At 64.9% G+C, this 57671-nt stretch carries 49 protein-coding genes (1 of these 49 only partly in view); 24 read left to right on the top strand and 25 right to left on the bottom strand.

Annotated features, from left to right (window positions below; genetic code table 11):
* The 5 genes from BerOc1_RS13625 to BerOc1_RS13605 form a co-directional block, all read right to left on the bottom strand.
* Positions 1-858, bottom strand: the beginning of a protein-coding gene (locus BerOc1_RS13625) for an adenylate/guanylate cyclase domain-containing protein (RefSeq protein ID WP_071546218.1). It extends 1311 nt beyond the left edge of the window; 858 of the gene's 2169 nt are visible here — the first part of the coding sequence; the start codon lies at positions 856-858; the stop codon falls past the left edge of the window.
* A gap of 169 nt (positions 859-1027) precedes the next feature.
* Complete coding sequence (locus BerOc1_RS13620) at positions 1028-2527, bottom strand: ATP-binding protein (RefSeq protein ID WP_071546217.1); 1500 nt, start codon at positions 2525-2527, stop codon at positions 1028-1030.
* Positions 2520-3059, bottom strand: coding sequence for a YfiR family protein (locus tag BerOc1_RS13615; RefSeq protein WP_071546216.1), 540 nt, complete (start codon positions 3057-3059; stop codon positions 2520-2522). Before BerOc1_RS13615 ends, BerOc1_RS13620 begins: the two co-directional genes overlap by 8 nt.
* Positions 3059-4966 carry a TonB-dependent receptor plug domain-containing protein gene (locus BerOc1_RS13610; protein WP_071546215.1) on the bottom strand — a complete coding sequence of 636 codons (1908 nt, stop codon included), beginning with the start codon at positions 4964-4966 and terminating at the stop codon, positions 3059-3061. Before BerOc1_RS13610 ends, BerOc1_RS13615 begins: the two co-directional genes overlap by 1 nt.
* Positions 4967-5677, bottom strand: a complete 711-nt coding sequence (locus tag BerOc1_RS13605) for a response regulator transcription factor (protein WP_071546214.1) — start codon at positions 5675-5677, stop codon at positions 4967-4969.
* 257 nt (positions 5678-5934) lie between these two features.
* On the opposite strand from BerOc1_RS13605, the gene BerOc1_RS13600 reads away from it, so the two are divergent.
* From BerOc1_RS13600 to fliD, 7 genes are all read left to right on the top strand, one after another.
* On the top strand, positions 5935-6795 hold the full coding sequence (locus BerOc1_RS13600; protein WP_071546213.1) for a flagellin N-terminal helical domain-containing protein: 861 nt from the start codon (positions 5935-5937) through the stop codon (positions 6793-6795).
* A 330-nt stretch (positions 6796-7125) separates the two neighbouring features.
* Entirely contained in the window at positions 7126-7710 is a 585-nt protein-coding gene (locus tag BerOc1_RS13595) for an RNA polymerase sigma factor (RefSeq protein WP_071546212.1), read from the top strand.
* Positions 7707-8384, top strand: coding sequence for a flagellar hook assembly protein FlgD (locus tag BerOc1_RS13590; RefSeq protein WP_071546211.1), 678 nt, complete (start codon positions 7707-7709; stop codon positions 8382-8384). The genes BerOc1_RS13595 and BerOc1_RS13590 overlap by 4 nt, the downstream gene beginning before the upstream one ends.
* A gap of 30 nt (positions 8385-8414) precedes the next feature.
* Positions 8415-9965 (top strand): flagellar hook protein FlgE, encoded by a 1551-nt coding sequence (locus tag BerOc1_RS13585; protein ID WP_071546210.1) that lies wholly within the window; start codon positions 8415-8417, stop codon positions 9963-9965.
* A gap of 24 nt (positions 9966-9989) precedes the next feature.
* On the top strand, positions 9990-12002 hold the full coding sequence (flgK, locus tag BerOc1_RS13580) for a flagellar hook-associated protein FlgK (protein ID WP_071546209.1): 2013 nt from the start codon (positions 9990-9992) through the stop codon (positions 12000-12002).
* 16 nt (positions 12003-12018) lie between these two features.
* Positions 12019-13212, top strand: coding sequence for a flagellin N-terminal helical domain-containing protein (locus BerOc1_RS13575; RefSeq protein ID WP_071546208.1), 1194 nt, complete (start codon positions 12019-12021; stop codon positions 13210-13212).
* Positions 13213-13221: 9 nt separating this feature from the next.
* Positions 13222-14940 (top strand): flagellar filament capping protein FliD, encoded by a 1719-nt coding sequence (gene fliD, locus BerOc1_RS13570; protein ID WP_071546207.1) that lies wholly within the window; start codon positions 13222-13224, stop codon positions 14938-14940.
* Between the two features lie 108 nt (positions 14941-15048).
* On the opposite strand, the gene BerOc1_RS13565 is transcribed toward fliD, so the two are convergent.
* Complete coding sequence (locus tag BerOc1_RS13565; RefSeq protein WP_071546206.1) at positions 15049-15519, bottom strand: EF-hand domain-containing protein; 471 nt, start codon at positions 15517-15519, stop codon at positions 15049-15051.
* Positions 15520-15792: 273 nt separating this feature from the next.
* Here BerOc1_RS13565 and fdhD point away from each other — a divergent pair, with 273 nt between their 5' ends.
* The 9 genes from fdhD (at position 15793) to BerOc1_RS13520 (ending at position 27180) form a co-directional block, all read left to right on the top strand.
* Positions 15793-16578 (top strand): formate dehydrogenase accessory sulfurtransferase FdhD, encoded by a 786-nt coding sequence (gene fdhD, locus BerOc1_RS13560; RefSeq protein WP_071546205.1) that lies wholly within the window; start codon positions 15793-15795, stop codon positions 16576-16578.
* Between the two features lie 235 nt (positions 16579-16813).
* The gene (locus BerOc1_RS13555; RefSeq protein ID WP_071546204.1) at positions 16814-17701 is read left to right on the top strand and encodes a formate dehydrogenase accessory protein FdhE; all 888 of its coding nucleotides are present in this window, start codon (positions 16814-16816) and stop codon (positions 17699-17701) included.
* Positions 17702-17739: 38 nt separating this feature from the next.
* Positions 17740-18645 carry a transposase gene (locus tag BerOc1_RS13550; protein WP_443197721.1) on the top strand — a complete coding sequence of 302 codons (906 nt, stop codon included), beginning with the start codon at positions 17740-17742 and terminating at the stop codon, positions 18643-18645.
* A 291-nt stretch (positions 18646-18936) separates the two neighbouring features.
* Complete coding sequence (locus tag BerOc1_RS13545) at positions 18937-19161, top strand: hypothetical protein (RefSeq protein WP_129586540.1); 225 nt, start codon at positions 18937-18939, stop codon at positions 19159-19161.
* 23 nt (positions 19162-19184) lie between these two features.
* Positions 19185-22211, top strand: a complete 3027-nt coding sequence (gene fdnG / locus BerOc1_RS13540; protein WP_084641528.1) for a formate dehydrogenase-N subunit alpha — start codon at positions 19185-19187, stop codon at positions 22209-22211.
* Between the two features lie 14 nt (positions 22212-22225).
* A complete protein-coding gene (locus tag BerOc1_RS13535; protein WP_071546201.1) occupies positions 22226-22951 on the top strand; it encodes a 4Fe-4S dicluster domain-containing protein in 726 nt (241 codons plus the stop codon).
* Positions 22952-23240: 289 nt separating this feature from the next.
* A complete protein-coding gene (locus BerOc1_RS13530; protein ID WP_071546200.1) occupies positions 23241-24464 on the top strand; it encodes an ABC transporter substrate-binding protein in 1224 nt (407 codons plus the stop codon).
* On the top strand, positions 24461-26467 hold the full coding sequence (locus tag BerOc1_RS13525) for an ATP-binding protein (protein ID WP_071546199.1): 2007 nt from the start codon (positions 24461-24463) through the stop codon (positions 26465-26467). The genes BerOc1_RS13530 and BerOc1_RS13525 overlap by 4 nt, the downstream gene beginning before the upstream one ends.
* On the top strand, positions 26464-27180 hold the full coding sequence (locus tag BerOc1_RS13520) for a response regulator (protein ID WP_071546198.1): 717 nt from the start codon (positions 26464-26466) through the stop codon (positions 27178-27180). Before BerOc1_RS13525 ends, BerOc1_RS13520 begins: the two co-directional genes overlap by 4 nt.
* A 2-nt stretch (positions 27181-27182) precedes the next feature.
* Here BerOc1_RS13520 and BerOc1_RS13515 read toward each other — a convergent pair whose 3' ends face one another.
* The 3 genes from BerOc1_RS13515 to BerOc1_RS13505 form a co-directional block, all read right to left on the bottom strand.
* On the bottom strand, positions 27183-27776 hold the full coding sequence (locus tag BerOc1_RS13515) for a peroxiredoxin (RefSeq protein ID WP_071546197.1): 594 nt from the start codon (positions 27774-27776) through the stop codon (positions 27183-27185).
* A gap of 8 nt (positions 27777-27784) precedes the next feature.
* Positions 27785-28330: a TlpA disulfide reductase family protein gene (locus tag BerOc1_RS13510; RefSeq protein ID WP_071546196.1), complete on the bottom strand. Its 546-nt coding sequence runs from the start codon at positions 28328-28330 to the stop codon at positions 27785-27787.
* Between the two features lie 71 nt (positions 28331-28401).
* Positions 28402-29103, bottom strand: a complete 702-nt coding sequence (locus BerOc1_RS13505) for an SDR family NAD(P)-dependent oxidoreductase (RefSeq protein WP_242652998.1) — start codon at positions 29101-29103, stop codon at positions 28402-28404.
* Positions 29104-29349: 246 nt separating this feature from the next.
* Between BerOc1_RS13505 and BerOc1_RS13500 the strand changes: the two genes are divergently transcribed.
* Positions 29350-30060, top strand: coding sequence for an SIMPL domain-containing protein (locus BerOc1_RS13500; protein WP_071546195.1), 711 nt, complete (start codon positions 29350-29352; stop codon positions 30058-30060).
* A gap of 74 nt (positions 30061-30134) precedes the next feature.
* Here the strand turns inward: BerOc1_RS13500 and BerOc1_RS13495 are convergent, their stop codons facing one another.
* The 8 genes from BerOc1_RS13495 to BerOc1_RS13460 are packed head-to-tail and all read right to left on the bottom strand — an operon-like array spanning position 30135 to position 36465.
* Positions 30135-30557 carry a hypothetical protein gene (locus tag BerOc1_RS13495; RefSeq protein WP_071546194.1) on the bottom strand — a complete coding sequence of 141 codons (423 nt, stop codon included), beginning with the start codon at positions 30555-30557 and terminating at the stop codon, positions 30135-30137.
* Positions 30558-30573: 16 nt separating this feature from the next.
* A complete protein-coding gene (locus BerOc1_RS13490; RefSeq protein ID WP_071546193.1) occupies positions 30574-31422 on the bottom strand; it encodes a protoheme IX farnesyltransferase in 849 nt (282 codons plus the stop codon).
* Complete coding sequence (gene coxB, locus BerOc1_RS13485) at positions 31419-32642, bottom strand: cytochrome c oxidase subunit II (protein WP_071546192.1); 1224 nt, start codon at positions 32640-32642, stop codon at positions 31419-31421. The genes BerOc1_RS13490 and coxB overlap by 4 nt, the downstream gene beginning before the upstream one ends.
* Positions 32643-32684: 42 nt before the next feature.
* Complete coding sequence (locus BerOc1_RS13480; protein WP_071546191.1) at positions 32685-32978, bottom strand: cytochrome C oxidase subunit IV family protein; 294 nt, start codon at positions 32976-32978, stop codon at positions 32685-32687.
* Between the two features lie 12 nt (positions 32979-32990).
* Positions 32991-33587, bottom strand: a complete 597-nt coding sequence (locus tag BerOc1_RS13475) for a cytochrome c oxidase subunit 3 family protein (RefSeq protein WP_071546190.1) — start codon at positions 33585-33587, stop codon at positions 32991-32993.
* Complete coding sequence (gene ctaD / locus BerOc1_RS13470) at positions 33574-35196, bottom strand: cytochrome c oxidase subunit I (protein WP_071546189.1); 1623 nt, start codon at positions 35194-35196, stop codon at positions 33574-33576. Before ctaD ends, BerOc1_RS13475 begins: the two co-directional genes overlap by 14 nt.
* Positions 35197-36150 carry an SCO family protein gene (locus BerOc1_RS13465; protein ID WP_071546188.1) on the bottom strand — a complete coding sequence of 318 codons (954 nt, stop codon included), beginning with the start codon at positions 36148-36150 and terminating at the stop codon, positions 35197-35199.
* A gap of 9 nt (positions 36151-36159) precedes the next feature.
* Positions 36160-36465: a c-type cytochrome gene (locus tag BerOc1_RS13460; RefSeq protein WP_071546187.1), complete on the bottom strand. Its 306-nt coding sequence runs from the start codon at positions 36463-36465 to the stop codon at positions 36160-36162.
* Positions 36466-36700: 235 nt separating this feature from the next.
* On the opposite strand from BerOc1_RS13460, the gene BerOc1_RS13455 reads away from it, so the two are divergent.
* The 5 genes from BerOc1_RS13455 (at position 36701) to tmcA (ending at position 43338) form a co-directional block, all read left to right on the top strand.
* Positions 36701-38761 carry a methyl-accepting chemotaxis protein gene (locus BerOc1_RS13455; protein WP_071546186.1) on the top strand — a complete coding sequence of 687 codons (2061 nt, stop codon included), beginning with the start codon at positions 36701-36703 and terminating at the stop codon, positions 38759-38761.
* An 881-nt stretch (positions 38762-39642) separates the two neighbouring features.
* Entirely contained in the window at positions 39643-40902 is a 1260-nt protein-coding gene (gene tmcD, locus BerOc1_RS13450) for an electron transfer complex subunit TmcD (protein ID WP_071546185.1), read from the top strand.
* Between the two features lie 12 nt (positions 40903-40914).
* Positions 40915-41574, top strand: coding sequence for a TmcC family electron transfer complex membrane anchor subunit (gene tmcC, locus BerOc1_RS13445; RefSeq protein ID WP_071546184.1), 660 nt, complete (start codon positions 40915-40917; stop codon positions 41572-41574).
* A gap of 33 nt (positions 41575-41607) precedes the next feature.
* Positions 41608-42927, top strand: a complete 1320-nt coding sequence (gene tmcB / locus BerOc1_RS13440) for an electron transfer complex ferredoxin TmcB (protein ID WP_071546183.1) — start codon at positions 41608-41610, stop codon at positions 42925-42927.
* A gap of 9 nt (positions 42928-42936) precedes the next feature.
* A complete protein-coding gene (gene tmcA, locus BerOc1_RS13435) occupies positions 42937-43338 on the top strand; it encodes an acidic tetraheme cytochrome c3 TmcA (RefSeq protein WP_071546182.1) in 402 nt (133 codons plus the stop codon).
* 468 nt (positions 43339-43806) lie between these two features.
* Here the strand turns inward: tmcA and BerOc1_RS13430 are convergent, their stop codons facing one another.
* From BerOc1_RS13430 to BerOc1_RS13410, 5 genes are all read right to left on the bottom strand, one after another.
* Positions 43807-46377, bottom strand: a complete 2571-nt coding sequence (locus BerOc1_RS13430; RefSeq protein ID WP_071546181.1) for a PEP/pyruvate-binding domain-containing protein — start codon at positions 46375-46377, stop codon at positions 43807-43809.
* 74 nt (positions 46378-46451) lie between these two features.
* Positions 46452-46862, bottom strand: a complete 411-nt coding sequence (locus BerOc1_RS13425; protein ID WP_071546180.1) for a response regulator — start codon at positions 46860-46862, stop codon at positions 46452-46454.
* A 24-nt stretch (positions 46863-46886) separates the two neighbouring features.
* A complete protein-coding gene (locus BerOc1_RS13420) occupies positions 46887-47264 on the bottom strand; it encodes a response regulator (protein WP_071546179.1) in 378 nt (125 codons plus the stop codon).
* 10 nt (positions 47265-47274) lie between these two features.
* Positions 47275-47709 carry a response regulator gene (locus tag BerOc1_RS13415; protein ID WP_071546178.1) on the bottom strand — a complete coding sequence of 145 codons (435 nt, stop codon included), beginning with the start codon at positions 47707-47709 and terminating at the stop codon, positions 47275-47277.
* Positions 47710-47736: 27 nt separating this feature from the next.
* A complete protein-coding gene (locus BerOc1_RS13410; protein ID WP_242652994.1) occupies positions 47737-49518 on the bottom strand; it encodes a sensor histidine kinase in 1782 nt (593 codons plus the stop codon).
* 197 nt (positions 49519-49715) lie between these two features.
* Here BerOc1_RS13410 and BerOc1_RS13400 point away from each other — a divergent pair, with 197 nt between their 5' ends.
* A complete protein-coding gene (locus tag BerOc1_RS13400) occupies positions 49716-50951 on the top strand; it encodes a hypothetical protein (protein WP_129586539.1) in 1236 nt (411 codons plus the stop codon).
* Between the two features lie 89 nt (positions 50952-51040).
* Complete coding sequence (locus tag BerOc1_RS13395; protein ID WP_071546174.1) at positions 51041-54739, top strand: DUF748 domain-containing protein; 3699 nt, start codon at positions 51041-51043, stop codon at positions 54737-54739.
* 202 nt (positions 54740-54941) lie between these two features.
* On the opposite strand, the gene BerOc1_RS13390 is transcribed toward BerOc1_RS13395, so the two are convergent.
* From BerOc1_RS13390 to BerOc1_RS13380, 3 genes are all read right to left on the bottom strand, one after another.
* Positions 54942-55562, bottom strand: a complete 621-nt coding sequence (locus BerOc1_RS13390) for a nitroreductase family protein (protein ID WP_071546173.1) — start codon at positions 55560-55562, stop codon at positions 54942-54944.
* Positions 55563-55852: 290 nt separating this feature from the next.
* On the bottom strand, positions 55853-56860 hold the full coding sequence (gene moaA / locus BerOc1_RS13385; protein WP_071546172.1) for a GTP 3',8-cyclase MoaA: 1008 nt from the start codon (positions 56858-56860) through the stop codon (positions 55853-55855).
* 8 nt (positions 56861-56868) lie between these two features.
* Positions 56869-57231 (bottom strand): molybdenum cofactor biosynthesis protein MoaE, encoded by a 363-nt coding sequence (locus tag BerOc1_RS13380; RefSeq protein WP_071546171.1) that lies wholly within the window; start codon positions 57229-57231, stop codon positions 56869-56871.
* Positions 57232-57671: the final 440 nt, after the last annotated feature.

Raw genomic sequence — 57671 nt, 5'->3', positions numbered from 1 at the left:
GTCAATCTCGGTTTCACCCGACGCTTCGGTGTCCGCCGCTTCGGGGGGAGGCGAGAGGCTCCGCGCCAGCCGCTCCAGGTCCGAATAGGCGTAGACCTTGCCCGCGCCGTCGAAGATGGCGATCTCGCTGTTGTCGCCCAGGGACTGCCGCCTGACGAAGCGGCAGAGATTGGCCAGGGACAAGTCCACGCCGAACACCCCGGAGACCCGGCCCTCGAACCGGTGCGAGACCGTGATGCCCGGCTCGCCGGACAGGGAGAACGCGTAGACGTCGCTCAGGTTCGGCCCGTCGCGTTTCTCGGCCGACTCGTACCAGCAGCGCCCCCTGGGGTCGTAGTTCACCCCGCGCGTCACCGAGGAGCCCACGGTGACGAACCCCGGGTCCAGGTACTTCTTCAGCTCGTACCGGGTGCCGTCCTCCAGGTGGCCGATGTTCTGGGTGTACCAGACCGCGTCGGCCGGGATGCCCAGCCGACGCTTCATGCCCTCGCGCCCGTGCAGGGTGGAGACCAGGTAGAAATCGCCGTCGTCAAAGCCGATGTATAGGGAGGTGAAGTCCGGGTGCTGCTCCAGGAACCGGAAGAAGACGTGGCTCATGGGGTGGGAGTGGATCGACCCCTTTTCGGCGATACCCGGGAAATCCACGTAGATGTCCGTGGTGTTGAAGGCCGTGTCGAAGAGCAGCCTGGAGCGCTCGGAGACCGAGTCCCCGGCCCGCGCGAGCAGCTGGCGGGCAGAGACCAGAGCGGCCGAGGAATTGCCCAGGTACCCGTACAGGACCACTGCCGAGACGATGGCGACGATCAGGATGGAGAACACCGTGACGATGTTCAGGTAAAAGGGAAAACACCGCTTCATTCCGCCTTACCCCGGGACTGTTGCATCGGCCCGAACCGGGCCGGACAGGGCCATATCCTGGTCTATTCAGTACACCAGAATCCCTTTTCAGTTCAACAACAATACATAATTCCTGTATAAATATATAACACATCGTCACAAACCGGAGCGTCAGGGCCGGATTCCCGGCTTAGCGGCGGAAGGTGATGCGCAGGGTGGTGCCGGTTTCCTCGCCGGTGTTCATGGTGATGTCCGCGCCGTGGGTCCGGACGATGAGGGCGGCGAAGTAGGTACCCAGCCCGGTGCCGTTCTCCTTGCCGTGGGTGACGTATTTCTCGAAGAACCGTTCGCGGATCTGAGCGGGCACGGGCGCGGGGTTGGCCACGGTCAGGCAGGGCCGCCCGGCGTGGTCGAACTCCAGGGACACGGTCACCTCGTCGCCGGACCGCGAGGCCTCGACCGCGTTCTGGACCAGGTTGCGGCACATGGTCCGCAAGAGCGGACCCTCGCCGGACACGGTGAAGGTCTCGTCGCCGACCACATCCCGGCCGTGCAGGCGGATGGTCAGGCGCACGCCGCCGCTCGTCAGCTGGGGAGCGAGTTCCTCCTCCAGGTCGCAGAGGGTCTGGACCAGGTCCGTGGGCAGCCTGTTCAGGGCGTAGACCCCCTTTTCCATCTTGAACATGTCCAGATGATTGCGGATCATGTCGAGCATGCGGTAGCCGGCGGCCCGGATGCGCTTGATGAGCTTGACCTGCTCCGGGGAGAGATCGCCCTGCTGAAGGAGCAGCTCCGGGTAGCCGATGACCAGGCTGAGGCCGGACTTGAGGTCGTGGCGATTGATGCGCTCGACCTCCTCGCGGATCATCTCGGCCTGGGCCCGGCGCTCGATCTCGCTGTGCAGGCGGCGGTTGTACTTGAGCAGTTCCAGCTGATTGACCTTGAGCTGGAGGGTGCGCTCCTCCACGCGCTGCTCAAGCATCTCGCGGTGGCGGCCCAGGCGCGCGTCGCGGTCCTCGATGCGCCCGAGCATGGCGTTGAACTCGGCCACGAGCACGCCCAGTTCGTCGTCGCTGACGTAGTCCACCCGGCGGGAGTAGTCGCGGCTGCCGGAGATGTCGCCGATGACCTCGGTCAGTTCGCCCAGGGGGTCGCCCAGCCTGCGCCGGAACCGGCCCGCCAGCTTGAGGCTGACCACGAACACGCAGAGCAGGACGAGCGCCCCGCTGAAAAGGTAGGATTTGAGAAAACCCCACTGCCCGGCCAGGGAGACGTTCACGGCGACCAGGCACCCCTTGTTCCCGGACGGGACCTCGGCGGCCACGGTCAGGGAGGACAGGGCCGTGGACACGCCCGGCCCGGCCAGATCGGCGAAGTCCGGGGGCGCGCCGTAGGCGGCGAACACCGTGCCGTCGCCGAGATAGACCGCCGCGCCCGTGACCCCGGGGGTGAGGGACAGGGTGCGGAGGTTCTCGCCAGCGGCCTCGGGATCGTCGAAATCCACGGGCGCGGCCAGGGACGCGGCCATGAGTTCGGCCAGGGAGCGGGCCTTGTCCGCGCCGTCCTGGCGGTAGGCGTGGATCATGGGCACGGCGTTGAGCAGAAAGCTCAGGGCCAGGGCCGCCAGGGTGGTCCCCAGGATGGCCGCCGCGATCTTCCGCCCGAGCGGGGTCATCCTGGCGTCACTCACGAGGCCCTCCTCCATGCACGCGGGCCAGCTGCAGCAGCCGGGAACTGACCGACAATCCGGCGCGCCGGGCCGCTCCAAGGCCGACCTCGAGCTTGAGCCTGCCGCCCCGCATGTAGAAATTGACGACCGCGCCCAGTGCCGGGCCGTCCGGGTCCTGGGTGATGGTCAGCACGGGTTTGTCCGCCACCCGCTTGAGGATGGCCGCCGCCTCGCGCCGGGACGCCCCGGCCAGGACGAGCACGTCGCAGTCGGCGGGCCACCGGACCAGGCGGAAATGGGGCCCCGCGCCCTGGTCCGTGGCCGGGAAATAGGGACGCAGCCGGGCCGGGTCCGTGGCCGCGACGATAAACGGTTCGCCCGGGGCCGGGCCCGCGCCGTCCGGCCAGGCCACGTACTTGACCAGCCGCTGCACGTACAGGGCGCGCAGCTGGTCCGGGGTGGCGGTCAGGCGGTCTTCTGCCGGGGCCGGGCGAGCCGGGCACAGAACCGCCCAGGCGAGGAAGGCGAGGAGAAGCGGGCGCAGCATGCCCATCAGAAATCCCAGGTGATCCGGCAATCCACGCTCGGCCCCACCGCAAGGTCGGAGAACTGCTTGTGGGAGCCGCCCAGGTTGCGGCCGATGAGCTCGAGCAGGAGCGTGTCCGAGGCCCGCCAGGAGGCGTGCGCGTCCACGCTGAAATAGGCGGGCAGGTGGAGCTGGTCCGGGCTGTCCAGGTAGCCGAAAAAGAGGTCCAGCCCCACGTCCTCGCGCGGCTTGGTCAGGATCTGCAGCTTCATCTCGCTGCCCATCCCCTCCTCGGGCATGGAGTCGCCCACCGGGCCGGAGTCCAGGCCGTAGATGTTCTGGTAGATGAGGCTGACCGACGGCTTCAGGGTCAGCCAGTCGGCGGCGGTCCATTCGAACATGGCCTCCAGGCCGTAGGCCGTGCCCTTGAGGGAATTGGTCACCCTGGCCGTGTTCGTGGCCTGGTCCAGTTCGAGCATGAGCAGCTCGGAGTAGTCGTTGACGTACAGGGAGAGGTCGAATCGGGCGTCCGGGGTCAGGGCCTGGCGGTACCCGGCCTCGTAGGAGATGAGCTTTTCGGTCTCGAGGCTGTCCGGGGCCAGGATCCGGTAGTCCGTGCCCCTGACGTTGATCCGGTAGTCGCGGCTGCGCTGGTAGCGGGTATCGGCCCGCACCCCGCGCGAGACCGCCAGCCAGTACTCGGCGTCGTCCCGGGTGTGCAGCAGGCGGACCGTGGGCTGGAGTTCCACGTCCCCGCCGCCGAGCACGTCCGTCTTCAACCCCGCGATGAGGTAGAGGGATTCGGGCAGCAGGGTGATGCGGTCGCGGAGAAAGCCGCTCCCGGTCCAGTTGTAGATGTGCCCCTGGTCGAAATTGCCCAGGTCCTCGCCGTGCACGTCGTCCCAGATGTACTGGGTGCCCGCGCCCCAGGTCAGGTAATGGCGGCCCATCTGTTCCATGGCCGAGGTCAGTTCCGCGTCCAGGGCGTTCACCCCGCCCTCCAGGTCGGCGAGCATGGCCGTGTCCCGGGTGTAGGAGGTCCGAAAGCGCAGGTTGGAGTCCAGGCCGGTGGCCCGGTCCCAGACGAACTGGGCGTAGCCGTTGACGTCGCTCCTCGATTTGCTCTCCGGGGGGCCGCCCGGGCCGCCCGGCATATCCTCCTCGGTCTGGGACCGGACCAGGTCGGACTGCACGGACAGGGCGTCGGTAAAGGCGTTCTCCCAGTCGGCGCGCAGGCCGCCCTGGACCTTGGACCACTCGTGGCCGTCGCGCTCCCCGCGCCGGTCGTTGAGCCAGTCGCCGTTGAGGTACTCGCCCGTGCCGTAGACCGCCACGGCCGCGTTCTCCCCGGCGTCCCAGCCCTTGCGCACGGTCTGGGACGCGCCACGGGTGCCCGCCGTGGTCACGGTCTGCCCGCCTTGCAGCTCATAGGCGTTCTTGGTGATGATGTTGATGACCCCGGTAAACGACTCCGCGCCCCACAGGCTGGTGCGGGTGCCGCGCACCACCTCGATGCGCTTGACCATGCTGATGGGCACGATGTTGTCCCACTGCACCCCGGTAATGACCGGCGAGGTCACCGGCCTGCCATCCACCAGGACCAGGTGCTTGTTGCTCAAAAGCCCGTTGAAGCCCCGCACGCCCACGGCCCAGCGGTCGGTGTTCATCTGGGCCACGTGCACGCCGGGCACCAGTTGCAGGGCCTCGGGCACGTTGGTCGCCCCGGAGCGGAAGATGTCCTCCTCGGTCAGGACCGTGACCGCCGCGGGAATCCGCGACAGGGGCTCGGCCCGGCGGGTGGCGCTGGCCACCTCCACCTGCATGAGCTCCTCCAGGCCGAGGCCGGACAGGTCGTCCTCGGCCCGCGCGGCCGGAGAAAGGAAAAACAGGATCGCGAGGCTCAGAAAAACCGGCCGCCACCGGTCGAGCCCCATCTACACCGCCTCTTCCTGCGGAACGGCCAGGAGGTAGCCCCGACCCCGGATGGTCTTGATGCAGACGTGGCGGTCCAGCTTCTTGCGCAGGTTGCTCATGTGCACGTTGAGCACGTAGTCGTCGAAGTCCTCGCCACGGCCCAATGCCCTTTCCATGAGGTCGGTGCGCTCCACCACGTTGCCCATGTTCAGGGCGAGCATCTCCAGGATGTCGAATTCGGTGGAGGTCAGGTGCACGGGCTCGCCGCCGATGGTCATGTTCCGGGCATTGCGGTTGAGATGGACCTCGCCGATCCCGATGCCCGGCTTGGCCTTGGCCATGGCCGGTTCGCCGCCCTCCCCGGCCCCCCTGCCGTAACGCCGCAGCACAGCGTGGATGCGGGCCAGCAGTTCGCGGAGCTGGAACGGTTTGGACACGTAGTCGTCCGCGCCCATCTCCAGGCCGATGACGCGGTCGATCTCCTCGCCCCGTCCGGTCAGCATGATGACCGGCACCCCGGACACGGCGCGCAGCTTGGTCAGCACGTTGAACCCGCTGGTATCCGGCAGCATGACGTCCAGGATGACCAGTTCGTAATCCCCGGCCCTGGCCATCTCCAGACCGGCGCTCCCGGAAACGGCGGCGTCGAGGCCGATGCCCTCGCCGCCGAGATAGGCCCGCAGCAGTTCGGCCAGTTCCGGGTCGTCGTCGATCAGCAACAGATCTTTCATCAGCATGCTCCTTTTGAATGCATCATAAAGATTCAGAAGAAATTATGACATAAAATCAGCGTTAATTAATGTTAAGAACATTAAGAAATATCCATTTACTATTCAGAAAACGACATACTACCGCGCAAAACGGCACGCGGAATTTTTTTCCTCCATGAACGATATCCATATTGCATCCGTATACATGGGGCAGTTTTGGTTCTCCGATCATCGTGACGGAGAAAATGCATGGAAGCATAACCATTCAAGGAGGAATCATGTCTCTCGTAGTCAACAACAACCTCATGGCGAATGCCGCGGCCCGGAACCTGAACAGCGCCTACACCAAGCTGGGCACGTCCACGGAAAGGCTGTCCTCGGGCCTGCGCGTCAACTCGTCGGCCGACGACGCCGCCGGGCTGGCCGTGCGCGAACTGATGCGCTCGGACATCTCCACCCTCAACCAGGGCATCCGCAACGCCAACGACGGCATCTCGATGATCGAGACCGCCGACGGCGCGCTGTCCGTCATCGATGAGAAGCTCATCCGCATGAAGGAATTGGCCGAGCAGTCCGCCACCGGCACCTACACGGACGCCCAGCGGCTGATCATCGACTCCGAGTACCAGGCCATGGCCTCGGAAATCACCCGCATCGCCAGCGCCACGGACTTCAACGGCATCTACCTGCTCAACGGCAACCTCTCGGCCGAAGGCGTGACCATCCACTTCGGCACGGGCAACGACGCGGCCGAGGACAAGTACGCCGTGACCATAGGCAGCACGACCGCCTCGTCCCTGGGCGTGGGGCTGTCCGCCGGAGCGGACAAGGCCGGCGCCGTGGTCTCCACCCAGGAGGCCGCCCAGAACGCCCTTGCGGCCCTGAACTCGGCCATCGTCTCCAAGGACAACATCCGCGCCAACCTGGGCTCCATGCAGAACAGGCTGACCGCGACCATCTCCAACCTCGAAATCCAGGCCGAGAACCTGCAGGCCTCGGAATCGCGCATCTCCGACGTGGATGTGGCCACCGAAATGACCGAGTACACCAAGGAGCAGATCATAACCCAGTCTGCCGTGGCGATGCTCTCGCAGGCCAACTCGCTCCCGCAAATGGCCCTGTCGCTCATCGGCGGCTAGTCCGCACCTTCTCACCGGGGGCCGGTTCCGAACCTTCGGGGCCGGTCCCCCATTGGTACTATCGCCCGGCACCCCCGGGCGGTTGCACTTTTCCCGCATGAGAAGGCAAAAAACTCCCCCCTCCCGCCGCGCGCCCGGTCCGGGCCGCCCCGCGCCCCTTCACGCGCCGACCCGCCTTAAATTTTCTTCAGTTTCTCAGGCAAAAACCGTTGCCCGGCGAAAAATCTTTATCTCCCGCCAACATTTCATGAACAAAAAACAATCCAAATTGACGTAATCTTGATGTCGAACGGCACCTGCGTTGCTCAACAGCATTGCAGGAGGTTCACAATGAGCAGCACAATAATGGAGATTCAAAAACGGTATGATGAGATATCCTATGACAGCCTGTTCAAGGAACATTCGAGGCTCATATATAAACTCATTATCAACTTCGTAAAATCAAGGAACATCCATCTCCATAGTTCGGAGATAGATGACATATACCAGGAAATCGCACTGAAGATTTTCAAGAATGACTACATCTCGCGTTACAACGACGAGAAGAGTTCCTTCATCACCTGGCTCAACATCATCTGCCGCACCACGGCCATCGACTACTACAGAAAGAATTTGCGCTGGATGGAGTCCGTGCTTTCGGACGTTCCCGCGCGCGGCGCGGAGGACGGCCCCGAGGCCGCCCTGTTCAGCCTGCCCGCCGGCGTGCTGACCGACCGCCAGGCCGAGGTGATCACCCTCTTCTACAAGGAGGGTCTGGTCGCAGGGGAGATCGCCCGCAGGCTGGGCATCACCCCGCCCACGGTGCGCAGCATCAAGTTCCAGGCCCTGGACCGGCTGCGCGCCCACTACGGGGCCTCGGCCCCCGCGCCCGAAACCAACACACCGGATCACCCGGAAAGGAGGAAGGTCTCATGAGCATCGAAACCACCAGCTACTACGAGTCCCTGCTCGCCTCGACGAACACCGCGACCGCGACCGCGTCGAGCTCCACGTCCCTGACCTCGGACGACTTCATCAGCCTGCTGTGCACCGAGCTCCAGTACCAGGACCCCACCGAGCCCATGGACAACAGCCAGATGGTCGACCAGATGACCCAATATTCCCAGCTCGAACAGCTGACCGAGATGAACGGGAAGATGGACACCCTGACCGACAGCATCTCCTCGATGAGCGCCTCCTACGGCCTGGACTACATCGGCAAGGACGTGGAGGCCGAAGGCTACACCATCCGCAAGGACGGCGACGACATCTCCACCCTGTACCTGACCCTGGACGACGACGCCGCCGAAGTGACCCTGAACATCTACGACTCGAACGGGTCCATCGTGGACTCCCAGACCTACGCCGGCATCGACGCGGGCACCGTGTCCTTCACCTGGGACGGCACCGACTACGACGGCGACGAGGCGGGCGACGGCTACTACTACGTCCTGGCCTCGGCCACCGACGCGGACGGAGACGACGTGGGCTGCACCACCACGACCACCGGCACCGTGACCGGCGTGAGCAACACCGACGACGGCGTGATCCTGACTCTGGACGACGGCCGGACCGTGAACCTGGCCGACGTGACCTACGCCACCCAGTAACCCCGACCGAACCCTTCAAGGAGCGACATCATGAGCATCAGCGGATCCATGTACACCGGCATCTCCGGACTGCAGGCCCAGAGCCAGGCGACCTCCGTGGTCAGCAACAACCTGGCCAACTCGACCACCACGGGCTACAAGTCCGTGTCCATCGCCTTCGAGGACGTCTTCTACTCCACGGTCTACGCCGGGGGGACCATCGGCCAGGTGGGCAACGGCGTGACCACCTCGTCGCTGACCACGGACTTCTCGCAGGGGGCCTACGAGTCCACCAACACGGTCACGAACGTGGCCATCAACGGCGACGGCTTCTACATCGTGGTCGACCCGGACACGGACACCACCTACTACACCCGTGACGGCGGCTTCACCTTCGACACCAACGGCTATCTGGTGGACTCCCACGGCAACCGGGTCCAGGGCTGGGAGACCGTGGACGGCTCCATCACCGGCGGGCTGGTGGACATCCAGCTGGACAACTCCCAGTCCCCGCCTCAGGCCACCAGCGAAGTGGCCATCCAGGTCAACCTGGACTCCACCGAGACGGACAATACCGCCTCCTCCACCAACCCCTACGCCTCCCTGTTCGAGATCTACGACGGCACCTCGGACCCCGCTCTGGACGACTCGCGCTACGCCTACCAGACGACCATCTCGGTCTACGACGAGAACGGCGCGGCCCACGACCTGACCGTGTACTACGACCCGGTGACCACCGACGACGGTTCCATCGTCTGGGAATACACGGTCTGCTGCGACGCGGACGAGGACATGCGCGACTTCGCGGGCACGGACATGGCCGACACCAGCGGCGCGGGCATGCTCGTCACCGGCACCCTGACCTTCTCGTCCTCGGGCGACCTGCAGTCCATGACCGCCTTCACCCTGTCCGATACCCCGACCGACACCACCGATCCCCTGGCAGCCGAGAACTGGGTCCTGGCCGAATTCGACGACAACGGGCTGCCCGTGTTCGAGGCCAACTTCACCGGCGCGGCCGAGAACCAGGAGATATCGTTGGATTTCGGCATCTCCAACTCGGACTTCGCCACGGGCACGGGCTGGGACACCTCGGGCGGGATCGACTCCCTGGACGACTTCACCGCGACGACCACCCCGGACCAGCTGCCCGCGTTCAACACCGGGGTCCTGTCCACCCGGGCCACCACCAGCACCACGTCCAGCTCGGCCACCTACACCTTGAGCCAGGACGGCTACGCGCCCGGCGAGTTGACCGACATCACCATCAGCGAGAACGGCGTCATCGAGGGCAGCTACACCAACGGCCAGAGCCAGGAGCTGTACACCTTCGCCCTGGCCGACTTCACCAACAACCAGGGGCTCTACTCCGAGGGCGGCAACCTCTACTCCGCCACCACGGACTCCGGCCAGGCGATCATCGGCACGCCGGGCTCGGCCGGGTTCGGGACCCTGGCCTCCAACTCCCTGGAGCAGTCCAACGTGGACACGGCCACCGAGCTGACCAACCTGATCATCATCCAGGCGGCCTACCAGGCCAACTCGAAGATCATCACCACGGCCGACACCCTGCTGTCCACGGCCATCGGCCTGAAGCGCTAGGCGCGGGCCTGACAGGAGGACGTGATGATCAACAATCTCTACAACATAGGGAAGACCGCCCTGCAAAACGCGCAGGTCTCGGTCAACAACGCGTCCAACAACATCGCCAACGCGGACACCACCGGCTACCAACGCACCTCGGTGGTCTACGAGAGTTCGGGCTCCATCACCGCCCTGGGGCTGACCGTGGGCACGGGCGCGGACGTCACGGCCATCCAGTCCGAGTGGGACAAGTTCGTGGAGACCCAGTACCTGGACGCCCTGGCCGACCTGGCCGCCCAGTCAAGCTCCCTGGACTACCTGAACCAGCTCGACTCCCTGCTGAACCAGTCCGAGGGCGGCCTGTCCGACGTCATGGAGGAGTTCTTCGACGCCTGGAACGAGCTGGTCACGGACCCGGACTCCCTGTCCGCCCGCGAGGACCTGCTCGGCCAGACCGAAACCCTGGTCTACGCCCTGAACTCCACCTCCTCCACCCTGGACGCCATGGTCGAGGCCATCAACGCGGACATTCAGGACCAGGTGGACGAGGCCAACCAGCTGATCGACGACCTGGCCAAGGCCAACGCGGCCGTGGCCGCCAACCCGGGCGACAACCAGGCCGTGGCCGACCGCGACCAGATGATCCGGGAACTGGACGCCCTCATCGGCGTGGACGTCCTCTACCATTCCGACAGCACGGTCACCATCCTGACCGAGGAGGGCTACACGCTCGTGGACGGCACCGACACCCACAACCTGGTCTACGCCGACGCCCGGACCGGCGCATCCCTGGTGCGCGGCTCGGACTACGACGGGACCCTGGCCTACTCCGGCGAATCCGGCGAGGAACTGCTCATCGAGTTCGTCACCCCGGGCGCGGACGGCACGGCCCAGTTCAAGGTCTCCACCGACGGCGGCAACACATGGCTGACCGACGAGGACGGCGACGTCATGCTCTACACCGCCGATGGCGAGGACGGCGCGGTGGAAATCGAGGGCGTCACCCTGTGGTTCGAGGACGGCACCATGGACCACGCCCAGGGCGACCGCTACACGGTCATGGCCAAGTCCGGCCTGTACTGGGAATCCGGCGACGGGGAGCTGAAGAACATCACCCCCCTGACCGATGACGGCGGGGACACCGTGTCCGGGCGCACGCAGAGCGGCAGCCTGGCAGGGCTGTTCACCACCCGCGACGACACGGTCTACGACACCATGGACGGGCTCGACGCCCTGGCCGAGTCGATCATCTGGGAGGTCAACTCGGCCCACTCCCAGGGCGCGGGGCTGGCGCATCACACGTCCCTGAACGCGAGCTACGCGGCGGATGACACCTCGGCCGCGCTGGCCGACAGCGGCCTGTACTTCGCGGACAACATCCAGGCGGGCGAGCTGGCCCTGATCACCTACGACGCGGACGGCAACGTCTCGACCTCGTCCATCCTGTCCGTGGACCCGGCGGCCGACTCCCTGGACGACCTGGCCGCCGACATCAACGCGGCCTTCGGCGGTGAGCTGACGGCCACGGTCACTGCCGACGGGCAACTTCAGCTCACGGCGGGCACGGACATGGAGTTCGAGATCGCGGGCGACACCTCGGGCGTCCTGGCCGCCCTGGGGGTGAACACCTACTTCACCGGCACGGACGCCGGGAACATCGGCATCGACGAATACGTGGCCACGGACACCACGCACCTGAACACCGGCGCGGTGGGCGAGGACGGCCTGGTGGCCACAGGCTCCAATGACACGGCCACCATCCTGGCCGGGCTGGGCGACGAGACCGTGACCGTGGGCGGGACCGAGACCACCCTGACCTCGGCCCTGGCCGCCCTGGTGGCCTCGGTGGGCTCGGCCGCGTCCGCCGCCGAGCTCAAACAAACCTACGCCCAGACCTCGGTGGACTACCTTTACGAGCAGCAGGCCTCGACCACCGAGGTCAACGTGGACGAGGAGCTCATCGCTCTGACCAAGTACCAGCAGGCCTACGAGGCCGCCGCACAGATCATCAGCGTGACCAGGGAAATGATGGACACCGTCCTGGACCTGGTCTGACTCAAAGGAGACCGACATGCGCATCAGCACGGCACAAATATTCTCGCTGTCCCTGAACCAGATCAACTCGTCGCTCAACGACGTCACCGAGCTGACGATCATGAACTCCAGCCAGAAGAAGGTGAACAGCCCGTCCGACGACCCGGCGGGCATGGGCAGGATGGTCGAGTTGAGCGGCTTCCAGCAGTCCCTGACCGGCTACCTCGACAACTGCGGCGTGGCCCTGGACTACCTGGATACCGCAGATCAGGTCCTGTCCACGGCCAGCGAGACCATCACCGCGGCCCTGGAACTGGCCGAGCAGGCCTCCACCGAGACTTACACCGACGAGGAAATGCGGATGATGGCCCTGGAGATGCGGGGCTACCTGGACGCGCTCTACGCCATCGCCAACACCCAGATGGGCTCGGACTCGATCTTTGCCGGGGACGATACCGAGGACAACGCCTACGAGATGGGACTGGGCGTGACCCTGCAGGGCGACTCCCCGAGCCGGACGGACTTCGTGAACCTGACCGGCGAGGTGGACGGCACCGTGGCCGTGCGCTTCACCTCGGACGGCGCGGTGGGCACGGACGCCCTGGATTACGAATACTCCACGGACGGCGGCGAGACCTGGACTTCGGCCGTTCTGGCCTCGGGCGACACGGTCCTGGACCTGGCCGACGCGCAGGTCGAGCTGGCCTCGGGCACGGCCGTCACGGCGGCCGACGATGACGGGGGCGGCTCGCGGTTCTCACTGCGCCAGGCCTGCGTCTATACCGGCAGCGACAAGGCCATGTCCGTGGCCGTGTCCGAGAGCACGTCCGAGGACATGACCACCGTGGGCAGCGACATCTTCGGCGGGGTGGACCAGGCCACGGGCCAGCCCTATGGCTCGCCCAACCTGTTCGAGACCCTGTCCGACTGCATCGTCCACATGGAAAGCGGCGATTCCGGCGCGGTGGCCCAATGCCTGGAAGACCTGGGCGACTGCCACGAGACCGTGGAGGCGGGAGCGGCCGGTGTGGGCGCCAGGGAGAACAAGATCACCTACACCCAGACCTCCCAGTCCCTGGTCAAGAGCTTGGCCGCCAACGCCGCAAGCTCCATCGAGGACGCGGACGCCGCCCAGCTCGTGGTCGAGCTGGAACAGGCCAACTACGTGTACCAGGCGGTCCTGTCCACCGCGTCCAGCGTCATGAGCATGTCCCTGCTCGACTACATATAGGAGGCCGCCATGGGCTACGTCTCATCCCTTTCCAGCTCCGTCGAGGCCTACGAACCGCTGACCACCTCGGGCGACGTGTCCTTCTCCGGGCTGGGCAACGGCACGGACTTCTCCGAAATCATCGACGCCACCATCGACGCAGAGAGCTACCAGCTCGAATCCTACCAGGACAAGAAGGAGGAGTACGAGTACGTCATCGACCTCATGGAGCAGCTCTCGGACGAGATCGACGAATTCAACGACATCCTGGACGACATGGACGAGCCCGACGAGTTCTACTCCATGACCGCCGAGGTCAGCGACGACCAGGTGGAGGTGGACGCGGACGGCGGCGCCGAGGCGGGCATCCACACCATCGTGGTCGACCAGCTGGCACTGAACGATGTCTGGGTCAACACCGGGACCGGGTACGACTCCGGGGACTCGGTGGTGGCCGCCTCGGCCACCACCCTGACGGTGGAGTTCGGCGGCGAGGCGGTCGCCATCGACGTGGCCGCCGGGACCACCCTGGAGGGGCTGGTCTCGACCATCAACGGCTCGGTGGACGCCCGCGACAAGTTCGAGGCCTCGATCATGGACGACGGCGACGGGGCCTACCTGGTGCTCAAGAGCTGCGACGCGGGCAGCGACAACACCCTGGCCGTGACCGGCACGGGCACCCTGACCGGCATGAGCGCGGCCGGGTTCGTCAACACCCAGGCCGGACAGAATTCCCGGATCAAGGTGGACGGCTTCCCGCCGGGCGAGGACGACTGGATCGAGCGCGACTCCAACTCCATCGACGACGTGATCGACGGCCTGACCTTCGAGCTCAAGGACACCACGGACGGCGATACCCTGCAGGTTTCGGTGGGCTACGACACGGACGACATGTTCGACAAGATCGTGGAGTTCCAGGAGGCGCTCAACGCGGTCATCGAGGACTTCCAGATCCTGACCGGGCGGGTGACCGAGGAGGAGGACTCGGACGAGGAGACCTACACCGTGGACAGCTACGCCCTGGACATCGTCTACAACAACATCAAATCCATCCTGTCCTCGTCCGCCCTGGGGTTCACGCGCTACGACGAGGAGACCGGCGGCGACTACTACAACGCCCTGTCCCAGATCGGCTTTTCCACGGACACGGACGAGGACTCGGCCACCTACGGCCAGCTGCTCCTGGACGAGGACGACCTGGAGGAGGCCCTGGACAACGACGCCGAGGCCGTGGCCTCCCTGTTCGCGGCCCGGGCCGAGGGCGAGTCGGACAGCGAGGACTTCCAGGTCATTTCGGTCATCGACGGGGTCACCGGGGCCGGGGAGCACAGCGTGGAATACACCGTGTCCGGCGGGCAGCTGGTCTCGGCGTACATCGACGGCGAGGAGGCCACGGTGGACGGCTGGACCATCCTGGCCGGTTCGGGCGACGCCAGGGGGCTGTATATCTCCGTGGGCACGGCCGCGGACGGCGACTACTCGGGCACGGCCCGGGTCAAGCAGGGCAAGATCGGCGAGCTGTCCGACTCCCTGGACACGGTGACCAACGCGGAGACCGGCTCCCTGACCATCCTCATCAACCACTACGAGGAGAACGTCACCAGCCTGGACAACCAGATATACAACGAGGAAAAGCGGCTCGACGCCATGGAAACGTCGCTTGAGCGCAAGTACGCCGCCCTGGACGCCCTGCTCGCCACCTACGACTCCCAGAGCACCGCCCTGACCTCGCTGATCGAGGCCTTGTAGCCGGGGCCGGCCGAACCGGTCCCGGCGTGTTCCTGTTCCCCAAAAAACGGCCGCCCCGAGGGGCGGCCGGGGGCCTTGGCCCCTCAGAGGAAGGTCTGCCGGAACCGGCTACGCGCTCAGGCTCAGGGCCGAGGCGTACGCGCTCGTGTCGAACCCGCCCCCCTGCATCTGTCCGTAGGCCTCCGCGCCGGACGCCTGGTCCGTCGAAGAGGAGCCCATCATGTCCAGCAACTGCTGGAGCTGCTCGCCGTCGCCGGTCTGCTTGATGCCGGAGAACATGCCTCCGGACTGGAGCTTTGCCGCCATCGAGTCGATCCTGGACCGGGCGTCGGCCTCGAGCTCCTCCTGGGAGACGAACCCGTCCTGGTTGGTGTCCAGGGCGTCGAAGGCCTCGGTGTCGATGGTCTCGCCATCCCCCACCGCAAACTCCGACTGGCTGAGTTGGCCGTCGCCGTCCGAATCCATGGCGTCGAGGAAATCGGAGGCCATCTGCCCGGCATCCGGCTTCTCCGGAGGCCGCATCATGCCGCCCTGCATCCCCATCACGCCGCTCATGGAACTCACGGATTGAATATCCATAGGCATCTCCTGGTTGTTCCGCCTGTCCCGCCGCCCGGCAACTGCCGGAGGACAGCCTCCCCTTCCCGTGGGCGGGCAGGCGGGCCAAAGCGGACCGTTCACCAACTGTATCGGGCCGGGCGCCCGTCCGGATACCCGGCGGGCCATCAAGAATTATTAAGGTCGCCGCACGGGTGTGAGAGTCAGGGGTAAATGGCCGGGCTTGCCCACCGCCCGTGGAGGAATATAGAGAGGGGCCAGGAAGGGATGCCGGGACCCGGCACGGAGGCGGAAATGAGCCCTGAATCATACGAATACGACGTCCACGAATACAAGCGGGGGTTCACCCGCAAGCGGATCAGCTCCATCCGGGAGGTGCCGCTGACCATCATGCTCAACGGGCGCGAGGTGGTCACCCTGCTGTGCACCGCCAAATACCCGGAGTACCTGGCCGTGGGCTTTCTCAAGTCCGACGCCTTCATCTCCAGCCCGGCCCAGCTCACGGACCTGACCGTGCGCGACGAGGGCGACCGGCTGGTGGCCGAGGTGGAGGTCTGCCACGACCCGTGGAAGGACCGGATCATGGAGCGGTCCATCACCTCGGGCTGCGGCAAGGGGACCAACTTCGGGCGCAACGTGGCGACCATCTCCAAGCGCAAGGTGGGCGGCGACGTGCACGTCGCCCCGGACCAGATCCTGGCCCTGGCCAGGGAGCTCCACGAGCGCTCGACCCTGTACAAGCACACGCGCGGCTGCCACAACTCCTCCCTGTGCACCCCCGACGAGATGCTCCTGTTCCGCGAGGACATCGGGCGGCACAACGCCATCGACATGCTCTGCGGCCAGTGCTTCCTGGACGACGTGGCCGTGGACGACAAGATGATCGTCTCCACCGGGCGCATCGCCTCGGAGATCCTGCTCAAGGTGGTCCGCATCGGCGTCCCGGTCCTGGCCTCCACGGCCGTGGCCACCAGCTTCTCCGTGGAGCTGGCCAGGAAGACCGGCATCACCCTCATCGGCAACATCCGCGACGACAGCTTCTGGGTCTACAACGACAACGGGCGGATCACCGGCTTCTGATTCCGGGTCCCGGGCCCGGGACGCATGATTTTTTTCGCCGTTGTAACCGACCTGTTTTATTGATCCATTCTATTCAAAATATGCCTATTTTGGCATAATTCATTAAACAAATGCATTGTATTTCAAGTAGATATATAAAATAGTGCCAAAGCTTGAGTAAGTGCAAGACCTTTGGCAAGATAGCGTTCCCCTCCGATACTGTTTTTCAAGATCGGAAAACACTCTGGAGAACCACATGGAACGCAACATGGCCCTTGAGACGAGCAGGCTCGACCGGAAGCTGGCCCAGCTTCGCAAAAAGTCGTACATCTCCGCCGAACTCATCGACTTGCTCGATGCGGTGACGCACCTCCAACTGGCCGCCCTGCCCGAGGCCGAGGTGACCCTGCCTCCGGACGGCGAGCTCACCCCGCCCGAGGCCGTGCTCCAGGGCGTGTCCCTGATCAACCGCGAGAACTTTCCCTATGACGCGGCCCAGGCCGAGGAACTCCTCGGCAGGCTGGTCGACCTGGTCGGCAAGTCCGAAGGCCCTCTGGGCGAGGGCGCGAAAATCTTGGCCCAAGCCCTGGACAAGGGCGACCTGACCCCGGCCGAGCTGTTCCGGCGCGTCCTGGACGACGACACCACTTTTTTCGCGACCTGGGCCGAACGCATGCCCGACGCGCCCCGGACCCTGCCCTTCCTGGCCCTGGCGGCCATGGGGCCGTCCATCGAGGCCGCGGCCGGGATGCTGGCCGAAAAGCTGCCCGAGATGAAGGTCACGCCCGTGGGCACCTGCCCGGTCTGCGGGTCCATGCCGCTGATCTCCTCCCTGGAGCAGAAGGAGGGGTTTAGGCACGCCACCTGCTCGTTCTGCCGCCACCACTACCGGATCAAGCGCATAGCCTGCCCGGTCTGCGGCGAGGACGACCACAAGAAACTGACCTTTTTCACCGTGGACGAGGAGCCCGGCTTCAGGGTGGACGTCTGCGATTCCTGCAAGAGTTATGTGAAGACCATAGACTTCCGGGACCTGGACCGCGTGGCGCTCCCGGTGCTGGACGACCTGGATTCCCTGGCCCTGGACTACGTGGCCGCGAACCAGGGTTACCGGCGGGCCACCCTGTCCGCCTGGGGGTTCTAACAGCCGGAGGGGCCATGCCCGAAACGCAACGGGACGTCATGTCGAAGAATTCGCACATCCTGCCGGTCATACCGCCGCCGGACAACACCGCCTCCTTCGAGGCGCTGCTCCGCGACGAGGACAAGGCCAGGGACTATTTCCTGGAGCTGGCCTGGCCCACGGGCGATCCCTTCTGCCCGCGCTGCGGGCACCGCAAGGTCTACACCCTGTCCGGCGAGCGGCTGCGCTGCGCCTCGTGCAAGTATACCTTCCAGCCCTTCTCGGGCCGGTGGATCAACAACGGGGCGCTCACCCCGGGCGAGTGGCTGCGGCTCATCGTCCTGTTCGTGGAGGAACGCTCGGTCCACCAGATGAAGGAGGAGCTGGGCCTGTCCTACAACACGGTCTACAAGGCGCTGACCGCCATCCGCTTCGCCATCCTGGCCAACGCCCTGGACGCCCGGCAGCTGATCAGCCCGGCCACGGGCCTGGACTCCTACCTCAAGGGCAACCGGCTGACCGGCGGCCCGCGCGAGATGCGCATGGACACCATTCCGGTCTACGGCATCCTGCGCCGCGACGACCTGGTCTTCATCGATCTGGTGCCCGGATTCCAGGCCGAGACCCTGTTCCACTTTCACATGAACTTCCACCTCAAGCTCATCCGCTCGGGCAACCTGGTCTACACGGACCGCTACAAGGAGTATGACGCGCTCATGTTCTGCGGCAACGACTCCCTGCCCTACGAGGTCATCCGCCGCTACGACGAGCCCCCGCACATCGACGCGGTGGACGACGAGTTCTGGGAGTACGCCCAGTCGCGCATCAAGAAGTTCCGGGGCATCTCCTGCCAGCGCTTCCCCCTGTACATGAAGGAGCTGGAATTCCGCTTCAACAACCGCCACAAGCCCCTGGGCGAGATCCTGGCCGCCTATCTCTGCGCCCTGGTGCCGAACACGGACTAGCCCGCCGCCCGGCCATGACGAAAAACGGCCCGGTCCGATGGTTCGGAACCGGGCCCTTTCGCGCGGGCCGCCCGCCGATTTCGCCCGCTTTCACCCGGTGTCAAACCGTGGGGCGGAAATCCATTTATGCCAAATCCGACATAAAGTAGATGCAGCAATAGCGCCATCCGGTTAAAAAAAACATATTTTTCGCTGTGTGAAAAAGGTTGTAAGAACGCTCCCTTTGCCCGCTCGCCCCGGATTCATCATAAAGGGGATAACAGTAGAAATGGGAGAGGTATGCGCATGCGCATGAACAACCAACATTTGCCGGCTGCCGCCGCCGTGATCCCCATGCCCTTCGCCGGGCTGGGATTCGCCGTGGCCGAGGTCCGACAAGCGGCCCGGGAGATGACCCCGGCGGTCCATCGCCACACGGGCGAGCCCGCCGTCCTTCCGGCCGGTTGCGGCCCCGTCGCGCAGTCCGGCGGCTACAGGCTTCTCGTGGCGCTCGGCCGCGAGATCCGCGGGCGCTGACCCGCACCAACACAGGAGGTATAATGCACACCAACCGTAGAAACTTCCTCAAGCTCTCCGCTGTCGCGGCCACGGCCACGGCGTTCGGCGGGCTGGGGCTCGGCTGCAAGGCCAAGACGGCGACATTGCCGGATCACGCCGCCGCCCTGGACCCGAAATGGAGCAAGCAGACCACGTCCGTATGCTGCTACTGCGCAGTGGGCTGTGGCCTGGTCGTGAACACGTCCCTCAAGGACATGAAGGCCGTCAACGTCGAAGGCGACCCGGACCATCCGATCAACGAAGGCGCCCTGTGCGCCAAGGGCGCCTCCATCTGGCAGCTGGGCGACAACGACCGCCGTCCGGACTCCGTCCTGTACCGGGCTCCCTATTCCAAGGGATTCAAAAAGGTCTCCCTGTCCTGGGCGCTGGAAACCATCGCCGAGAGGATCAAGGAAACCCGCGACAAGACCTGGACCGAGAAGAACGCCAAGGGCCAGGTGGTCAACCGCTGCGACGGCATCGCCTCCCTGGGGTCCGCCGCTCTCGACAACGAGGAGTGCTGGGCCTACCAGACCATGCTCCGCAGCCTCGGCCTGGTGTACATAGAACATCAGGCGCGTATCTGACACAGCGCGACTGTTGCGGCTCTGGCAGAGTCGTTCGGACGCGGCGCGATGACCAACCACTGGATCGACATCCAGAATTCCGATTGTGTTCTCATCATGGGCAGCAACGCTGCCGAAAACCATCCCATTTCCTTCAAGTGGGTGACCAAGGCGCAGGAAAAGGGCGCGACCCTGATCCACGTCGACCCCCGTTTCACCAGGACCTCGGCCAAGGCCGACTTCTACGCGGGCATCCGCTCGGGCGCCGACATCGCCGTCCTGGGCGGCATGATCAAGTACATCCTGGACAATGACCTGATCTTCCGGGACTACGTGGTCAACTACACCAACGCCTCCTTCATCGTCGGCGACAAGTTCTCCTTCGACGACGGCATGTTCTCCGGCTACAACGAGGCCACCCGGTCCTACGACAAGTCCACCTGGGCATTCGCCATGGACGCCGAGGGCAACCCCAAAAAGGACCCGACCCTGGCCGATCCCCGCTGCGTGTACCAGCTGCTCAGGCAGCACTACGCGCGCTACGACATGGACAAGGTCTCCTCCATCTCGGGCATGCCCAAGGAAGCCCTGGCCAAGCTGTACGAGACCTACGCGGCCACCGGCAAAAAGGACAAGGCCGGAACCATCATGTACGCCATGGGCTGGACCCAGCACTCCGTGGGTGTGCAGAACATCCGCTCCATGGCCATGATCCAGCTTTTGCTGGGCAACATCGGCGTGGCCGGCGGCGGCGTCAACGCCCTGCGCGGCGAATCCAACGTCCAGGGGTCCACGGACCACTGCCTGCTGTTCCACATCCTTCCCGGCTACCTCGCGACCCCGCAGGGTTCCGAGCCCACCCTGGAAGCGTACAACAAGGCCCACACCCCGGTCTCCCATGATCCGAAATCGGCCAACTGGTGGGGCAACTTCCCGAAGTACTCCGCCTCGCTGATCAAGTCCATGTGGCAGGACGACGATCCCGCGACGGCCTACAACTACCTGCCCAGGCTCGACTCGCTGTCGGCCCGGGAATACTCCTGGCTGTCCCTGTTCGACAAGATGGACGAGGGCCAGTTCAAGGGTCTGCTGGCCTGGGGCATGAACCCGGCCTGTTCCGGCGCCAACTCCAACAAGACCAGGCAGGCCCTGACCAAACTGGACTGGCTGGTGAACGTCAACATCTTCCCCAACGAGACCGGCTGGTTCTGGGAAGGACCGGGCATGGATCCGTCCAAGATCAAGACCGAGGTCTTCTTCCTGCCCTGCGCCGTGTCCATCGAAAAGGAAGGTTCCATCACCAACTCCGGCCGCTGGATGCAGTGGCGCTACAAGGGCCCGGACGCGCCCAACGGCCAGAAGCCGGACGGCGACCTCATCTATGAACTGATGAAGGAGATCCAGCACCTGTACCAAAAGGAAGGCGGCGTGTACCCCGAGCCCATCACCCGGCTCACCTGGGACGCCATCGCCACCGACGGGGTCTTCGATCCCCACAAGACGGCCAAGCTGATCAACGGCCAGTTCACCCGCGACATCGAGATCAAGGGGACGATGTACAAGAAGGGCCAGCAGGTTCCCAGCTTCGCCTTCCTGCAGGCCGACGGCTCGACCACCTCGGGCAACTGGCTGTACTGCCACTCCTACACGGAGAAGGGCAACATGGCCGCCCGGCGCGACCTGACCCAGACCCCGGAGCAGGCCAACATCGGCCTGTATCCGAACTTCTCCTGGTGCTGGCCCGTCAACCGCCGCGTGCTCTACAACCGCGCCTCGGTGGACCTCAAGGGCAAGCCCTACAACCCGGAGAAGGCGGTCATCGCCTGGAACGGCGAGAAGTGGATCGGCGACGTGCCCGACGGCGGCTGGGCCCCGGGCACCAAGTACGCCTTCATCATGCGCAAGAACGGATTCGGCCAGCTCTTCGGCCCCGGCCGCGCTGACGGTCCGTTCCCCGAATACTACGAACCGCTGGAATGCCCGGTGAAGTCCCATCCCTTCTCGAGCACCCTGCACAACCCGACCGCCCTCAAGTTCGACGACGAGGAAAAGGCCGTGTGCGATCCCAGGTATCCCCTGGTGGGCACCACCTACCGCGTCACCGAGCACTGGCAGACCGGCCTGATGACCCGAAACTGCCCGTGGCTGGTCGAGGCCGAACCGCAGGTCTTCGTGGAGATGAGCCGGGAACTGGCGCAGCTTCGCGGCATCGAGAACGGCGAAAGGGTCATGGTCGATTCCGTGCGCGGCTCCATCTGGGCCAAGGCCATCGTGACCGGACGGCTCAAGCCGTTCACGGTCCAGGGCACCACCGTCCATCAGGTCGGCCTGCCCTGGCACTTCGGCTGGACCTGGCCCAACGACGGCGGCGACTCCGCCAACATCCTGACCCCGTCCGTGGGCGACCCGAACACGGGCATCCCCGAAACCAAGGCCTTCATGGTCAACGTCCGCAAGGCGTAAGGGAGGAATGACACATGAGTAAGACATTCTTCATCGACCTGACCAAGTGTACGGCCTGCCGTGGTTGCCAGGTTGCCTGCAAGCAATGGAAGAAACTGCCCGCCGAGAAAACCGAAAACTGGGGCTCCCACCAGAACCCCAAGGACCTCTCGGGCTCGACCCTCAAACTGGTCCGCTTCGAGGAAGTGGAGACCGAAAACGGCATGCAGTGGCTGTTCTTCCCGGAACAATGCCGCCACTGCGTGGAGCCGCCCTGCCTGGATGCCATGACCATTCCCGGTTCCATCATCCATGACCAGGAGACCGGCGCCGTGGTCTACACCGAGCTGACCGCCGACGAACCCGACAAGGACGCCTTCTCCATGGCCTGTCCCTACGACATCCCGCGCGTGGACGAGAAGTCCGGCCGGGTGGTCAAGTGCGACATGTGCGTGGACCGCGTCAAGGTCGGGATGCTGCCCGCCTGCGTCAAGACCTGTCCCACCGGCGCCATGAACTTCGGCGACCGGGACGAGATGCTGGCCCTGGCGGAGGAGCGTCTGGCGGCCGCAGCCGAGAAGTATCCCGACGCGGAACTGGTTGACGCCGATTCGGTGCGGGTCATCTACCTGGTGCAGACCGATCCGGACAGCTACTACGAGTCCCTGTCCGCCGACGCCTCGGGCGTCCGGCGCGGGCCCATGTCCAGGAAGCAGTTCCTGGCCGCCCTGGGCCGCCCGGTCAAACGCATGTCCTCCTAACGATCCCCTCCCCCGGCGCGGGCTCCCCCGCGCCGGGGTCCTCCATCTCGAACGCTCAATGCGGGAACACCTCCGTAAGCCACACCGTCCGGCGGCCTCATGGGCAACCGGGGCAAGCGGAGTTTCTTATGACCCCGGCAGGCATGTTCTGCCGGGGTCTTTTCCCCCGAATACGGGAGGACGGACGATGTTGCTTTGTGGGGAAAAGGGTCTTTCTTGTCTTTTGACCGGCGAGACGGTAACGGGTAGTGGCGATCCCTGGCCGCCGCCCCCAACATGGAGCCGAACCGTGCGAAACGTCCCGCTTATCTGCATCCTCATCTGCCTGGCGCTGGCCCTCGGGGGGTGCGACCGATCACGGAGGACCGCCGAGGAGAAAGGCGGAACCCCGGGGGTGACCGACGATCTGATAACCCTGGGCTCCTCCCTGACCCTGTCCGGCCACGCGGGCTACCTCGGCACGCAGACCCTGCGGGGCGCGCGGGCCTACATCCGTCACGTCAACGAACAGGGCGGCGTACACGGCCGCAAAATCCGGATCGAGGTCGAGGACGACTCCTACGACCCGCCCCAGTGCCTGGCCAACACCCAGCGGTTCATCGTCGACAGGGACGTCTTCGCCCTGTTCTGCTACGTGGGCACTCCGACCACCATCAAGGCCCTGCCCCTGGTGGAGGACGCGCGCATTCCGCTCATCGGCATGTTCACCGGGGCCAACGCGCTCAGGCAGCCGCCCAACCGCTACGTCATCAACATCCGGGCCTCCTACTACCAGGAGACCATGGCCGCTGTCCGGCACATGGTCGAGGACCTGGGGCTGACCAAGATCGCGGTCTTCTACCAATATGACGCCTACGGCTTCGACGGCCTGATCGGCACCGAGCTGGCGCTCAAGAGATTCGAGCTGGAGCCCGTGGCGCGCGGCTCCTACATCCGGGGCACCCTGGACGTTCAGGACGGCCTGGACCGCATCCGCAGGTCCGGGGCCGAGGCCATTGTCATGATCGGCACCTACGGGGCCTGCGCGAGGTTCATCAACCTGTCCGAGGAGGAGGGCTACAACCCGATCTTCTACACGGTCTCCTTTGTCGGCGCCGAGGAACTGGCCTGGCGCGTGGGCAGGGCCTCCCCGGCCCACGTGTTCATGTCCCAGGTGGTCCCCCAGCCCGAGGAGTCGGACGACAAAAACGACTCGGCCTCCAACTACGTCAAGCTGCTTCGGCGCTACTACCCGGACGACACCCCGAGCTTCGTCGGGCTGGAGGGGTTCCTCAACGCCGAGATCCTGGTCGAGGGGCTGCGCCGGGCGGGCCGCGACCTGACCCGGGAAGGATTCATCCGGGCCATCGAGTCCATCAAGGACTTCAAGCTCGGGCCGAACCTGACCATTACCTACGGCCCCTACGACCGGCAGGGGCTGGACGCCATCCATTTCACCAAGCTGTACGACGGAAAGTTCATCCCGTTCACGGACTGGGCCGAATTCAAGCGCGAGCTGGGGGGCCCGCAATGACCCTGGGCGAACGCATAACCGCCCGGTTCACCCGCATCGGCCTGCGCGAGAAACTGCTCTTCTCCATGCTGGCCGCGGTCCTGTTCATCTCCGTGGCCATCGCCCTGATCTCGCGCTGGATCCTGGTCTCCTCCCTGACCAACGAGTTGGAGATGCGCGGCTTCGCCATCGCCCACTCCGTGGCCGAGCGCGGCGGCTCCTACCTTTTGGACAACGACATCCCCAGGCTGCTGGTGCTCATCTTCGACGAGGCCCGGCTCAGGCAACGCAAGGATCTGGTGGCCTACATCTTCATCGAGGACCAGGCGGGCAACATCCTGGCCCACACCCTGACCCACAGGCTGCCCGACAACCTGCGCGCCAACACCCTGCCGCCGGGGAAACCCGACTCCATCAAGCTCATGGAGCTGGGCGACCAGGAGGTCTACGATCTGGCCGCGGCCATCAACGAGGGACTGTACCGCATCGGCACGGTCCACGTGGGGCTGAACAAGCGGCACATCGACGCCCTGGTGGGCAAGCTGCGCGTGGCCTTCCTCGGCTTCATCTCGGCCGTGGTGATCATCACCATCATCCTGTCCTCCTGGCTGTCCAAGTACATCACCAAGCCGGTCTCGGACCTGACCCGGCTGTCCGACGAGATCAGCCGGGGCAACTTCGACATCCCGCTCAAGCTCGGCTCGGGCGAGGACTGGGACTCGGCCGAATGCCCGGCCTTTTCCAACACGGACCTGCCCTGCTGGCACTTCGACCAGTCGCGCAGCGGCCAGACGCCCGCCGAAACCCACCGCAAGTGCGCTGACTGCGCCTTCTACCGCAAGCATACGGGCGACGAGGTGGTCCAGCTCGGCGACTCCTTCCGAAACATGGTCTGGTCCATCAAGCTGTACCGCCGCAGGCTGCGCGAGTCCGAGGAGAAGTACCGCTCCCTGTTCGATTCGGGCCCGGACCCGATCTTCGTGGTGGACTGCGCCAGCGGGACCATCCGCGACGCCAACCCCCGGACCACCGAGCTCTACGGCTACCCCCGCGAGCAGCTCATGGACATGCCCTTCCTGGCCCTCGGCCCGGAGCACAACGCGGCCTGCCTGGACTTCTTCACCGAGGGCGGCGGCGGGTGCGTCTACTACCCCAAGCGGCTGCACTACAAGAACGGCGGCGAGCCCTTCTTCGTGAACATGCACGCCTGCCCCATCTCCTACCGGGGCAGGCAGGCGATCATCATCGCGGTCACGGACATCACCGAACTCATCGAGAAGGACGCCCAGCTCATCCAGGCGGCCAAGATGAAGTCTCTGGGCGAGATGTCCGCGGGCGTGGCCCACGAGATCAACCAGCCCCTCAACGCCATCAAGGTGGGCAGCGAATTCCTGTCCATGATGTGGGAGGAGGACCTGGAGATACCCAAGGAGCATTTCGGGGAGGTGGTCAACGAGATATCGTCCCAGGTGGACCGGGCCGCCGAGATCATCGACACCCTGCGCTCCTTCGGCCGCAAGTCCGACCTGATCGAGGAGTCCGTGGACCTGAACCAGCCGGTGCGCGCGGTCCTGTCCATGGTCCGGCGGCAGTTCGAGCTGGAGAACATCCGCTTCGAGCTGGAACTGGTCGCCGGATTGTCCCCGGTGCGGGCCCACTCCAACCGGCTGCAGCAGGTCCTCTTCAACCTGGTGACCAACGCCCGCGACGCCATCAACGACGTGTCCAACGCCGACACCGGCGGCGACCGGCGGATCATCATCCGCACGGGCAACCGCGAGGACAAGGTATTCATTGAGGTGGAGGACACGGGCGGCGGCATCGACGAGATGGACCAGCAGAAGATATTCGAACCGTTTTTCACCACCAAGGAAGCGGGCCAGGGCATGGGCCTGGGCCTGGCGATCACCTACGGCATCATCAAGGATTACGGCGGGGAAATCCGCATAGACAGCACCAAGGGGCGCGGCACGGTCTTCCGCATGGAGTTCCCGGCCGCCGCGCGAGGAGAGACCAAGGCATGAGCGATAAAGTACTGGTCATAGACGACGAACGGCCCACCCTGAAGATGTTCACCCTCCTGCTCTCGGCCTACGGCTACGAGGTGCTGACCGCCGAGAACGGCCTGGAGGGGGTCGAGACCTTCCGGCGCGAGTCCCCGGACCTGGTGCTGACGGACATCAAGATGCCGATCATGGACGGCATAGAGGCCCTGAAGGCGATCAAGAAGCTCAACCCGGCCACCGAGGTCATCGTCATCACCGGGCACGGCGACATGGACCTGGCCATCCAGGCCCTGAACCTCGACGCCACGGACTTCATCAACAAGCCGCTCAAGCGCGAGGCCCTGGAAAAGGCCCTGACCCGCGCGAAGGAGCGCATGACCATCGCGCGCAACAGCGAGGGACAGGTGGTCCTGGAGGAGAAGAACCGGGCCGCGGTCATAGGCGTGCGCGGCAACGTCTCGGCCATGACAATGCCCCGGCTGACAGAGGCCTTTGAAAAGGCCATGGCCATGGACAAGGAGGCCGTGCTCATCGAGTTCGAGAAGAACGCCTCGATCAACGGCGCGGGCATCACCGGCCTGACCGAACTGCTGCGCGGCAACGCGGGTTCGGGAACGCGGGTCTACCTGGCCGGGCTGTCGAGCAACTTCCGGTCCGTGTTCGAGGCCCTGGGCATCACCCGGTACGCCGAGCTGTTCGACCAGGGCCGGGAGACGCTGACGGACGCCTAGTCCTACGGGGCGAGCTTTTCCAGTTCGTGGATGATGGTCCCCAGATCGGGGCGCGAATTGATGTCGTGGACGTCGATGTAGCGGATCACACCCTGTTTATCGACGATCACGATGGCCCGCTCGGCCATGCCGTCCGAGCGCAGGATGCCCAGGGCCCCGGCCACCTTGCCGTGGGGCCAGAAATCCGACAGCACCGGGAAGCCGAGCCCGTGCATGGCCTTGACCCACATGGCCTGTGACGGGGTGTTGTCCTCGCTGATGCCGAGTATCTCGGCATCCAGCGCGCGGAACATGTCCAGGGCCAGGTTGTAGCCCGGCCACTGGTCCGAGCAGACCGGGGTCCAGGCCGCCGGGACAAAGGACAGGACCACGTTCTTCTTGCCGCGATAGTCGCTCAGGGTGACCGTCCCTCCTTGGATCGCGGGCAGGGTGAAGTCCGGTGCCGCGTCGCCGACTTTGACCTTGAGGGTCGAATCCGTGGGTTTGAGACGGCCTGGGTCGAAGGTCTCCAGGTCATCCGCCAGGGCCACGGAAGCCAGCAGACTCCAAGCCAGCAAGCCGCAGGCGAACAGGGAGAAAAGCGGCGCGCGTCTCATAACTCCCCCTACTTCCCGGCCAGCTCCAGCATGTTCTTCAAAAACGCTTCCTTGTCCTTGATCTCTCCCTCGTGGAAGACCAGGACGGCCCGCTTGCGGTCGCGCAGGTCCACCAGGTAGTAGGCCGGGGTGCCCACGTTGCCCACGGCCTTGTGGGCCGTGTAGTCCGGGTCCTCGAAGAGCGGGAACTGGACGTCGAACTTCTTGCGGTAGAAGGCCACCTCGAAGGGCGTGTTGCCCGCCCCGATGCCCACGAACCGGACCTTGCCCGCCTGGTCCGAGGCCAGGGTCCGGGCGAACATGTCGTTCACCCCGGGCGCGTCGTGCTGGCAGATGGGGCAGTACATGCTGAAGACCTCCACAAGCACGAAGTCCGCGTTGATGTCCGAAAGCCGGATGTCGCCGTCCGGGACGCCCAGGTACTGGCGCTGCTCCGGGCTGATCTTGCCCTGAAGCGCCACGTCGGGGAAAACGTCTAGGGCCATGGCGGGCGCGGCCAGTACGGCGGCCAGCGCGATCAGGCAGGCGGCCAGGGTGAGGGAGTATTTTTTCATGTGCTTTCCTCTTCGGTTGCGGTGCGTTGCCCCTGGGGTGTCGATGCACTCATGTTTTCCTCCGCTGCAATTCACCACTGGATCGGTTTGCCAAAGCGGTCGAGGTAGCGCAGGCCTTTTTCTCCTTGCCGGGAAACCATTGTATTCACGATGTCGGGGATGACATCTTCGATGGAGAATGCGGCTTCCGATCCACCCATATCCGTTTTTACCCAGCCCGGCGCAAGCAGCAGCAACGCCTGCTGGGGATGGCGCGAGGCAAAACTTCGCATCAGCATGTTGAGAGCCGCCTTGCTTGCCCGATAAACGTCGTTCCCGCCTCTCTCGTTATCCGCAACGCTGCCCTGCCCGGAGGACATGGCACCGATAACGCCGCCGGAGCGGGCCATGCCGGAAAATGCCTCCAGCACTTTCATGGGCCAAAGGGCGTTTATGGTCATGACCCGGACAAACTCTTCGGCCGTGATTTCGCCGATCGTTTCGCTCATCCCGTTTTTATTCGCAACACCGGCGTTGACGAAAAGCAGGTCGAAATCCCTACCCTGCAATCGCGTTTTCAGGCCCGCGATTTGATCGGCGTCCGTAATATCGAGATATTCAATTTCAAGCGCTTTGGGGAATGTCTCCGCAAGCGTGTGCAACCCGGTTTTTCCACTGCGAACCGTTGCGGCCACGTTCCAACCGCGCTCCAGCAGTTCCCGCGCTATTGCAAGACCAAGCCCTCTTGACGCTCCGATAATGAGAGCGGATTTGCCTTCCGGCATTTTCTTCATCGTTTATTTTCCCTCTGGTCATAGCTGGTTTCCCGGCTTTTTTCTTGTCGAAATCAACAAGACAAAACTATTCTTTCTTTATAGATGTATATAGCGTAAACACGTTCCGCTCTCAAGTTTTTTAAATAACCGGCACTCCTCATCGAAGATCGTGCACCGCACTCGCCCGCTTCCGCACCTTGCCTGGCCCGGACGAACGCGGTAGGGTTTAAAACTGGACGGCATCCCCAACCAAAAGGAAGCATCATGGAAAACAGACCCCTCGTCCCCTCCCTGTTGACCGGCATCATCCTGGCCGTCGGCTTCGTGGCCGGTTGCTGGGTCCTGGCCGGGGCCCTGGTCGATTTCAAGGCCATGGACCGCTACGTCTCGGTCAAGGGACTGGCCGAGCGCGAGGTGCCCGCCGACCTGGCCATGTGGCCCATCAGCTTCAGCGTGGCCGCCGACACCCTGCCCGACCTGGACGCGGCCCTGGCCGCCTCCCGCAAGGAGGTCCTGGCCTTCCTGAACGAGCAGGGACTGGGCCAGGCCGAGATCATGAACGCGGCCCCCCGCGTGCAGGAGAACCAGTATAACTCGCCCAACCAGCGCCCCACCCACCGTTACACGGCCCAGGCGGTCGTCACCGTGCGCTCGAACGACATAGCCAAAGTCAAGCAGGGCATGTCCGTGGCCGGGGAACTGGTCTCGCGCGGCGTGCTCCTGGTCCAGAACTACGAGTTCCGGCCGACCTTCGCCTTCACCGGCCTGAACGGCATCAAGCCGGACATGATCGCCGAGGCCACGCGCAACGCCCGGGACGCGGCCAGACAGTTCGCCGAGGACTCCGGCTCCCGCGTGGGCGGCATCCGGCGGGCCTCCCAGGGATACTTCTCCCTCCAGGACCGCGACCAGTACACCCCGGAGATCAAAAAGGTCCGGGTGGTCACCAGCGTGGACTATTTCCTGGAAGACTGACGGACAACAGGCGCAAAAAAACGGCCGCTTCCCGTCGGAGGCGGCCGTTTTTTCGCGGCGTTCGCCCAGAGCGGCTAGAGCAGGAGCAACCGTACGGCCTCCACCCCGGACCAGGTCTGGTACAGGGCCAGGACAAAGGCGCACAGGTTGGCCGCGCCGTGGAACAGGGCCAGGCCGGGACGCTTGCCGCTCGGCTTTTGCAGCAGATAACCGGTGACCAGGCCAACCAGGACGAACGGCCACATGAGCATCCCCGCCGTATAGTGCGGCCCGGTCAGGGCCAGCGCCCCCCAGGTATGCTGGGCCATGTACAGGCCGAGCACCAGCCCGGCCATCCACAGCCAGGCCGCGATCTTGCCCTGCTTGACGTGTCCCTTCCAGTTGAAGGCGCACTTCTGCTTGAGGTGCTGGAAACGGAACCGGTTGAAGCCCATGAACAGGACCCGGACGGCGATGAGCAGGGCCGCGAGTTGGAGGATGGGGTGGAGCCAGAGCATGATCGTCCTTGGATGGTTATACGGTGGCGAACAGGAGCGGGGCAAGCCCCAGGGGCAGGGACAGGTGCATGGCCGCCAGGGCGGGCTTGTACCGGTCGGCGGCGGCCAGCCAGGCGGCCCCCCCTCCGGCCAGAAGCAGTCCGGGCAGGACGATGCAGCGCAGGGAAGCCGGTCCGGCCAGGCCCGCGAAGCAGCCCAGCCCCACGAAATAGGCGGCCACCCAGACACCCATGAGCCGGGCGCGGAAGGCCGGGGGCAGGCCGGTGTCGAGCACGGCGAACCCGGCGCGCCCGTAATCCTCGCGGTGCTTTTCGGCCAGCAGCCAGAAATGGGGCACCTGCCAGAGGTAGAAGATCACGGCCACCCCGAGGATGTGCGGATCGGAAAGAGGCCCTCCGGCGGCCAGCCAGCCGGTCACGGGCGGCGCGGCCCCGGCCACGCCCCCGGCCAGCAGGGCCATGGGCGTGACCCGTTTCAGCGGGGTGTACAGGCCGTTGTACACGGCCACCACGCCGAGCCCGGCGAGCAGCGTCGGCCATCCTCCGGACAGGAAAAACAGTATCAGACCGGCCAGGCCGAACAGCCCGGCCCACGAAAGCCCGAGGGCGGGGGGCATCCGCCCCGAGGCCAGGGGCCGGTTGCGGGTGCGCTCCATGCGCGCGTCGCGCCCGCGCTCCTGGACCTGGTTCAGGGCCGAGCATCCGCCGCAGAGCAGAAAGGCCCCTGCCGCCGCCGTGAAGGCGTGGCCCGGGCCGCCGTACAGATGGCCGTGATAGAGCGCGCCGAACAGGCTGCCGGCGGCCACGGCCAGGCTGACCCTGGGCCGAATGAGACTGGAAACGGACGCGAGACGTTCCGGGATCATTCGCCGTCCTTTTTCGCCAGGGACTTGATGTAGCCGATGAGCCGGTCCACCGACCCCTCGTCCAGGTCGTCAAAGGCGGGCATCTGGTCCTCGTATCCCTCGGGCACGTCGGCCGACGGTTCGAGAATGGCCTTGCGGATGTACTCGTCGTCCGCCTTGAGCTCGTAGGGCTTGCCGTCCGAGGTCCTGCCCTTGCGCTCGCTGCCGTACAGGCCGAGGAAGGTCGGGCCCACGTCGTCCGTGCCGTCGTCCGTGTGGCAGCCCAGGCAGCCGAGCTCGTCGGCCAGGGCCGCTCCCTTGTCCTTGCCCTGCCCGCCCTTGAGCAGATAGGAGGCCATGACGCCCAGCTGGGCGTCGGACAGCTCGTCGCCGTAGGGCGGCATCTCGTCGCCCCAGCCCTTGACCAGGACCGCGCCGGGTTCGCGCACGGACTGGCGGATGTACGCCTCGTCGGGCTTGATCTTCCTTTCCGTGCCGTCGGGCAGGATCACGGTCTCCTCGCGGCTGCCCAGGTCGAGCAGGCTCGGGGCCGCATCGGCCGAAAGGTCCATGGAGTGGCAGTCGAAGCAGCCGAACTCCTCGAGCAGGGACATGCCCAGATCCTCTTCGGCGGGCTCCTCCTTGCCGTTCAGCCAGGCGTCGAAGTCGTCCTGGTCCACCACCCGCAGGATGGTGATCATGTCCGCGTGCTTGAGCCCGCAGTACTCGGCGCAGAAAATGTCATAGTCGCCCACGGTGTCGGACTCTATCCAGGCGTTGGTGTCCATGCCGGGAACCAGGTCCCACTTCACGCGCATGGCCGGGACGTAGAAGGAATGGATCACGTCGCGGGTGGTCAGGTCCAGCTTGACCGGGGTGTCCACCGGGATGACCAGTTCCTTGGAGGTCCTGCCGTTGCCGTAGGTGAACCGCCAGGACCACATGCGCCCTTCCACGGCCACGGTCATGGCCCCTTCCGGGATGGTGCGCATGGCCTTGAACGAGGTCCAGCCGGTCCAGAACAGGCCGAGCACGATGAGCGTGGGCAGGACGGTCCAGAGAATCTCCAGGCTGATGGATCCCTTGATGTCCGTGGGCTGCGGGTTGCGCGTGTAGTGGTAGCGCCACAGAAAGTAGAGCATGGTCACGGTCACGGCCACCAGGATGAAAACGGCGAATCCGAGGATGATCAGAAAGGCCTGGTCCACTCCCTGGGCGGCGGTGAAAATCTGCGGATACATCGTTCCCTGTCCCTGTATGCGTTCCTCCGGCGATCCGCCGGGTTACCGGTTTGCGGTGTCGAAAAAGGTGAATCCGATGAAGATGGCCAGGATGACGAAGGCCACCAGGACCATGGTCTTGAGCGTCCGGTTCTCATACTTGAGGTGCATGAAGAAAAATACCACCAGGGACGCCTTGACCGAGGCGATGGCCATGGCCGCGACCACGTTGAGGAAGCCGAGATGGATGGTCGAGACTTCCACGGTCACGGCCGTCAGGACCATCAGCCCGGCCCACACGGCGATGAACAGGCCGTAGCCCGGTCCGTGGTGTTTCGTCTGTTCGTGCTCGTTCATGCCGTTGCCCGCCTAGGTGATGAGGTAATAGAGCGGAAAGAGGTAGATCCAGATCAGGTCCACCAGGTGCCAGTACAGCCCGGCGTTCTCCAGGGCCACGAAATGGGCCGGGGTACACGTCCCGGCCGCGATGCGGGTCCAGACCCACAGGAACACGCCCATGCCGATGATCACGTGCAGCCCGTGCAGCCCGGTCATGGTGTAGTACAGGGAGAAGAAGGCCTGCCTGCCCGGTTCCCATTGGACCAGGGTCTCGCCCCCGGGGTAGAGGCCCGCGTGGATCTTGTGGGACCATTCGAAATACTTGATGACCAGGAAGCAGCAGGCCAGGCCCAGGGTCAGGAGGATGAACCCCTTGGCCGCCCTGGGGTTGCCCCGCTGCAGGCCAACCACGGACAGGGCCGCGAACAGGCTCGAGGTGATCAGGACCACGGTGTTGGTGGTCCCCATGGTCACGTCCAGAAGCTTGCTCGCCTCATGGAACTCCGTGGGATAGCGGCCCAGGGTCACCGAGTAGAGCACGAACAGGCCGCCGAAGAGCAGGATCTCCGTGAACAGGAAGATCCACATGCCCATCTTGGCGCCCTGGTAGTCCCTATGCTCCGTCATCGTCCCTCACTTGGCTGAAGTCGTAGGGCCCGTGGGTGACCACCGGCTCGGTGTCGAAGTTGTGCGTGGGCGGCGGGGACGGCAGGGTCCACTCCAGGGTGGCCGCCTTCCACGGGTTGCGGCCCACGGGCTCGCCCCGGTAGCGCGAGCGGATCAGGTTCCAGAGCATCAGCGCGAGCCCCACGAAGGTGATCCAGGAGCCGTAGGTCGACAGCTGATGCAGGGAGGTGAACTGCGGCAGATAGTCGTAGTAGCGCCGAGGCATGCCCTCCAGCCCGAGGAGGTACATGGGGAAATACAGCCCGTTCAGCCCGACGACCAGGATGAGGGCCGCGGCGATGGCCTGTTTGCGGTTGTACATCCTGCCGTACATCTTGGGGAACCAGTAGTGGATGGCCGCGAACATGCCGAACCCGGTGCCGCCGAAGATGACGTAGTGGAAATGGCCGACCACGAAGTAGGTGTCGTGGACGTGCATGTCCGTGCCGGCGGAGCCCAGGACCAGCCCGGTGATGCCGCCCATGGCGAAGAGGAAGATGAAGCCCAGCGCGTAGATCAACGGCGGCTCCAGCCGGATGGACCCCTTGTACATGGTCGACAGCCAGTTGAAGACCTTGACCGCCGAGGGCACGGCCACGATGAAGGTCAGGAACGAAAAGACCATGACCGCCGTGTCGGACATGCCGGACACGAACATGTGGTGCGCCCAGACCAGGGAGCCGGCGAAGGCGATGGCCAGGCTCGATCCCACGATGGTCTTGTAGCCGAAGATGGACTTGCGGCAGAAGACCGGGATGATGTCCGAGATGACCCCCATGGCGGGCAGGATCATGATGTACACCGCCGGGTGGGAATAAATCCAGAACAGGTGCTGGTAGAGGATCGGGTCCCCGCCCCGGGCCGGGTCGAAGATGCCCAGGCCGAGCACCCGTTCGACGACGATCAGAAGCACGGTGATGGACAGGATGGGCGTGGCCAGGACCTGAATCCAGGCCGTGGCGTAGAGCGCCCAGGCGAACAGGGTCAGCCGGGTCCAGGTCAGGCCGGGCGCGCGCAGCCGGTGGATGGTGACGATGAAGTTCAACCCCGTGAGGATGGACGAGAAACCGAGGATGAAGACCGCGGCCACGGCCACGGACACGTTGGTCGTGGTCGCGGCCGAGAACGGCACGTAGAAGGTCCAGCCCGTGTCGGGCGCACCCCCGCCGGTGAACAGCGAGATCAGCGCCGTGGCCCCGCCGATGGCGTACAGCCAGAACGAGAACGTGTTCAGCCTGGGAAAGGCAACGTCCTCGGCCCCCAGTTGCAGGGGCAGAAAGAGGTTGCCGAATGCCGCCGGGATGGACGGTATGACCACGATGAAGATCATGATCACCCCGTGCATGGTGAAGATGGCATTGTAGGCCTGCTGTCCGATGAAATCCTTGCCCGGCCAGAAGAGCTCCATGCGGATGACCAGGCCCAGCAGCACGCCGACAGCGAAAAAGGCGGTGATGCACCACAGGTAGAGCATGCCGATGCGCTTGTGGTCCAGGGTGAACAACCACTCGCGGACCCAGGACTTGCCGCCCGAAGCCATGAAGCCGGGACTCACCGCGTCCGTCGTCATCTAACGCCTCTTCTTTTTCTTGCCGCCGAGCAGCAGCCAGGCCAGGAATATGGCCACGAACCCGACGATGGTGAACCCGGAAACGCGCAGGATGTCGAAGACGTATCGCCGTCCCTGGGGATCGTAGTTGTAGCAGAAGGAAAGCAGCCGCTTCACGGACATTCCGGTCTGGCCCCGGGCCGCCTCGGTGCCCGCCATGGTGATGTCGAACGGCAGGAAGCTGGTCCCGTAGAGATAGCGGACCACCTTGCCGCCGGGCGCCACCGCGATGGCCGCCACCGGATGGGCCCACAGCCCGCCCTGCTTCTGGACCGTGTAGCCGACGGCCTTGAGCACGGCGTCGATGGACGCCTGGTCACCGGTCAGGAAGGTCCAGTATTCGGCCGGGAAGGCGTCGCCCGCGATGGCCGCGTAGTTGCGCTTGGCCCGGGCCGCGTCCTTGGGGGTCTCGCGGGCGTCGAAGCTCAGGGAAACCACCTTGAGTTCCTTGCCGGGCGCGAGCTTGACCTCGGGCAGGATGGAGGCCACCGAGCCCTGAAGCAGACTGCACACGTCCGGGCAGCGGTAGTAGATGGGCAGCAGCAGGACCGGCACATCGGCCAGTTCCGGCAGGGTCACCTCGTTGCCCTCGGAGTCGGTGAAGACCGCGTCCGGGAGCTGGGCCCCGAGATGCTCCTCGATACCCACCGGGAGGTCGGCCTGTTCGGCCTCCTCCATCATCTTGGCGTGGTCATGATCCGTATCCATGGGCTGGTCGCCCATATCGTGGCCGCCCATATCGTGGCCGCCCGTGTCCTGTCCATTCATGGCCGGACCGCCGCCGTCATGGCCATCCTGTTCCGGGGCCGATTGCGCCGTCCCGGCGCCCATGTCCATGCCGTCGGTCCCGCCGGTCGCCCCGCATGGGGCGGCCAGCAGGACGACGAGGCCGAGCGTCGCGATCAGGTACCGCATCCGCTCTTCCTAGAGGGAGCCGATGTAGTCGGCCAGGGCCTGGATTTCCTCCGGGGCCAGCTTGCCGGCCACGCGCTCCATGGTCCGCTTCTTGGCTCCGCCGTAGGTGCCGTCCTTGTAGCCCGTGAGCTTCATTTCAATTTCCTTGGCGGTCTGGCCCTTCAGGACCACGTCACCGCCGGCCTTGGAAGACTCGCTCCCGTCGCGATGGCAGGCCGCGCAATGTTTCTTGTAGTATTCCCCGCCGTCCACGGCAAAGGCGGCGGTCACGCCGAAGCAACACACGATGGTCAACACTGCCAGCAATTTTTTCATAGCGTCCTCAGATGGTTGAGATAATGATTTGAACTCGCTTCCTATCCGCCACAATAACCACTTTTCATTTTTTTTCAAACCACCCCCACACAAAAATAACGTTCCGCTCCGAATACGCCCCTCGCAAAAAGTAACCGCCTTCTCAATATTCTAATAGCTTATTTTACCTGACACGTCGTATGGTGACGTGAACCCGGGGCTCTGCGGCCCGGCAAAGAAGCTTTGGAGGGACTCTATGGGCATCAAATGGAAATTGCTGTTGATCACCGGTCTGCCGGTTTCCGCCATCCTGATCATCTTCGCTGTGGGGATCACCAGTTTCAACATACTTGACGCGAACATGGTCTCGGTGAACGGCCTGCACATGGACCGGGCCACCATGATCGACGCCGATCGCGACGCGTACCAGGCGCAGGTGGCGGTCATGAAGGCCGAGTCCGCGGCCTCGGTGGAAGCCCTGAACGCGGACAAGGCGGACTGCGCCGAAAACATGCGGCAGACCTGGGAGCGGATCACCGGCCCGGCCAAGGGGTTCAGCCCGGAGATGGACGGTGACTTCAACACGTTCAAGACCGATTTCAAGGCCTGGGAAAAGGCCAACAACACCATCCTGCAGCTGACCGACGAGACCCTGGCCGCCAACCTGGCCCGCGACGAGGAGGAAAAGGCGGCCCTGGCCTCCTTCGGCTCCATGCGCGAGATCATCAACCAGGTGGGCGAGACCGCCGACGAACGGCTGAAGAGTTCCCTGCTGTCCGACGAGGAGCGCAGGCGCACAGAGGAGGCTCTCTCCCTGATCCTCAACGCCGACCGCGACGCCTACCAGGCCTATGTGGCCCAGCTGTTGATCATCCGCACCCTCGACATCGAGGTGATCAAGAAGGAGGCCGGATCCTTTGCCGAGAACCTGGGACAGACCCGTGACCGTGTGACCAAGGGAGCGAGGCTCCTCGGCCCCGAGGGCCGGAAGTTCGAAAACGACTTCACGGCCCTGCTGGACACCTGGGCCGCGCACAGCCAGAAGGTGGTCGACCTGTCCTCGGCCAACGCGGACAAGAATCTCAGGCGGATCTCCCTGCTGGGCGAGAGCGAAAAGACCTTCGAGGCCATGCGCGCGTCCATCGACCGCCTGGGCCAGGCCCAGGTGAAGCGGGTCGAGACGAACATGACCCACCTCGGCGAGGTGGTCAGCCGGACCATCTGGACCTACGTGCTCATCTCGCTGCTGTTCACCCTGGCCTCGGTGGCGGTCACCCTGATCTTCTCCTCCCGGATGGCCGCGGTCATGAAGCGGGCGGCGGGCGTGGCCGAAGCCCTGTCCGGCGGCGACTTCACCGTGCGCCTGGACGTGGACCGCAAGGATGAGATCGGCCAGTTGGCCCAGGCCATCGGCGCCATGATCGAAAAACTCCGGTCCATCGTCTTCGAGGTCCAGGACTCGGCCTCCAACGTGGCCTCCATTTCCGAGGAGCTGGCCGGCTCCTCCCAGACCATGAGCCAGGGGGCCACCGAACAGGCCGCCGCCGTGGAAGAGGTCTCGGCCTCCATGGAGGAGATGTCCTCGAGCATCAGCCAGAACTCCGAAAGCTCCGGCAAGACCGGCGCGATCGCCGTGCGCACCGCCGACGAGGCCCGCAAGGGCGGCGAGGCCGTGCGCCAGACCGTGGAGGCCATGACCCAGATCGCGGAAAAGATCTCGATCATCGAGGAGATCGCCCGGCAGACCAACCTGCTGGCCCTGAACGCGGCCATCGAGGCGGCCCGGGCCGGCGAGCAGGGCAAGGGGTTCGCCGTGGTCGCGGCCGAGGTGCGCAAGCTGGCCGAACGCAGCGGCACCGCCGCCGCCGAGATCGGCGAGCTGTCCGCCTCCAGCGTGGAGGTGGCCGCCCGGGCCGGGAAGATGCTCGACTCCATCGTGCCGAACATCGAGGAGACCGCCGAACTGATCCAGGAGATATCCGCGGCCAGCAACGAGCAGAACGCGGGCGCCACCGAGATCAACAGCGCCCTGCAGCAGCTGGATTCCGTGGTCCAGACCAACGCCAGCTCCTCGGAGGAGATCGCCTCCACGGCCGAGGAACTGGCTTCCCACGCCGTGCAGCTCGAAGCGACCATGGCTTTCTTCAACCTCGGACACGGCTCCACCGGAGCCCTGCCCGCCGGATCGGGCAAGGGCAAGGCCAAGGCCAAGCCCGCCATGCTCCCCCCGGGCACGGCCAAGCGCCCGGCCCCGGAACCCGAGGGCGGCATGGACCTCGACCTGGACGAAGGGGACGACGCCTTCGAGCGGTTCTGATCCCCATGGCCCAGCTCTCCATACAGGGCGGCTCCGAGACAGGGGCCGCCCTTTTTCGCACCCGCTTCGAGAAACGCCCCCTGGCCTGCGCTCCAGAAGGCCAGGCCCACCAGGCAATAGCGCAAAGCCGCCTCATCGCGATCGGCCAGGCCGCTTTCGGTCCGACGGCGCTCGATTGAAGCAGTCAATGCCCTCGACGATCCGCCCCCCAAAAGGATGCCGGTCGACAGGCCCGACGCCCCAGCCTCTAACCGGACAAAACCTCCCGATCCGGGAGGAAAACGCCCCTCAACCCCGCCGTAGAGCCAAATCCGGGGTTCGTTTGGTTATTTTACTGGAAAATAACGAACTCAACAGGTCGGAAATACTCATTTAACTCTGAAAAGAATGGACTATTTTCTTGCCATGTGCTTATACATAGCTCTGTCTCAGGCCAAGAGGTTGCGGACGGTAGGTAACCAAAGGGAATGTTTGGGCATTCCCTGTCAAGCCATGTCTTGAGTCCGAGATTTCAGCTGGTATCAGCAATGGAATCGGGGGTGCACTTCGGGAAGGGATGCACATTCCGGTTCGGACGGCGCAGGCCGCCGGACCGCCTCGGATCCTTGGGAGTCGAAAGCGTCGGGTGCGGCGATCCCGGACGGATCGCTCATGGAGGGGTTCACCGCCCGTTGCGGGTCATTCCTGGATTCAGACACATCAGCCGGGCCGCGCGTGACGGGTCCGGCGGGCGGCTGCGATCCGATGAACCTGCCGGGACGGCCCGAAGCGACCGCCGCCGGATGCACACGACCCCGCGTTGAATGAACGATCTCGCCTCTCGGGCGGGATGATTTTTTGCCGCTCCCCTGCGGGGCGGTGTCACAACACAAGGGGGTGCTATGGGAAAAATCTCCTCATGGGATTGGGAACCCGGCCAAAAAACGGTCGTGAAATCCCTGTCCCTCCTCGAAGGACACGAATGGCAGGAAGAGCCTTACGTCTCGCCCGACGGCGAGACCCTTGTCGCGATCGTCAAGGTCGGCGACGGCGAATTCTCCGTTCGAACCAACGACTCGGTCTGGGAAGCCACGTTCGAAAAGATCTGGTATCCGAAATTCTCCCCTGACGGCCGCCTGACCGCCATCTGCCAGCAGGACATGGAATGGGTCCTGACCGTGGACGGCGAAGCCATGGGCGAGACCACCGACTACATCTGGGACACCATGTTCAGCGGGGACGGTTCCGTCATCGCCACCATGTACAAGTCCATGGAACAGTACGGCATGTGCGTCAACGGCGAGCCCTGGGAAACCCTGTATGAAAACGCCAGCATGCCCGTTCTGTCCAAGGACGGCGCGCACACCGCCGCCGTGGTCCAGGCCGAGGGTCTGGCCGCCGCCGACCTCGAAGGGTTCAAGCGCGGCGTGTACACCGTGGCCGTGGACGGCGAGGCCTGGCAGGGGCGTTACGTCAACGTCTGGAACCCGGTCTTCAACGGCGCCGGCGATTCCGTGGCGGCCACCTGCCGGACCACGGTGTACGACCACACCGTCGTGGTCGACGACAAGCCCTGGCCCGTGTCCTACAACCAGGTCTGGGAGCCGGTCTTCTGTCCCAAGGACGGCGGCGTGGCCGCTCCGGTCCGCGTGGCCGGCAAGTGGGGCGTGGCCAAGGACGGGCAGACCCTGTGGGAGCCCCGCTACGTCCAGTGTTTCTACCTGCAGTACGACGCCTCCGGCGAGAAGCTGTGGTCCGTGGTGGCCACCAGCTACGGCCAGTTCACCGCCTGCGTGAACAACGCCGCCTGGAACGAGACCTGGCCCACCGTGTCCGACCTGGTGGTCAGCCCCGACGGCGAGCGCGCCGCCATCCTGGCCTCGGACAGCAACGAGAACTTCCGCATCGTGGTGGACGGCACTCCCTGGTCCGGCACCTACGACATGGCCTGGCCCGCGGTCTTCTCTTCCGATTCCAAGGCCGTTGCCGCCAAGGTGGAAAAAAACGGCAGATTCCGGATTCTGGTCAACGGCAAGTCCTTTGAACGGGACTTCGACGCCGTGTGGCCCCCGATCTTCAGCGAGGACGGCGCCAAGGTGCTCATCCGCGCCATCGAGAACAACAGCTACGTCCGCATCGTCGCGGAAGTATGCGACTTCTAAGGGGGAGCAGATATGACTGATTTCTATGTCTTCGCCACCGGCCCCCTCGCCTGGATCGCCTTCGGCATCTTCATCCTGGGCGCCATCTACCGGTTGGTCAGCATGTATTCGCTGGCCAAGGCCAAGGACGGCTCCTCCATCGCCTACATGAGCTGGTACTACGGGCTCCGCTCCATCCTGGTGTGGATGATCCCGTTCAAGTCCATGGGCTGGAAGTCCGATCCCCTGATGACCGTGACCACCTTCGTCTTCCACCTCTGCTTCCTGTTGGTGGCCGTGTTCCTGGGCGCGCACGCGGTCCTGTGGGACACCGCGTTCGGCATCTCCATCCCGAGCCTGCCCGCGCACCTCGGCGACACCGTCAGCTTCGTGGCCCTGGCCTGCTGCCTGGTCTTCGCGTACCGGCGCTTCGCGCTGCCGCACGTCAAGGGCGTCACCCGCTGCCAGGACTGGTTCGCCCTGATCCTCGTGGCCCTGCCGTTCATCACCGGCGTGCTGGCCTACCATCAGGTGGGCTCGCCCCTGGTCATGACCACCCTGCACGTACTCTCCGGGGAACTGCTGCTCGCCCTGATCCCGTTCACCCGCCTGAGCCACGCGCTGTTCGTCCTGTTCACCAGGGCGTACATGGGTTCCGAGTTCGGCGGCGTCCGCCATGCCAATGACTGGTAGGCCAAACCATCACAGTAACGCGAGGTACGAATAATGAGTCACATAGCTGACAGAATCATATCCGATGTCGGCCTTGAAGCCGGCGTCGCCGCGTTGACCGCCGACAAGATCGAGAAGGTGGTCAACCAGGTGCTCAAAGGTGAGACCGGGGCCAAACTCCGGGCGTACAGGGAGACGTGCATGCGCTGCGGCCTCTGTTCGCAGGGCTGCCACTACTACATGTCCCACGACGCCGACCCGAGCTACTCGCCCGTGAACAAGGCCACCGAGACCATGTACGAACTGATGGACAAGAAGGGCAAGGTCTCGCCCCAGCGGATCTACCAGATGGCCCAGATGGCCTACACCGAGTGCAACCTCTGCAAGCGTTGCGCCCACTACTGTCCCATCGGCATCGACACCGGCTACATCATGTCCATGGTGCGCCGCATCTGCTACCTGCTGGACGTGGTCCCGCAGTACATCCGCGACACCGCCCACTCCCACGCCTCGACCATGAACCAGATGTGGGTCAAGGACGACGAGTGGATCGACTCCCTGCAGTGGCAGGAGGACGAGGCCCGCGACGAGTTCCCGGACCTGCGCATCCCGTTGGACAAGGAAGGGGCCGAGGTCTACTACTCGGTCATCGCCCCGGAGCCCAAGTTCCGGACCCAGCTGATCTACCAGGCCGCGGCCATCATGAACGCGGCCGGCATCGACTGGACCATGCCGTCGCATCCGGGCTGGGACAACTCGGACATGTGCATGTTCGTGGGCGACTACGAAAACATGGGCCGCCTCAAGCGCGCCCACTACGAATCGGCCCAGAAGCTGCGCGTCAAGCGCATCGTCATGGGCGAGTGCGGCCACGCCTTCCGCTCGGTCTACGACATGGGCAACCGCTGGCTCGGCCACAAGAAGATGCCGGTCCCGGTCAACCACGCCATCGAGTTCTACTGGGAGCTGATCAACGAGGGCAAGATCAAGATCACCCACCAGTACGAAAACCCGGTGACCATCCAGGACCCGTGCAACATCATCCGCGGCAAGGGCCTCATGGACAAGCTGCGCGACGTGGTCCACTTCCTGTGCAAGGAAGTGGTCGAGATGACCCCCAACCGCGAGCACAACTACTGCTGCTGCGCGGGCGGCGGCGTGATCAACTGCGGGCCGCCGTTCAAGAACACCCGCATGACCGGCAACCGCATCAAGGCAGAACAGCTCAAGGCGACCGGCGTGCACGACGTGGTCATCCCCTGCCACAACTGCCACGGCGGCATCGAAGACCTGATCGGCTACTACGATCTCGGAATGCACGGCAAGTTCGTCAGTGACCTCATTTACGAACTGATGGAAAAACCGGAAGTCTAGGAGGACGCCATGAAAAAGAACACCTTCACGCTCGCGGCCTCCCTGCTGACCGTCATCCTGCTGGTCGTCGCGTACATGGCCCCCGCGGCCTTTTCCCAGGACGACATGACCCAGGTGCCCGCGGACGGCTTCGCCAAGCTCGAACGCCCCCGCGTGCCCTTCATGCATGACGCGCACAACGAAAAGGCCGGCCTGGAAGACTGCGTCGTCTGCCACCATTCGAAGAACGACGACGGCACCCGCAACATGGAGGAATCCTCCGAGGGCGAGCCGTGCAGCTCCTGCCACGCGGAAAAACGCGACGACGGCGGCACCCCGCTCATGCGCGCCTACCACCTCCAGTGCCAGGGCTGCCACAAGGAACAAGGCAAGGGCCCCGTAGCCTGTGCCGAATGCCATCCCAAATCCTAACGGATTTGGATAGACCCCCGAAAACAAGGCGGCTCCACAAGGGAGCCGCCTTTTTTCTTGGGTCTGGTGGGGGGCGGCTTCCGATAGCGGGCCGTCTGCACATTTTTTCCGGCCGCGCCAATCCTCACGTAGACGGCTACGCTGCGGTTGTCGCGGCCGGAAGAAAATGCACAGCCGACCCACTCTCGAAAGCCTTGTGCGAGCGCGGGGGAAAGAGCCGCTGTCGGGTGCTGCGCACCCGAATCGCTCCAAAGGGAGGAGGGGCGCGTTGGGAGAGTGTTTTTGGGTGGGCGCTGTTTGGGTGCCGGAGCATCCAAAGGCGCTTTTGTCAATCTGATGGTGAGCCTACCCCGCGAAGCGGATAGAAAAAGTTTAGGAGGGTGAGGGGGATGGGGGGTCCGGGGGAAGGGGGAGAGGGAAGCCCTTTTCAAAGGGTTCCCTCTCCCCCTTCCCCGGCCGCCGGAGGCGCTAATCGAACAGCTTGAAGTCGTTGAGGAAGCGTTCCTTGCGGCGGGCGACGGCGGCGTCGTCGGACATGATCATGTCGAGTTGGCGGGTGTGGGTGATGAGGTAGCCGATGATCTTGAGGCGGTTGCCCATGGTGTCGTGGTCCAGGCCTTCGACGCGGGCGAACATGTTGTCCTGGCGCACGCGCACGCGGAAGTCGAACATCTCCAGGAGGTCGCCCACGAACCGGGCGCGGCGGATGCGGCGCTCCATGTTGGCGGCCCCGCCCTTGAACTGGAAGGAGGCGTAGTTCTCGCTGATCCGGTCGCCCACCAGGGCCTCGACCCCGCAGAAGTGGAAGCCGAAACGGGACTGAAGCGAGCAGTAGTTCCTCGAGACCATGAAGTAGTTCTTCTGGGTGTAGCGGGTGTTTGCGGACGGGACCAGGTCCGGGTTCATGGTGGCCTCGAACATGACCGACATGAGCCCCCGGCCGTGGACCGGCGGCGGGCCTTCCCAGGGCACGGCCTGCATGCCCTCCCAGAGCATCCGCATGGGGTAGGAGACGATGTGTTCCAGCAGGATGCAGCGGTCCTTGCGCTCCTGGCCCTCGGGCGAGAACCCGTCGTCCAGGTTGAGGATCCAGAACTGCTTGGGCACGTCGCAGATGAGCTGGCGGCTGGCGGCCTCGATGTAGTCGTCGTGGGTGCCGAACTCGAACATGACGTTCACGGCCCGCTCGTGGCAGTAGCGCATGACGTCGTGCAGGGTCCGGCAGTTGGCGGGCTTGAACTCCGGGGACTCCGGGTTGGTCAGGTTCAGACGGACGATGTGGCGGGCGGCCTTGCGCAGGGCGCCCTGAACCGGGCTGCCGCGCATGATCCGCTGCCGGGGATGCTCCTTGAGCAGGGCTTCCACAGCGCCGTCGTAGACCGCCCTGCCCTCGGCGTCCACGGTCAGGATGCGGCCGTTCTCGAACCGGCCGACCGCGTCCTTGACCCCGAACAGGGCCGGGACGCCGAACTCGCGGGCCACGTTGGCCAGGTGCCCGGCCATGCCGCCCTGCTCGGAGATGAGCGCGCTGGCGCGGTCCAGCAGCGCCGCCCGGCTGGGCAGGGCCTGGCGCAGGATCAGCACGCCGCCGTCCGGGAAGGACAAGGCGTCCACGTCCTTGCGCAGGGTGAAGGCCGGGCCCACGCCCACACCCGGGCTGGCGGTCCGTCCGCCGGTCAGCACGGGCTCGGGCAGGTTGGCGGCGGGCGCGGAATCCTCCCCCGAAGAGACGCGCATGAGCGGGCGGCACTGCAGCAGGTGGAATATCCCGTCCCGGGTCATGGCCCACTCGATGTCCTGGGGCGTGCCGAAATGCTCCTCGATGCGCACGGTCTCGCGGGCCACGAGCAGGGCCTGCTCCTCGGTCAGTGACGGCTGCGCCCCCATGTCCCCGGTCAGCTCCTCGCGGCAGACTCCCTCGTGCTGGCTGCACACGTACATGTCGGCCTTGTCGGCCACGTGGACCTCCTCCAGGCGCAGGGGCTCGCGGGCCACGATGAATTCGTCGGTCCCGGCCGTGCCGTCCACCACGGGCTTGGGCAGCCCCCAGACAGAACTGATGGACACGCGGTCGTCGCGCACGTTGACCGGGTTGCCGGAGTAGGCCACGCCCCCGGCCACGGCCTCGACCATGGTCATGCAGCCCACGGACATGGCCACGTCGTCGTCGCGGATGCCGTGGCTCAACCGGTAGGCCATGGCCTGACGGGAATACTTGGAGGCGACCACCTCCTTGTAGGCGTCGAGCAGGGAGGAGCGGTCCACGTTGAGCACGGACCGGTACTGGCCCGCAAAGGAGGAGCCCTCGATGTCCTCGCCGAGCGCGCTGGAACGCACGGCCAGATCCGGGGATGAGCCGAGCCGCTCGGACAGCCGGTCGTAGGCGGCCAGGATGGCCGAGGCCAGGTCGTCCGGCAGGCTCGCCTCCATGACCAGCTGCATGATGCTGGATGAGGCCTGGAACACGGATTCGCGGTCGTCGCCCGCCATGGTCTGGATGAGCCGGTCGATCTCCGCGCCGAGCCCCTGGCTCTTGGCGAACCGCTGGAAGGCCGCAACGGTGACGACGAAGCCGGACGGAATGCTCAGACCCAGGCTGGTCCCGGCCTCGCCGAGCATGGCCATCTTGGGGCCGCACAGGTCGGCGTGGTCGCGGTTGACCTCGGCGAGATCGATGACCAGTTCGCCGCCCACCCCGTGGGCCTCGGGCTCCAGCTCCTCCATGATCCGCTCGTTGATGGCCTGCATGGCCGCGACCAGGTCGTCGTGGCCCTGGGTCTCGAGCTCGCCCAGGTGGCGGACCATCTGATAGATGGAGGTGGTGATGCGCGTGCACAGGGTGCGCACGAAATGCATGCCGTAGGGGGTGAAGCCGCGCAGGGCCTCCTCCAGCTCGCCCATGAGTTCGTGGGCGCGGGTGTTGGCCTGGATGAGCAGCCGGAAATGGTCGTAGCGCGTGGCAAAGACGCGGCGCATCTCGGCCCGCTCCTCGGGAGTCTTTTCCTTCTTGCGGAAGCGCAGCCAGTCGAACAGGCCCATGGGGTGTCGTCCTTCGCAAGCAGCCTAGATCAGGGTCGCAGGGTTCATGGGGAAAGGCGCGGAAGGGATCGCGGTCACTCGCCGCCGGTCCGGGCCGCGATGCGGTCCTCGTGGTACTTCTTGCGCTTGTAGGCGTCCTCGAGCTTGTAGAGCAGCTCCTCGAACTCCACGGGCTTCATCAGGTAGTCGAAGGCCCCGAGCTCCATGCCCCGGATGGCTATCTCCATGCTGGCGTGGCCCGTGAGCATGACCACCTCGATGAGCGGGTCCACCTCCTTGATCTTGTGCAGGGCGGTCAGCCCGTCCATGCCGGGCATCTTCACGTCGAGCAGGACCACGTCCGGTCGGCTGGCCGCCAACCGTTCCAGGGCCTCCTCGCCCGAGCCCGCCTGGTCCACGTCCATGCCCCGGCGCTTGAGCCGCTTGCACAGGGTGTTTCGGAAGGATTCCTCGTCGTCCACGAGGAGCGCTTTTATGTCGGCCATGGGCCACTCCCGTCTCGTTGTCGTTTACCGCCGCCCGGCCACGGCTTCCCCGACCTTTTCGAGGAGGTCGTCCAGGTCGCACGGCTTGAGCAGATAGTCGAAGGCGCCGGACCGGACGCCCTCTCTGGCCGCCTGCTCCGAGCCGTGGCCGGTGAGCATGATGACCGGCATGTCCGGCACCATCTTCTTCATTATCTGCAAGACCTCTATGCCGTCCATATCATCCAGCTTGAGATCGAGCACGGCCACGTCGAAATCATTGTTCCGGAGCACCCGGACGGACTCCGCGCCGCTGCCCGCCGTGGTCACGAGGTAGCCGCGCTTGCCCATGCGCTTGGCCAGCACGTCGAGAAAGCCGAGCTCGTCGTCGACCAGGAGCACGCGGATGAGGGCATCAGACATGGCGGCCCCCCTAATCGCCCCGGCGCAGGACGATGTGCCTGGCCCGGGCCTCGAGGATCTTGTTCTCGTGGGCCTCCTTCCTGCCCTGGGCCTCGCCGATCTTGGCCGTCAGGCTTTCCAGGTCGCACGGCTTCATCAGGTAATCGAAAGCCCCGGACTTCATGCCCTCGATGGCCGACTCCACGGTGGCGTGGCCGGTCAGCATGATCACCTCCACCAGGGGGTGGGCGGCCTTGATCCGCTTCAGGGCCTCGTTGCCGTCCATGCCCGGCATCTTGACGTCCAGGACGACCACGTCGAAGAAGATGTCGCCCTTGTCCAGGGCGTCAAGCGCCTGCGGGCCGTCGTAGGCCACGCCCACGGTGTAGCCCCGGTTCTCCAACCGCTTGGCCATGGTGTCCACAAAACCCTTTTCATCGTCCACGAGCAATACTCTGGCAGGCATGTCGTCCTCCCGTTGGTCGCCTTCGGGTTACGCCTCCGGGGTCCCGGCCCCGTCGGGCGCGTCCCCGCCGCCGTTTTTTCCGGCGGGCAGGCTGATGGTGAAGGTGGTGCCCCGGCCCACGGCGGAATCCACGGTGATGGTCCCGCCCAACTTGTTGATGATCCCGTAGATGATGGACAGGCCGAGCCCGGTCCCCTTGCCCACGGGCTTGGTGGTGAAAAACGGATCGAAGATGCGCGACAGGTTGGCCTCGGGGATGCCGGAGCCGGTGTCCGAGACCAGGGCCAGGACCGTGTCGCCCTCCTGGCGGGTGATGATGTCCAGGTCGCCGCCGCCCGGGTCCATGGCGTCGATGGCGTTGTTGACCAGGTTGAGGAAGACCTGCTGCATCTCGGACGGGCTGGCCTCGATGGGCGCGATGTTGTCACCCAGGCTGGTCTCGATGACCACGTTGGCGTACTTGGCCCGCTGTCCGGACAGCTCGGCGATCTCCCGGACCAGCTCGTTGAGGTCGAACGACATGACCGTGGGGTCGATCTTACGGGCGAAGGACAGCAGCTTGTGGGTGATCTCCTTGCAGCGCCCGCCCTGGGTGCGGATCTGGTTCAACGCCCGCTGGACCTCGCGCTCGTTGTCGTCCCTGGACAACCCCTCCTCCAGGAGGTCCTGAATCCAGCCCGCCTCCTCGACCATGATGGCCACCGGGTTGTTGATCTCGTGGGCGATGCCCGCGGCCAGTTCGCCGACGCTGGCCAGCTTGCCCGCTTCGATGACCTGCTCGTTCAAGATCTCCTTGGCCGCGTCCGCCCGCTCCACCTTGCGGGCCATGCGGCGACTCATGAGAAAGGCCATGACCGTGATGGCCAGGCCGCCCAGAAACAGGATGCCGATGGCCAGATCGCGGCTGCGGTTCAGGGTGGCGAAGGCGTCGGCCGTGTCCTGCTGGTAGACCATCAGCCAGTCCCCGCCCTTGATCGGGCTGGTCACGAAGATGGTCTCGCGGCCGGTGGCCGGGTTGTCCATGACCGCCATGGCCGCCCGGCCGTGCACCTGGTCGGCGCTTCCGGTCAGGGACCGGGCCAGCTCGCGCAGGAACGGGGCCTCGGCGGTCATGTCACGGCGCGGGGTTGTCTGGAACTCGCCCTCGCGGTTGACGATGTAGGCCATGCCGGTCTCGCCGATGCGGATGTCCTCCACCAGCCGGTTGAAGGCGATGAAATCCAGGGTGGAGCGCAGGACCCACTCGCGGCCTTCGGCGCGCATGCGCAGGGCGATGATGAAGTGCGGCACGCCGCGCATGCCCAGCCCCACGTCGCTGACGTGAACCGTCTTCTCGCGCACGGCCTTGAACCACGGCTCGCGGGAGTAATCCAGCCCCTGCAGCCTGAACGGGCCGGAATAGGCCACCTGGATGCCGTGCTCGTCGATCAGCCCGAGATCCACGAAATCGGTGCCGTGTCCCAGGGTCAGGGCGTCGTGCAGGGCCCTGATGCCCTCGGGCGTGGCCAGACGCCCAAGGTCGATGACCTTGGCCAGGACCCTGATCTCGGCCATTTTCTCGTCCAGGTAGGAGTCGATGGTCTGGTCGTGTTTGAGGACCAGCTCGCGCAGGTGCGCCTCGACCTTCTCCTCGTAGGCCACGCTGTACTGGTATCCGGCGATGAGCACCACCACGAGCAAGGGGGCGAAGGAGACCAGGATGATGGTGAACATCATGCTCTTGGCCAGACCCTGGTAATAGTGCGCATCGGACATGAACCCGCTCCATTCGGCGTTGGGCGCGCCCCGGACCGTCTGTCCGGCAGGCACGCTTCGATTCAGCCCCAACGTACACCGGGATTCAATAATATGGCAACAAAATCCGCATTTTCCATAGCGGAAAGAGCATACCCCCGACCAAAAGCCACAACGCCGTACATATAGATTCCATTGATTCTTCGGCGATTCCGTGGTTATCTGGCCCCATAGCCCCAATTCCCTTGAACAACCCAAGACCGGATACCGACATGCGCAGCCCCCTGACCGCCCTTCTCCTGATCATGGCCCTTGTCTCCGGGTGCGTCTCCTCCAGGGGAATGACGCAACGGACCGCCCCCATGTTCTATTCCATGAGCTCCTCCCAGGCTGCCGCGGACAACAAGGCGGCGGCCGTGGAGGGCATGGGCCCGCTGGAGCTCCAGGCGGCGGTCATGGCGTTCGCCGACACGACCAACTCGCGCATGGACGAGGCCGCGGCCATCCTCGAGGACATAGGCACGCCCCAGGCGCGGCTGACCGCCGCCCGCATGCAGGTTTACAACAAGGCCAGCAACGTGGAGATCGCGGCCGGGCCCTATCCCGGCATCGCCCTGCTCGACCTGATCGTGGCCGTCAGCCTGCGGCGCACCGTATGGGAGGAATACTGGGTGCCCAAGGTCTTCGGCGACGCCGCCCTGCCCGTGCTGGACATCTTCAGGGAGGTGGAGCGGGACGTCTGGCAGTTGGCCGACCGGATCATGACCCCCGAGCAGGAGGGGGAGCTCATCCGCATCATCAAGCAGTGGCGGGAGAAATACCCGGACTCCGTCTCGGTCAGCTACGTGCGCTTCGAGGACTTCGGCGAACTCGGCCTGAAGCCGTCCATGAGCCGGTTGCAGGCCCCGGGCGGGCTGTTCGCCAGCGTCGAGAAGGCGGCCCTGGTCGCCGAGGACATGAAGGTGGCCATCGACCGGGCCTTCTATCTGGTCTCGCGCATGCAGCTGCAGGTCAACGCCCAGATCAAGCTGGCCTATCTGGAGATGGTCTTCCAGCCCGAGATCGACGGCATCATCCGCGATACCGACAAGATGACCGGGCTGAGCGAGCGCTACGCCGAGATCGCCGAGAAGCTTCCGGCCGAGGTCGGCGGCCAGGCCTCCCTGCTGATCACCCAGCTCTTCGACAATCTCAACACCCAGCGGGACAGGACCATGAACCAGGCCATGGAAGGACTGTTCAAGCTGCAGACCGAGACCGTGTCCGGCGTCATGACCAACGTCTCCAGGGAGCGTCAGGCGGCCCTCGACCAGGCCCTCAAGGGGCTTGAAACGCAGCAGCAGGCCCTGTTCCAACGCATGGACGGGCTGGTGGCCCGGAGCCAGGCCAACCTCGAGGCCACTCTGGACCACGCCTTCCTCCTCGGGCTGATGCTCATCGGAGCCTTCTTCGCCGGGCTGATCCTCTACCGGCTCGTGGCCGGGCCGAGAAGAAAGCGAACCGACTAGGCGTTCCTAATGGATTGACCATGGATTCCGCGGCCGAATTGCTCTAACATGGTTCGGGTCGGAACAACTTCACAGCAAGCGGGGGCTTCATGCTTTCCTTTCTCGATAAGATCAACATAGGCACGCCAAGGCTCCGCCGCGTTGCATTCTGGCTGCTGGCCGCCTTCATCGCCTACACCCTGTTCGGCTTCCTCGCCGCGCCCGCGATCATGAAATCCGTGCTGGTCAGCCAGGTCACGGAGGCCACCAAGCGCGAAACCTCGGTGGGGGACATCTATTTCAACCCGCTGACCTTCCGCCTGGAACTGTCCGGCCTGCGCATCAAGAACCTCAAGGAGGAGGGCGACCTTCTCTCCCTGAACCACATGGAGGTCGCGCCCGGCGTCTCCACGGTCTGGGAGCTGGCCCCGGTGGTCAGCTATCTCAAGCTCGACGGGCTCAACGTCGACGTGACCTTCTACGGCGACGGCAAGTACTCCATCTCCGACCTGCTCGGCACCCCGGACAGCGTCAACCAGAAGGACGCCGAAAAGAAACCCGAGGAGAAAAAGGGCGCGGTCTTTCCCTTTGCCCTGTACGGCTTCGAGCTGACCAATTCCGCCATCACCTTCGACGACCGGCCCCGCCAAAAGAAGCACGTCATCTCCGACATCCATCTGCGCGTGCCGTTCACCTCGAGCATCGAGGACAAGGTCAAGGAATTCACCCAGCCGATGTTCACGGCCGTGGTCAACGGCGACCCGGTGGAGCTCAAGGGCAAGACCCTGCCCTTCGACAAGACCCTCCTGACCGAGTTCGAGCTGGGCGCGGTGGACGTGGACCTGCACCAGTACTGGAAATACGTGCCCATCAAGACCCCGCTCGAGCTCAAGACCGGACGGTTCACCTCGGACATCTCCCTGTTTTTCGAGCGGCCCGACGCCCAGCGGATCAACCTCTTTCTGGGCGGCGGCGGGACCCTGACCAACCTGGAACTGACCGCGCCCGGAGACGGCCCGGTCTTCTCCTTGAAGAAGCTGGCCTTTGAGATGGAGCGCTTCTCCCTGGGCGACAACGCCCTGATCGTCAAGCGGGTGTCCATGGACCAGCCGTTCTTCAAGGTCGTGCGCCGGGCGGGCGGGGAAATCAATTGGACGGACTATTTCCCGGGCTCCGAGCCCGGGACCACCGGCCCCAAGGTCAAGACCGAGGCGGACACCGATTCGGCCTTTGTCCTGGACGTGCGCAAATTCGAACTCAACGACGGGACCATGGATTTCCGCGACGACCTGGTCAAAGGCGGGTTCAAGCGGACCTTTTCCAAGCTCGACCTGTCCGTGGAAAACCTGTCCACCCGCGAGGCCCAGACCAGCATCTTCAAGGGCTCCTTCGGTGCCGAGGGATTCGTCTACCTCAACGGCGAGACCACCCTGGACCCGCTCGCGGTCAAGGCCACCGTGGCGGGCAAGGACCTGAACGTGCCTGCCTACGGCCCGTACATCAACGAGGCCCAGCCGCTGGTGGTGGACTCCGGCAAGCTCGGCTTTTCCGTGGACATCGCCTATCGTGACCAGGACGGCGAGCCGCGGGTGACCGCGCAAAACGGGACCCTGAACCTGGCCGGGCTGGCCGTGCGCAAGCCCGAGGCCAAGGCGCCGAGCTTCACCCTGGGCGCCCTGGACGTGTCCGGCGCGGCCCTGGACCTGGCCGCCCGGCGGGTGGACGTGGCCGAGGTCAAGCTGACCGGCCCCTCGGCCGAGATCACCCGCGAGAAGGACGGCCGCCTGGATCTGCAGCGGGTCATGGACGAGGCCGCGAAGGCGGGAGACGAAATCGAGACCGGGCAACCGGCCGAGACCGAACCGGAGCAATCCCCCGCCGCCGACGATGCGCCCGAAACGCCCTGGACCGCGACCGTGAAACACTTCGTGGTCGAGGACGGTTCCGCCGACTTCCGCGACCTGGCGCTGAAGGACCCGGCCCGGCTCGGAATCCGCGATTTCAAGCTCGACTCCACCGACATCACCACGGAAAAGGGCGCGGACATACCCTTTGCCCTGAGCGGCGGCTGGACCGGCGGCGGCTGGTTCTCGGTGCGCGGCAAGGCCGCCTTGGAACCGCTGGCCTCCACCGGCTCCATCCGGGTCGAGAAATTCGGGCTGCGCCCCTTGGACGGCTATCTGGCCGAGGACACCGACCTGCTCGTCGCCGACGGCCAGGCCTTCGCCTACCTGGGCTACACCTTCTCCGGCGGCGAGACCCCGAAGTTCACGCTCAAGGGCAGCACCGGGCTGACCGGTCTCAAGGTCAAGACCACTTTCGACGACGCCGAGATGGCGGGCATCGACCGGCTGGACGTCAAGGGCATCGACTTTGCGAGCGAACCCATGACCCTGGCCCTGGGCGAGATCAACCTGGACGGGCCGCGCGCCCTGATCCACCTGGACAAGGACGGCAGGCTGAACGTCCGGCGCGCCCTGCGCCTGCCCGAGCCCGCGCCGCCCGCCGAGGAACGGACGGCCGAGGGCGAGCAGCCCGTGCCCGTGCCCGCGGCCGAGGTCAAAAAGGTCGAGGAGCAAACCGAGGAAAAGGCCGCCGAGGAGAAGCCGTTCTTCGAGACCCTGACCGTGGGCAAGATCGGCATGCAGAATGGCCAGGTCGCCTTCCGCGACGAAAGCGTGCACCCGGCCTTCGCCACCGAGGTCACGGACATGGCCCTGTCCCTGACCGACATCGGCCAGACCGAAGAAGCCCGGCCCAAGGTGGATTTCAAGGCAAAAGTCGGGCCCACGCCCGTGTCCGTGACCGGCGTGGTCAATCCGCTGATCACGCCCATCTATTCGGACCTGGCCATCTCGGTGAACGGCATGGAGCTGGTGCCCCTGACCCCGTACACCCTCAAGAACCTGGCCTATCCCATCCAGAAGGGGCGGCTCTACGCGGACGTGACCTTCAAGACCGACGACTGGGTCCTGGACGCCAAGAACAAGTTCTTCATCGAACAGTTGCAGCTGGGCAAGAAGGACAAGCGGCCCGACGCGCCGAACATCCCGGTGGAGTTCGGCCTGTCCCTGCTCCAGGACTCCAACGGCGACATGCAGCTCAACCTGCCCATCACCGGGCGGCTGGACGACCCCAACTTCCGCATCGGCGGCATCGTGTTCAAGGCCATCATCAACCTGTTGTTCAAGGCCCTGACCTCGCCGTTCTCCCTGATCGGCTCCATGTTCGGCGGCGGGGAAAACATGGACTTCGTGGTCTTCGAGCCCGGCCGGGCGGCGCTCGGCGCCCAGGGCGAGGAGAAGCTCGACACGGTCATCAAGGCCCTGACCGAACGCCGGAAGCTCAAGCTCGAAGTGGACGGCGTCACGGACCCGGCGGCCGACACGAACGGCCTCATCCAGGCCATCCTGGAACGCAAGATCCGGCAGGCCAAGTACGACGACCTGCCCCGGTCCAAGCGGGCCGAAACCTCGGTGGACCAGGTCACGGTCGCGCCCGACGAGTACGAGGACATGCTCTACGAGGCCTATGCCGACGAGCCGGACGAGGAGGACGTCAAGCCCACCACCCTGTTCGTCACCGACCGCCAGCCCGTGGAGGTCATGGAGAAATTCATCCGCGACCGCATCCAGGTCACCGACGAGATGCTCCATCAACTGGCCATGGAGCGTGCGAATGCGGTCAAGGCGTACATCATCGCAAAGAACCCCGAGCTGACGGATCGCGTCTTCCTCCTGGACAAGGACGACAAGTCCGCAGGCAAGACCGGCGTGCCCAAGCATAGAGCCGACCTAGGCATCAACTAGCGGCTTGCGATAGCGGGCCATCTGCGCCGCTTTCGGGGTTGGCGGCCTGTCCTCGCCGTACGGGGGTACGGCTGCGGTAGCCGCGAACCCCGAAATCGACACATCTGACCCACTCTCCCAAGCCTATTCCGGGCACGAGGGTATCGACAAAAAAGGGCCTCATCGATGATGAGGCCCTTTTCCAATGTGACTCTGAAACGCGTTACTTGAGGACGATCTCGTCCAGGGACTTGCGGTTGCGGGGCGGGACGGACGGTTCGTCGGGATGGCCCACGGCCAGGAGGCAGACCACGCGCTGGTCCGGGGTCAGGCCGAAGCGCTCCTTGAGCGGCCCCTCGTTGAACATGCCCACCCAGCAGGTGCCCAGGCCGAGTTCCACCGCCCGAAGCATGATGAAGGACACGGCCAGGGCCACGTTCATGGCCGACGCGCCGAACCGGGCGGTCTCGGACGCCTTTTCCTCGCGCTCGGCGTAATCCAGGACGCCCTGGGTCGGCTCCTCGTCCATTATCTTGTTTTCCTTGTAGAAGAAGGCGCTCGCCTGGGTGTCGCGGACATACCCTTCCAGGTCCGCGCAGCAGACCAGGATGGCCGGAGCGCCCGCCAGCCAGCGCTGTTTCCTGGACACCTCGCTGGACGCTATCCACTCGCGGGTCGCCTCGTCGGTGACCGGGATGAACCGCCACGGCTGGGAATTCAGGCTGGACGGGGCCTGCCGGGCCGCCTCCAGCAACTCTTCGAGCGCCGCCTCGGACACGGGCTCCCCGGTAAACGAACGCACGCTGTGCCGCGCGGCAATGGCTTCCTTGACGGTCATGGTCATGGCTTCACTCTCTTGTTTCGGTATTGCGATCGCGCCCCGCGGGATGGGACGGTTCCTTTCCTGCCCGCGATACTACCGCACAACCGGCCAAGGTCAACGTCCTTCCCGCAAAAAAAGAAACCGCGCCGCAAAAGCGGCGCGGTAAAAAATATGAATCCCACAATCCCAATTTGTTAGAATCGCCCTTATCTCCCGCACTCCATTGGCGGGTAGGTGCCGGAGACGCGAGGCGACGGAGGTACAGCCGTAACCTTTACGGCAAACCTACGGCAACGAAGCGGATCAGGCGCCTACCCGCCAATGGAGGCCATGCGGGTCTTGCAGACGCCGTGGTCCGAGGCGCGCATGCGGCGCAGCAGCTCGTTGCCGATGGGCTTGTTCTTCCCGGCCAGACGGATGATCTTCTCGACCTGGGCCATGCCCAGGGCGGGATGGCGCAGGGCCGGGCGCAGCCGGTAGACCCTGTCCGAGAAAAGACAGGTCCGCAGATTGCCGTCCGAGGTGATGCGCAGCCGATTGCAGGTGGAACAGAAATGGTCGGTGTAGGGGGAGATCAGCCCGATGCGGCCCCGGCCGCCCTCGATGTCGAACATGCGGGCCGGGCCGTGGCGGCGCTCGCCGGATTTCGTCACCGGAACCAGTTCGGCAAAGGCGCGGGCCTCGGACAAAATCTCGGCGGCGGTCCAGACGCGTCCGTCCTCCCAGCCGGTCTCCGTGCCCACGGGCATGAACTCGATGAACCGGAAATCCACGGGATGGGTGCGGGCGAACTCGATGAAATCGCCCAACTCGTCGTCGTTGACGCCCTTCATGGCCACGGCGTTGACCTTCAGGGCCATGCCCGCGTCCAGGCAGCGGTCGATGTTCTCCCGGACCGCGGCGAAATGGTCGCGGCCGGTGATGGTCACGAATTTCTCCGGGTTCAGGGTGTCCAGGGAGATGTTCACCCGCCGGATGCCCGCCTCGGCCAGCCGCTTCACGTCCGGGCCGATGAGGGTGGCGTTGGTGGTCACGCACAAATCCATGTCGGTGAAGCGCCTGGCCGCGTTGATCATGAAGTCCGCAAATCCCTTGCGCACAAAGGGCTCGCCCCCGGTGAAGCGGATTTTGCGCACGCCGAGGTTGCGGGCCATGGCCATCAGCTCCATGATCTCCTCGTAACGCAGGATGTCCGGGTGGGGGATGAACTCCAGGCCCTCGCCCGCGCAGTAGGTGCAGCGCAGGTTGCAGCGGTCGGTCACGCTGATGCGCATGTAGCTGACCTCGCGGCCGTGCTTGTCCTCCAGGTGCTCGTGCATGCCCGTACCTACGCGAAAATCTCTTTCTTGGTCACGGCCTCGGACTTGACCCGGTCCAGAAAGTCGGCCAGCGCGGGCTTGACGTTCTCGCGGATATCGCCGGCCACGATCAGGAACAGCACGTCGTCGCCGGGCTGCATATGGCCGGAATTGGCGTGGCACCAGGCTCGGAAGATGCCCTCGCGTCCCTCGATTTCCTGGCGGATTTCCTCCATCTTTTCGAAATCGGGCGTGATCTCGATGGCGGTGACCTCCTCGTGGCCTTTGCGGGACCAGCCGCGCACCACGCCGTTGTGCACCAGGACCATGCCCACGTTCTCCACGAAACCGGGTTCCTTCTTCAGATCGGCCAAGGCCTTGTTGATGTCCATATCCGACTCCTTGTTGTCACATTTCGTACCGGGTGAGGGTATGCCCTAGGCCCGAAGCAGACAACCATTTTGTTTTTCCCCCGGATCAGGCACCCGGAAGAGGCGAAAAATAATACCACGGCCCGGGGAATAGGCTATGCTTGACAAAACGGCCGCACAGGCCGCCCAAAATCGGCACTCCTCCCATAGCTGACGGTTCCAAGGCATCGTACCAGGAGAGGCCGCGTTCCCCGGATCCAGGCCCTCCACTGTGGCCGGCGGTACCTGCAACGCGGCTTTGATGCCCGAACCGTCCTGAGCGGGGCCAGGGTCAGCTCCCGGTCAAACCCGGTCCGGGACCGCCTGGCCCCTTTTGGCGGCCAAGGGATGCCTCCGGCGGCAGGGGCGCCGCCCCGGACCCCGCTCAAGAACCTTTTGAAAAAGGTTCTTGAGAATCTCCA

Source organism: Pseudodesulfovibrio hydrargyri (assembly GCF_001874525.1).
Taxonomy (GTDB): domain Bacteria; phylum Desulfobacterota; class Desulfovibrionia; order Desulfovibrionales; family Desulfovibrionaceae; genus Pseudodesulfovibrio; species Pseudodesulfovibrio hydrargyri.
The sequence above is the reverse complement of the archived record's forward strand: the minus strand, read 5'-3'. Positions and strand labels throughout refer to the sequence as shown.

Bases quoted from the DNA above. Each gene is read 5' to 3' on its own strand.
- BerOc1_RS13615 (WP_071546216.1), bottom strand. From the start codon at position 3,059: ATGGGCATGCTGCGCCCGCTTCTCCTCGCCTTCCTCGCCTGGGCGGTT.
- BerOc1_RS13610 (WP_071546215.1), bottom strand. From the start codon at position 4,966: ATGGGGCTCGACCGGTGGCGGCCGGTTTTTCTGAGCCTCGCGATCCTG.
- BerOc1_RS13605 (WP_071546214.1), bottom strand. From the start codon at position 5,677: ATGAAAGATCTGTTGCTGATCGACGACGACCCGGAACTGGCCGAACTG.
- BerOc1_RS13600 (WP_071546213.1), top strand. From the start codon at position 5,935: ATGTCTCTCGTAGTCAACAACAACCTCATGGCGAATGCCGCGGCCCGG.
- BerOc1_RS13595 (WP_071546212.1), top strand. From the start codon at position 7,126: ATGAGCAGCACAATAATGGAGATTCAAAAACGGTATGATGAGATATCC.
- BerOc1_RS13590 (WP_071546211.1), top strand. From the start codon at position 7,707: ATGAGCATCGAAACCACCAGCTACTACGAGTCCCTGCTCGCCTCGACG.
- BerOc1_RS13585 (WP_071546210.1), top strand. From the start codon at position 8,415: ATGAGCATCAGCGGATCCATGTACACCGGCATCTCCGGACTGCAGGCC.
- flgK (WP_071546209.1), top strand. From the start codon at position 9,990: ATGATCAACAATCTCTACAACATAGGGAAGACCGCCCTGCAAAACGCG.
- BerOc1_RS13575 (WP_071546208.1), top strand. From the start codon at position 12,019: ATGCGCATCAGCACGGCACAAATATTCTCGCTGTCCCTGAACCAGATC.
- fliD (WP_071546207.1), top strand. From the start codon at position 13,222: ATGGGCTACGTCTCATCCCTTTCCAGCTCCGTCGAGGCCTACGAACCG.
- BerOc1_RS13565 (WP_071546206.1), bottom strand. From the start codon at position 15,519: ATGGATATTCAATCCGTGAGTTCCATGAGCGGCGTGATGGGGATGCAG.
- fdhD (WP_071546205.1), top strand. From the start codon at position 15,793: ATGAGCCCTGAATCATACGAATACGACGTCCACGAATACAAGCGGGGG.
- BerOc1_RS13555 (WP_071546204.1), top strand. From the start codon at position 16,814: ATGGAACGCAACATGGCCCTTGAGACGAGCAGGCTCGACCGGAAGCTG.
- BerOc1_RS13550 (WP_443197721.1), top strand. From the start codon at position 17,740: ATGTCGAAGAATTCGCACATCCTGCCGGTCATACCGCCGCCGGACAAC.
- BerOc1_RS13545 (WP_129586540.1), top strand. From the start codon at position 18,937: ATGAACAACCAACATTTGCCGGCTGCCGCCGCCGTGATCCCCATGCCC.
- BerOc1_RS13535 (WP_071546201.1), top strand. From the start codon at position 22,226: ATGAGTAAGACATTCTTCATCGACCTGACCAAGTGTACGGCCTGCCGT.
- BerOc1_RS13525 (WP_071546199.1), top strand. From the start codon at position 24,461: ATGACCCTGGGCGAACGCATAACCGCCCGGTTCACCCGCATCGGCCTG.
- BerOc1_RS13520 (WP_071546198.1), top strand. From the start codon at position 26,464: ATGAGCGATAAAGTACTGGTCATAGACGACGAACGGCCCACCCTGAAG.
- BerOc1_RS13515 (WP_071546197.1), bottom strand. From the start codon at position 27,776: ATGAGACGCGCGCCGCTTTTCTCCCTGTTCGCCTGCGGCTTGCTGGCT.
- BerOc1_RS13510 (WP_071546196.1), bottom strand. From the start codon at position 28,330: ATGAAAAAATACTCCCTCACCCTGGCCGCCTGCCTGATCGCGCTGGCC.
- BerOc1_RS13505 (WP_242652998.1), bottom strand. From the start codon at position 29,103: ATGAAGAAAATGCCGGAAGGCAAATCCGCTCTCATTATCGGAGCGTCA.
- BerOc1_RS13500 (WP_071546195.1), top strand. From the start codon at position 29,350: ATGGAAAACAGACCCCTCGTCCCCTCCCTGTTGACCGGCATCATCCTG.
- BerOc1_RS13495 (WP_071546194.1), bottom strand. From the start codon at position 30,557: ATGCTCTGGCTCCACCCCATCCTCCAACTCGCGGCCCTGCTCATCGCC.
- BerOc1_RS13490 (WP_071546193.1), bottom strand. From the start codon at position 31,422: ATGATCCCGGAACGTCTCGCGTCCGTTTCCAGTCTCATTCGGCCCAGG.
- coxB (WP_071546192.1), bottom strand. From the start codon at position 32,642: ATGTATCCGCAGATTTTCACCGCCGCCCAGGGAGTGGACCAGGCCTTT.
- BerOc1_RS13480 (WP_071546191.1), bottom strand. From the start codon at position 32,978: ATGAACGAGCACGAACAGACGAAACACCACGGACCGGGCTACGGCCTG.
- BerOc1_RS13475 (WP_071546190.1), bottom strand. From the start codon at position 33,587: ATGACGGAGCATAGGGACTACCAGGGCGCCAAGATGGGCATGTGGATC.
- ctaD (WP_071546189.1), bottom strand. From the start codon at position 35,196: ATGACGACGGACGCGGTGAGTCCCGGCTTCATGGCTTCGGGCGGCAAG.
- BerOc1_RS13465 (WP_071546188.1), bottom strand. From the start codon at position 36,150: ATGCGGTACCTGATCGCGACGCTCGGCCTCGTCGTCCTGCTGGCCGCC.
- BerOc1_RS13460 (WP_071546187.1), bottom strand. From the start codon at position 36,465: ATGAAAAAATTGCTGGCAGTGTTGACCATCGTGTGTTGCTTCGGCGTG.
- BerOc1_RS13455 (WP_071546186.1), top strand. From the start codon at position 36,701: ATGGGCATCAAATGGAAATTGCTGTTGATCACCGGTCTGCCGGTTTCC.
- tmcD (WP_071546185.1), top strand. From the start codon at position 39,643: ATGGGAAAAATCTCCTCATGGGATTGGGAACCCGGCCAAAAAACGGTC.
- tmcC (WP_071546184.1), top strand. From the start codon at position 40,915: ATGACTGATTTCTATGTCTTCGCCACCGGCCCCCTCGCCTGGATCGCC.
- tmcB (WP_071546183.1), top strand. From the start codon at position 41,608: ATGAGTCACATAGCTGACAGAATCATATCCGATGTCGGCCTTGAAGCC.
- tmcA (WP_071546182.1), top strand. From the start codon at position 42,937: ATGAAAAAGAACACCTTCACGCTCGCGGCCTCCCTGCTGACCGTCATC.
- BerOc1_RS13430 (WP_071546181.1), bottom strand. From the start codon at position 46,377: ATGGGCCTGTTCGACTGGCTGCGCTTCCGCAAGAAGGAAAAGACTCCC.
- BerOc1_RS13425 (WP_071546180.1), bottom strand. From the start codon at position 46,862: ATGGCCGACATAAAAGCGCTCCTCGTGGACGACGAGGAATCCTTCCGA.
- BerOc1_RS13420 (WP_071546179.1), bottom strand. From the start codon at position 47,264: ATGTCTGATGCCCTCATCCGCGTGCTCCTGGTCGACGACGAGCTCGGC.
- BerOc1_RS13415 (WP_071546178.1), bottom strand. From the start codon at position 47,709: ATGCCTGCCAGAGTATTGCTCGTGGACGATGAAAAGGGTTTTGTGGAC.
- BerOc1_RS13400 (WP_129586539.1), top strand. From the start codon at position 49,716: ATGCGCAGCCCCCTGACCGCCCTTCTCCTGATCATGGCCCTTGTCTCC.
- BerOc1_RS13395 (WP_071546174.1), top strand. From the start codon at position 51,041: ATGCTTTCCTTTCTCGATAAGATCAACATAGGCACGCCAAGGCTCCGC.
- BerOc1_RS13390 (WP_071546173.1), bottom strand. From the start codon at position 55,562: ATGACCATGACCGTCAAGGAAGCCATTGCCGCGCGGCACAGCGTGCGT.
- moaA (WP_071546172.1), bottom strand. From the start codon at position 56,860: ATGCACGAGCACCTGGAGGACAAGCACGGCCGCGAGGTCAGCTACATG.
- BerOc1_RS13380 (WP_071546171.1), bottom strand. From the start codon at position 57,231: ATGGACATCAACAAGGCCTTGGCCGATCTGAAGAAGGAACCCGGTTTC.